This is a genomic window from Chitinophaga sp. S165 (assembly GCF_003182155.1).
Lineage (GTDB): Bacteria > Bacteroidota > Bacteroidia > Chitinophagales > Chitinophagaceae > Chitinophaga.
Genome location: NZ_QGTG01000003.1, coordinates 634,388 through 692,058 on the forward strand (window position 1 = coordinate 634,388; position 57,671 = coordinate 692,058).

General features: G+C 44.5%; 44 protein-coding genes and 1 tRNA gene (1 of these 45 cut by a window edge). 22 read left to right on the forward strand and 23 right to left on the reverse strand.

Annotated features, from left to right (window positions below):
- Nucleotides 1–1,831, reverse strand: partial view of a SusC/RagA family TonB-linked outer membrane protein gene (locus C7475_RS16985; RefSeq protein ID WP_110054571.1) — the 5' portion only. It extends 1,574 nt beyond the left edge of the window; the window shows 1,831 of its 3,405 coding nt (coding positions 1–1,831); the start codon lies at nt 1,829–1,831; the stop codon falls past the left edge of the window.
- A gap of 695 nt (nt 1,832–2,526) precedes the next feature.
- Here C7475_RS16985 and C7475_RS16990 point away from each other — a divergent pair.
- Nucleotides 2,527–3,072, forward strand: coding sequence for an RNA polymerase sigma-70 factor (locus C7475_RS16990; RefSeq protein ID WP_110054572.1), 546 nt, complete (start codon nt 2,527–2,529; stop codon nt 3,070–3,072).
- A gap of 59 nt (nt 3,073–3,131) precedes the next feature.
- Nucleotides 3,132–4,253: a FecR family protein gene (locus tag C7475_RS16995; RefSeq protein ID WP_110054573.1), complete on the forward strand. Its 1,122-nt coding sequence runs from the start codon at nt 3,132–3,134 to the stop codon at nt 4,251–4,253.
- Between the two features lie 245 nt (nt 4,254–4,498).
- On the opposite strand, the gene C7475_RS17000 is transcribed toward C7475_RS16995, so the two are convergent.
- Nucleotides 4,499–6,940, reverse strand: coding sequence for a prolyl oligopeptidase family serine peptidase (locus C7475_RS17000; protein WP_110054574.1), 2,442 nt, complete (start codon nt 6,938–6,940; stop codon nt 4,499–4,501).
- A gap of 79 nt (nt 6,941–7,019) precedes the next feature.
- Nucleotides 7,020–7,229, reverse strand: a complete 210-nt coding sequence (locus C7475_RS17005; protein ID WP_146217577.1) for a hypothetical protein — start codon at nt 7,227–7,229, stop codon at nt 7,020–7,022.
- A 293-nt stretch (nt 7,230–7,522) separates the two neighbouring features.
- On the opposite strand from C7475_RS17005, the gene C7475_RS17010 reads away from it, so the two are divergent.
- On the forward strand, nt 7,523–9,334 hold the full coding sequence (locus tag C7475_RS17010; protein WP_110054576.1) for a glycoside hydrolase family 30 beta sandwich domain-containing protein: 1,812 nt from the start codon (nt 7,523–7,525) through the stop codon (nt 9,332–9,334).
- A gap of 65 nt (nt 9,335–9,399) precedes the next feature.
- A complete protein-coding gene (locus tag C7475_RS17015; protein ID WP_158286525.1) occupies nt 9,400–10,296 on the forward strand; it encodes an omptin family outer membrane protease in 897 nt (298 codons plus the stop codon).
- A gap of 21 nt (nt 10,297–10,317) precedes the next feature.
- On the opposite strand, the gene C7475_RS17020 is transcribed toward C7475_RS17015, so the two are convergent.
- Nucleotides 10,318–12,159 carry a 7TM diverse intracellular signaling domain-containing protein gene (locus C7475_RS17020; protein ID WP_370445430.1) on the reverse strand — a complete coding sequence of 614 codons (1,842 nt, stop codon included), beginning with the start codon at nt 12,157–12,159 and terminating at the stop codon, nt 10,318–10,320.
- A gap of 61 nt (nt 12,160–12,220) precedes the next feature.
- Here C7475_RS17020 and C7475_RS33010 point away from each other — a divergent pair, with 61 nt between their 5' ends.
- Nucleotides 12,221–12,379 carry a hypothetical protein gene (locus tag C7475_RS33010; protein WP_158286526.1) on the forward strand — a complete coding sequence of 53 codons (159 nt, stop codon included), beginning with the start codon at nt 12,221–12,223 and terminating at the stop codon, nt 12,377–12,379.
- A 128-nt stretch (nt 12,380–12,507) separates the two neighbouring features.
- On the opposite strand, the gene C7475_RS17025 is transcribed toward C7475_RS33010, so the two are convergent.
- From C7475_RS17025 to C7475_RS17050, 6 genes are all read right to left on the reverse strand, one after another.
- The gene (locus tag C7475_RS17025) at nt 12,508–13,017 is read right to left on the reverse strand and encodes an OsmC family protein (RefSeq protein ID WP_110054579.1); all 510 of its coding nucleotides are present in this window, start codon (nt 13,015–13,017) and stop codon (nt 12,508–12,510) included.
- 33 nt (nt 13,018–13,050) lie between these two features.
- A complete protein-coding gene (locus tag C7475_RS17030; RefSeq protein WP_110054580.1) occupies nt 13,051–13,590 on the reverse strand; it encodes a carboxymuconolactone decarboxylase family protein in 540 nt (179 codons plus the stop codon).
- 93 nt (nt 13,591–13,683) lie between these two features.
- A complete protein-coding gene (locus tag C7475_RS17035; RefSeq protein WP_110054581.1) occupies nt 13,684–13,977 on the reverse strand; it encodes a GNAT family N-acetyltransferase in 294 nt (97 codons plus the stop codon).
- Nucleotides 13,978–14,045: 68 nt separating this feature from the next.
- Nucleotides 14,046–15,020, reverse strand: coding sequence for a bifunctional methionine sulfoxide reductase B/A protein (locus tag C7475_RS17040; protein ID WP_199236245.1), 975 nt, complete (start codon nt 15,018–15,020; stop codon nt 14,046–14,048).
- Between the two features lie 13 nt (nt 15,021–15,033).
- A complete protein-coding gene (locus C7475_RS17045; RefSeq protein ID WP_110054582.1) occupies nt 15,034–15,477 on the reverse strand; it encodes a hypothetical protein in 444 nt (147 codons plus the stop codon).
- Nucleotides 15,478–15,551: 74 nt separating this feature from the next.
- Nucleotides 15,552–15,905 carry a hypothetical protein gene (locus tag C7475_RS17050; RefSeq protein ID WP_110054583.1) on the reverse strand — a complete coding sequence of 118 codons (354 nt, stop codon included), beginning with the start codon at nt 15,903–15,905 and terminating at the stop codon, nt 15,552–15,554.
- A 434-nt stretch (nt 15,906–16,339) separates the two neighbouring features.
- On the opposite strand from C7475_RS17050, the gene C7475_RS17055 reads away from it, so the two are divergent.
- The 3 genes from C7475_RS17055 (at nt 16,340) to C7475_RS17065 (ending at nt 18,060) form a co-directional block, all read left to right on the forward strand.
- Nucleotides 16,340–16,780, forward strand: coding sequence for a DoxX family protein (locus C7475_RS17055; protein WP_110054584.1), 441 nt, complete (start codon nt 16,340–16,342; stop codon nt 16,778–16,780).
- Between the two features lie 117 nt (nt 16,781–16,897).
- Nucleotides 16,898–17,302 (forward strand): nuclear transport factor 2 family protein, encoded by a 405-nt coding sequence (locus C7475_RS17060; RefSeq protein ID WP_110054585.1) that lies wholly within the window; start codon nt 16,898–16,900, stop codon nt 17,300–17,302.
- 167 nt (nt 17,303–17,469) lie between these two features.
- Complete coding sequence (locus tag C7475_RS17065) at nt 17,470–18,060, forward strand: uracil-DNA glycosylase family protein (protein WP_110054586.1); 591 nt, start codon at nt 17,470–17,472, stop codon at nt 18,058–18,060.
- 6 nt (nt 18,061–18,066) lie between these two features.
- Here C7475_RS17065 and C7475_RS17070 read toward each other — a convergent pair whose 3' ends face one another.
- A complete protein-coding gene (locus C7475_RS17070; RefSeq protein ID WP_110054587.1) occupies nt 18,067–19,593 on the reverse strand; it encodes a PLP-dependent aminotransferase family protein in 1,527 nt (508 codons plus the stop codon).
- Between the two features lie 152 nt (nt 19,594–19,745).
- On the opposite strand from C7475_RS17070, the gene C7475_RS17075 reads away from it, so the two are divergent.
- Entirely contained in the window at nt 19,746–20,663 is a 918-nt protein-coding gene (locus C7475_RS17075; RefSeq protein WP_110054588.1) for an NADP-dependent oxidoreductase, read from the forward strand.
- Between the two features lie 362 nt (nt 20,664–21,025).
- A complete protein-coding gene (locus C7475_RS17085) occupies nt 21,026–21,898 on the forward strand; it encodes an AraC family transcriptional regulator (protein WP_158286527.1) in 873 nt (290 codons plus the stop codon).
- A gap of 95 nt (nt 21,899–21,993) precedes the next feature.
- Here the strand turns inward: C7475_RS17085 and C7475_RS33540 are convergent, their stop codons facing one another.
- Nucleotides 21,994–22,584, reverse strand: a complete 591-nt coding sequence (locus tag C7475_RS33540; protein WP_110054591.1) for a Crp/Fnr family transcriptional regulator — start codon at nt 22,582–22,584, stop codon at nt 21,994–21,996.
- Nucleotides 22,585–22,896: 312 nt separating this feature from the next.
- Here C7475_RS33540 and C7475_RS17095 point away from each other — a divergent pair, with 312 nt between their 5' ends.
- Complete coding sequence (locus C7475_RS17095; protein ID WP_110054592.1) at nt 22,897–23,178, forward strand: DUF427 domain-containing protein; 282 nt, start codon at nt 22,897–22,899, stop codon at nt 23,176–23,178.
- A gap of 13 nt (nt 23,179–23,191) precedes the next feature.
- Here the strand turns inward: C7475_RS17095 and C7475_RS17100 are convergent, their stop codons facing one another.
- Nucleotides 23,192–24,394: an acyltransferase gene (locus C7475_RS17100; protein ID WP_110054593.1), complete on the reverse strand. Its 1,203-nt coding sequence runs from the start codon at nt 24,392–24,394 to the stop codon at nt 23,192–23,194.
- A gap of 450 nt (nt 24,395–24,844) precedes the next feature.
- On the opposite strand from C7475_RS17100, the gene C7475_RS17105 reads away from it, so the two are divergent.
- Entirely contained in the window at nt 24,845–25,384 is a 540-nt protein-coding gene (locus tag C7475_RS17105) for a hypothetical protein (protein WP_110054594.1), read from the forward strand.
- 385 nt (nt 25,385–25,769) lie between these two features.
- On the opposite strand, the gene C7475_RS17110 is transcribed toward C7475_RS17105, so the two are convergent.
- Together C7475_RS17110 and C7475_RS17115 are read right to left on the reverse strand one after the other, a co-directional pair.
- Nucleotides 25,770–26,420 carry a hypothetical protein gene (locus C7475_RS17110; RefSeq protein ID WP_110054595.1) on the reverse strand — a complete coding sequence of 217 codons (651 nt, stop codon included), beginning with the start codon at nt 26,418–26,420 and terminating at the stop codon, nt 25,770–25,772.
- A 120-nt stretch (nt 26,421–26,540) separates the two neighbouring features.
- Nucleotides 26,541–26,614 (reverse strand) — tRNA-Pro (locus C7475_RS17115).
- A 376-nt stretch (nt 26,615–26,990) separates the two neighbouring features.
- Here C7475_RS17115 and C7475_RS17120 point away from each other — a divergent pair.
- The 3 genes from C7475_RS17120 (at nt 26,991) to C7475_RS17130 (ending at nt 31,656) form a co-directional block, all read left to right on the forward strand.
- Nucleotides 26,991–27,497 carry an N-acetyltransferase gene (locus tag C7475_RS17120; RefSeq protein WP_110054596.1) on the forward strand — a complete coding sequence of 169 codons (507 nt, stop codon included), beginning with the start codon at nt 26,991–26,993 and terminating at the stop codon, nt 27,495–27,497.
- A gap of 210 nt (nt 27,498–27,707) precedes the next feature.
- Complete coding sequence (locus tag C7475_RS17125) at nt 27,708–28,409, forward strand: membrane or secreted protein (protein ID WP_110054597.1); 702 nt, start codon at nt 27,708–27,710, stop codon at nt 28,407–28,409.
- 79 nt (nt 28,410–28,488) lie between these two features.
- A complete protein-coding gene (locus C7475_RS17130) occupies nt 28,489–31,656 on the forward strand; it encodes a TonB-dependent receptor (protein ID WP_110054598.1) in 3,168 nt (1,055 codons plus the stop codon).
- A gap of 73 nt (nt 31,657–31,729) precedes the next feature.
- Here the strand turns inward: C7475_RS17130 and C7475_RS17135 are convergent, their stop codons facing one another.
- The 5 genes from C7475_RS17135 to C7475_RS17155 all read right to left on the reverse strand — a co-directional run bounded on the left by C7475_RS17135 (nt 31,730) and on the right by C7475_RS17155 (nt 37,180).
- A complete protein-coding gene (locus C7475_RS17135; protein WP_158286528.1) occupies nt 31,730–32,242 on the reverse strand; it encodes an OmpH family outer membrane protein in 513 nt (170 codons plus the stop codon).
- 160 nt (nt 32,243–32,402) lie between these two features.
- Nucleotides 32,403–34,211, reverse strand: coding sequence for a hypothetical protein (locus C7475_RS17140; RefSeq protein WP_110054600.1), 1,809 nt, complete (start codon nt 34,209–34,211; stop codon nt 32,403–32,405).
- Nucleotides 34,212–34,425: 214 nt separating this feature from the next.
- Nucleotides 34,426–34,881 carry an OmpA family protein gene (locus tag C7475_RS17145; protein WP_110054601.1) on the reverse strand — a complete coding sequence of 152 codons (456 nt, stop codon included), beginning with the start codon at nt 34,879–34,881 and terminating at the stop codon, nt 34,426–34,428.
- A 187-nt stretch (nt 34,882–35,068) separates the two neighbouring features.
- Complete coding sequence (locus C7475_RS17150) at nt 35,069–36,484, reverse strand: alpha-L-fucosidase (protein ID WP_110054602.1); 1,416 nt, start codon at nt 36,482–36,484, stop codon at nt 35,069–35,071.
- A 132-nt stretch (nt 36,485–36,616) separates the two neighbouring features.
- Entirely contained in the window at nt 36,617–37,180 is a 564-nt protein-coding gene (locus C7475_RS17155) for a YceI family protein (protein ID WP_110054603.1), read from the reverse strand.
- Between the two features lie 208 nt (nt 37,181–37,388).
- Between C7475_RS17155 and C7475_RS17160 the strand changes: the two genes are divergently transcribed.
- Nucleotides 37,389–38,672 (forward strand): amidohydrolase, encoded by a 1,284-nt coding sequence (locus C7475_RS17160; RefSeq protein WP_110054604.1) that lies wholly within the window; start codon nt 37,389–37,391, stop codon nt 38,670–38,672.
- Between the two features lie 52 nt (nt 38,673–38,724).
- On the opposite strand, the gene C7475_RS17165 is transcribed toward C7475_RS17160, so the two are convergent.
- Nucleotides 38,725–40,221 carry a S8 family serine peptidase gene (locus C7475_RS17165; protein WP_158286529.1) on the reverse strand — a complete coding sequence of 499 codons (1,497 nt, stop codon included), beginning with the start codon at nt 40,219–40,221 and terminating at the stop codon, nt 38,725–38,727.
- A 513-nt stretch (nt 40,222–40,734) separates the two neighbouring features.
- Here C7475_RS17165 and C7475_RS17170 point away from each other — a divergent pair.
- Nucleotides 40,735–41,628: a PfkB family carbohydrate kinase gene (locus C7475_RS17170; RefSeq protein ID WP_110054606.1), complete on the forward strand. Its 894-nt coding sequence runs from the start codon at nt 40,735–40,737 to the stop codon at nt 41,626–41,628.
- Nucleotides 41,629–41,713: 85 nt separating this feature from the next.
- Here the strand turns inward: C7475_RS17170 and C7475_RS17175 are convergent, their stop codons facing one another.
- Nucleotides 41,714–44,494, reverse strand: coding sequence for a substrate-binding domain-containing protein (locus C7475_RS17175; RefSeq protein WP_110054607.1), 2,781 nt, complete (start codon nt 44,492–44,494; stop codon nt 41,714–41,716).
- 221 nt (nt 44,495–44,715) lie between these two features.
- Here C7475_RS17175 and C7475_RS17180 point away from each other — a divergent pair, with 221 nt between their 5' ends.
- Genes C7475_RS17180 through C7475_RS17200 form a run of 5 tightly spaced genes read left to right on the forward strand, consistent with a single transcriptional unit; the run spans nt 44,716 to nt 53,404 of the window.
- The gene (locus C7475_RS17180; RefSeq protein WP_110054608.1) at nt 44,716–46,044 is read left to right on the forward strand and encodes a sugar porter family MFS transporter; all 1,329 of its coding nucleotides are present in this window, start codon (nt 44,716–44,718) and stop codon (nt 46,042–46,044) included.
- A 27-nt stretch (nt 46,045–46,071) separates the two neighbouring features.
- The gene (locus C7475_RS17185) at nt 46,072–46,986 is read left to right on the forward strand and encodes a carbohydrate kinase (protein ID WP_110054609.1); all 915 of its coding nucleotides are present in this window, start codon (nt 46,072–46,074) and stop codon (nt 46,984–46,986) included.
- 48 nt (nt 46,987–47,034) lie between these two features.
- Nucleotides 47,035–50,112, forward strand: a complete 3,078-nt coding sequence (locus C7475_RS17190; protein ID WP_110054610.1) for a TonB-dependent receptor — start codon at nt 47,035–47,037, stop codon at nt 50,110–50,112.
- Between the two features lie 22 nt (nt 50,113–50,134).
- Nucleotides 50,135–51,853: a RagB/SusD family nutrient uptake outer membrane protein gene (locus tag C7475_RS17195; RefSeq protein WP_110054611.1), complete on the forward strand. Its 1,719-nt coding sequence runs from the start codon at nt 50,135–50,137 to the stop codon at nt 51,851–51,853.
- A gap of 33 nt (nt 51,854–51,886) precedes the next feature.
- Nucleotides 51,887–53,404, forward strand: coding sequence for a glycoside hydrolase family 32 protein (locus tag C7475_RS17200; protein WP_110054612.1), 1,518 nt, complete (start codon nt 51,887–51,889; stop codon nt 53,402–53,404).
- Nucleotides 53,405–53,521: 117 nt separating this feature from the next.
- Here C7475_RS17200 and C7475_RS17205 read toward each other — a convergent pair whose 3' ends face one another.
- Nucleotides 53,522–57,586, reverse strand: a complete 4,065-nt coding sequence (locus tag C7475_RS17205; RefSeq protein WP_146217578.1) for a glycosyl hydrolase family 28-related protein — start codon at nt 57,584–57,586, stop codon at nt 53,522–53,524.
- Nucleotides 57,587–57,671: the final 85 nt, after the last annotated feature.

Below are 57,671 nucleotides of genomic sequence, written 5' to 3' on the forward strand. Positions count from 1 at the left end.
GATCATTTTTTTCCTTGTTTTCAGCAAACATTACATCCGCGCCGAGATTTGCTGATAAGGTAAAATATTTTAGAAATGAGAGTTCCGCATATCCTTTTGCCAATCCTCTATATGCCGTATTACGATTGATATTGAAATCAGCTTCCGCGACAGGATTCACATAGGACCCGGTGAGCGCACCATATGGATATATAAAACGGTAACTGCCATCATCAAAACGAATGGGATTTAGTGGGGAAGCTACTGATGACGCACCGAAAGAACTAATTGCTTCTAGACCGTTGGCGTAATTTTGCTGCGTATAGGAAAGGGCGCTATTTAATCCAAATTTCAGGATTTGTGAAGGACGATTTTCAAAGTTAAACCGTAGTGATTTTCTATTGAAATCAGTTCCTTTAACAATACCGTCCTGTTTTGTATATTCCAGGTTGAGATAAAAGTTGGATGTTCCACTACCACCGGAGACGGATAGCTCGTTTGAGATAGTAGCCGCATTTCCATCATAGATTTCCGATTTGAAGTCCGGTTCGGGATAGAATATTGTCTCTCCCGATGCATTCTTTGTTGTTGGAAACTTCTTGTACAGATCCTGTTTTATCTTTTCGTCTGTCCAAAGTGTTGAGTCTGTATTCCTGTAAGTGTCAAACAAAAGCTTTAAATACTCGTCTTTTGAGAGTAAATTTGTTTTGCTATTGAGTGGATTGGAGAAATCAGTTTGATGCCTAAAGCTGTATGTAGTCTTGCCAGATTTACCTCGCTTGGTCGTTACCAGAATAACGCCATTGCTCGCTTTGGAACCATACAATGCAATGGCGGCAGCGTCTTTCAATACTGATATGCTTGCAATATCAGAAGGGTTGAGTTGCGACATTGGATTGGAGATAGGGGTGACGTTAGCTCCGATCTTTTGTTGGAACTGATCCTGTGTTACTGGAATTCCATCGATGACTATCAACGGGTTCCTGATAGTTTGGCCGTTAAGAGCGCTACTGCCCGTTGATATGCCGCGAATTACCATATTAGCCAGACCTGCACCGGGCTGGCCGCTTCCTCCCGTAACTAACAAGCCAGGGACAAGCCCCTGAAGTGATTTATCAAGACTTCTGTTGGGCAAATTTTGTATGTCCTTGCCCTTCACGACTGTGATAGCGCCAGTATTATTGCGGATTGTGGTAGTATTATAGGCTACAACTACCGCTTCGTCCAGGTCTCCGACGGCTTGTTTAAGCTGTATGCTTATAAATGAGTTACCGGTTAAGGCTACCTCTTTCATTTCATATCCAATAAGTGAAATGCTAAGGGTCGCATTCTCCAAAACTGATGCAAGCACGAATTGACCTTGTCCATCAGCCGAAACCCCTCTTCGCGTACCTTTAACCATAACCGTAGCTCCCGGTAGTGCATTTCCCTTTCCATCGGTTATCCTTCCGGAAATAGAAACGGTACCGGCACTTGCAGAATCTTCCGATATCCTCGTATTATTAACAGGAAATTCGCTCTTCTTCCTAATAGTAATCGCATTGCCTTTATAACTAAAACTAACGCCCTTACCAGAGAACAATTTTGAAAGAAATTCATCGACCTCCTGATTAATAAATCTTCCGCTGATGCGTTCACGTTCATTTACATCTTCATTATGATATACAAACTCATAACCTGTTTGCCGCGTCACGCTTAAGAGAATTTCCCTTAAAGGCGTTTGGTTTGCAATGATGGTAACTTTTTTGCCGGCCTTGGCAGGATGGGCTTGTGTTAATAAGCCGATGTGCAACAATAACAGACACATGACTAATCTGTTGACTGCAGGATACCCCTTTAGAATTCTACTCATAAGTAATAGTTGATTATTTGGTTTTTACCCGATATAATAATGAACGTCCCCGCGACAATCGATAAACTGTTTTTCGACTTATCTTAAATTGGCATAACTGACGAATACATTAGCTAGTAGATCTTGATATAATAATTGATAGTTTATATGATAGTACACTCACACAACGGAATCCTTTAGTTGGATTACCTTTTATTAACCCCTATAACATTAAGGCCGGAAACTGAAATAAAGGGGGTATACCCCATTTCAAAAAATAATTGTCTATTCTTTTGTGATACGATGTGGGATATCTATGGAATCCTTACTGGTAAAGAGTTTTAGTAGGAATGTGGGTCGAGTTGGGAAAGTCGAGTTAACAAAAGCGTAACATTGGCACGCGAATCTGATATCGTTAACCTGTCATTAACTGAATTGTCCGGGCAAATTTGTTAATTGCAACGACGAATACATTCGATATTTTCAAATCGCCAAGGGCGTAATGAAAAACTGTGCTTTAGTTCGCTTATATCAAATCTGGGGCTGACAATAGGAACCATTCCTTGGCGGAAGAGGCCTGCTATTGGAATTCTGGTTAACATTTCTTTACTTTTGCTGTCTCATCCAATCGTTTGCTGTTAAACCCGCCAATCCTACATCAGAGTTTAATAAACACAAAGGGCTGATTAACAAATAGTGGTTTTCAAGAAATTGCAATGGACACATTGAATGACAATGAACTGTTCCTCCTTATAAAAGAAGGAGACGAAAAAGCCTTTACTATCTTGTTTCATCGCTACTGGACGCGTATGTGCCTGGGAGCACATACCTTCATGAAAAATGAAGCTGATGCGGGCGATGTTGTGCAAGAGGTATTCCTCTGGCTTTGGCAAAATCGGGAGACAGTTGTTATCAACACTACATTAAAAGGATATCTATTGCAGGCTGTTCGTAATAAATGCATTAACAAATTGGATAAAGAAGCGACTGATCAAAAACGACGTAAACAATATGCCTACCTTAAAGAAACTATGGTAACGGCCGTTCCCATAGAAAATTCAGAACTGCGGCTTACACTCAATTCGGCCATTGGCGAGTTGGGAGTAGCTAGCCGGACAGCCTTTGAAATGATATATATAGAGCGTAAAAGCCAAAAGGAAGCTGCCTTAGAGTTGGGTATCAGTGCCGCAACTGTTAAAACACAGGTTCGTAACGTACTTCGCATTTTGAGGAAGAAATTAAAAAAAATCAATGAAATTTAGCTTTCTCCTATACCCCCTTTCTTCCATTTTCATGCCTTATAGTTATATGTTAATTTAATATGAATTTTGATCCGGAATACTTAAAGGAATTGGTGCTTGATAAGATCGCAGGCACCATAGATGAGGAGTCTGATCTTTTCCTGAGAGAACTCATTGCAGAAGACCCAGAGGCACTTAAGATCTATCGATCACTTCATGAGCAATATAAGCCAGAGGACCTCCGCAGAATAGAAGAATTGGCGCCAGCCTATGAGGCGGCTGTATGGCAAACAATTCATAGGCGCAAATCCCGGCAATTATGGTTGCGTGCGAGTGTTGGGGTTGCTGCAGCAATCGCCGTTTTCTTAGGAGTATATCTATCGTGGTTTTCCAGGTCGCCGTCATTTAAAAGTGGGCAAGTAGCTAGCCATATCAGCAAACAAATCATATTGCGCCTGCCCGGTGAAGAAGTCATTGACCTTAGTGGAAGTCAGGGGGAGATGAAGGTGGGCAGTACTCATCTTAATAATATCAACAAAACCTTGACTTATTCCAGTGCTGTGGCCGACAATAAAACAGCTATTCTTACTGTTCCACCGGGAAAGGATTATGTCGTACGGTTAGATGACGGAACGGAAATACAGCTAAATGCAGCTACGCGCCTTGAATTTCCTCTGAAGTTCTCAGGAGCGACCAGGGAGATAGTAGTCGATGGTGAGGCCTATATAAAGGTCGCAAAAGATGAAAAGCGGCCTTTTATCGTCAATTTATCACATAGTCAGGTGCAGGTGCTGGGTACAGAATTCAACGTTAATACCTATGATGCCGGGCAGGAGAAAGTTGCTTTGGTTGAAGGAGCTGTTAAGATGATTACAAAGGAGAATAGCCTGGTGCTCACTCCGGGAAATGAGGGCACCTATACAAAAGACAAAGGGATAGAAGTAGACCGATTTAGTACACGCGACTGTTTGAGCTGGCGTAAGGGGCTATACTTCTTTCATAACGCTACATTCGAAGAGGTCAGTAAGATCTTACCACGCTGGTTTGGAGTTGAGGTAATTATCCAAAATCATGAAACAGGTAACAGCAGATTCACCGGTTTTATTGATAGAAATGCACCAATTGCACAATCATTGGACCTTTTAAAAGAGACTAACGCCTTCAATTATGTTATAAGTGGTGATACTGTGCTGATCCGTTAAAGACGCCAGTATGTATTCTTCTAAACAAGATATTTTTATACAGTTGTAGTCAGGCTAACGGAGCAGCCATTCCAGAAGGTTATATACAAGAAAGACCGGTGGTAAACTACAAGATTTATTCGCAGTTGTAACGAAAAGATATTGCAATAAACGCAAAAAGGATAGTGATCACTATCCTTTTTGCGTTAGGGACTGGAGCTTATTGATAATCGCGATAGAATGACTGCGTTATTATATTCGGCCAACTAAAATGCATTCTTAGCAGTAGCCGGAGTACTATCCTTTTCACCATGTTTTACATATTTATCCAGCCAGGTATTCTGTTCGTACAACATATGCAGCAGGTTTTCCTTCCCTTTGTATCCATGCGCTTCATAGGGTAAAATGACGAATCGTATGGTACCGCCATGTCCTTTCACCGCATTGAATAGGCGCTCGCTTTGAATAGGGAAGGTACCCGAGTTATCATCCATTTCGCCATGAATGAGTAGTAAAGGTGTTTTGATCTTATCTGCGTAGCTGAATGGGCTCATGGCGCTGTATAGTTCCGGCGCTTCCCAATAGGTGCGGTCTTCGTTCTGGAAACCGAAGGGTGTAAGGCTACGATTATAGGCGCCACTGCGGGCAATACCAGCTTTAAACAGGTTAGTATGCGCCAGCAGATTTGCGGTCATAAAAGCACCATAACTATGCCCGCCGATAGCTACACGGTTCCTATCTCCAACACCCATTTCTGCCAGTTTGTTGATGGCTGCTTCGGCATTCATACGCAATTGGTCGGTGAAGTTATCGTTGGGCTTCTTAGACGAATCAGTAGCTACAATGGGCATTTCGGTATTGTCAAGCACTGCATAACCCTGTGTTACCCAAAATACAGGACCTCCATAACTAACCATCGTAAAGCGGTATTGTGAACCACGAATCTGTGCTGCATCGGCTGCATTGTTGAACTCTCTCGGATATGCCCACATTAACACGGGCAATGGGCCGTCTTTTTTAGGATCATAATTTTTAGGTAGATAGAGGTCGCCCGTGAGATCTACACCGTCGGCTCTTTTATAACTGATCTTTTGTTTACTGATGTTCTCAAGCTGCGGATAAGGATTGGTAAAATTAGTGATGGCTCTATCAGCCGAACGCAATACCAGGTTTTTGATATAATAGTTCGGCATTTCTTTCTGAGACTCGCGGCGGGTCAATAGTACCAGTTTATCAGCATTGATCACATCGGTCACCATTTCAAAAGTTCCTTCCGGACAACGCCAGATGATCTCATTCTGTTTGGTAGCCAGATCGAATTTGGCGATGAATGGCAGATCGCCTTTGGGGGAACTGCCTACCGGATTATTCATTAGCAGCTTAGTGCCATTGTCAACGAGTTTGATCACCTGTTGACCATATTTGTTTTTTTCCGTTACCGGTATACCGGGATTGTTATAGGCATCAGTAGTATTACGTTCCAGCAGTGTTTCCAGTTTACCGGTAGATGGGTTGTAACGACTCAGGCGTGTGCTTTGTTTGCTTTGCAAACGTTCGATCAGAAGTGCTACATGCTCATTGCCCCAACTGATCCCACTGTAACGCCAGCTTGTTTTAAACAGTTCTTTAGCTTCGCCGGTGAAGGGTGCGCTGAGCGTATATACTGCATCATGGTAATCTGTTTTGCTTTTGTAAATACCACTGTCGAGTGGCACACACCAGGTAATGGTGGCAGGTTCATCACTCCGCCATTCAAAAGAACGTGGTGCGTTCAAAACATTGTCGTATCCGGAAGGCGATAATTCTGTTGAAGGTAACATGGCTATCACTTTCACGATTTTACCAGTGACGTCAGTGATATTGACGCTGGAGTTGAATCCATTAGCGGGCACCAGGTACGAGAAAGGCTTGTTAATGACACGCGTGAGCAAATACTTCTTGTCAGGCGATAAACTAAAGGTGTTATAGATGGCCGGTTGTCCAATTTTGGTTTCTACACCGTTCACATTTTTCACCAGTTGCACGGTTGAATAGAAGGCGAACAATTTTTCGTCATAAGGAGATTTGATAAGGTCCTGGTAAGTACGGCTAGGCGCTATTTTACCGAGATTTTGCTGAATGGTCGGACCGGAGGGCATTAATGACCGGATGGGAGCTGCCGTAGCGGGCTGCAGAATTGTTTTATACAATAAAGTATTATTGTCCATCCATATAAAATCCTGCCCCAGTATTACATTCAGCGCCTGTTTATTTACCCTGGTAGCCCTACGCGTGCTAATGTCGATCACATAAAGGTCAACTGCTTTGTTAGTCGTATTGATGAATGCTATCTTTTTTTCATTTGGACTCCATACCACATTACCGGCAAGCATGCCGGCGGGTAATCCGGCGACAGGATATTCCTTGTTGGAGTTGAGGTCTTTCAGCTTGAAGTTATTGATGAAATTCTGCCGGCTCAAAGCATAGTTGTTGGGATTGATGCGTTGTCCGGCTATACGAAGTTCCGGCTGCGCCAGTTCTTCTACCGAAGGATAACTGTTGCGTTCCATTAGTAGCATCCAGTTTCCCTGACCATCAATGCTTACGGCAGGTGCGGGCTTAGCAAGTAGCAGATCTGCGATCTCTTTGGGTGGCATCTTGTACCCGTCTTCCTGGGCAAAGCAAGTCTGCACAATAAAAGTTAAGATAAGCAAAAGGGTTGTTCTCATAAGTGACAATTTTGGTTGAATCAATACAATTTAGGGTTGAAAGGTCATAAGTGAAGCGCAAAAAGTATGAATGGAAATATTAGATGAGCACCTCTTGCTCTGGTTCAATTAATGCCGGAAAATGGCCGGTAGACCACGCACGTGATTCAACTGGTGAGCTTCCGATGCAGTCTTTTATAGTCCTAAAGGAATAAATTAAATGTTTTTTAAGTGTATTAAAAGCATCACCGCTCCAGAAATCCCCAAATCTAAAATGATGTTTTTCAATAGTTACTTCTTTTTGCAGCATGTGACTTAAGTGAATTAAAATGCCCTGTGTATTGTTGATAATCATTTGGTTGTGAGGATATTTGCTTGTTTTATTGACTTATATTTCGATAAATTTGATCATCCAGGAACAGAATGACCACCTGTTATCCTGATATATTGAGCAAATTATCTGTGCGCTGATATCCCTCAAAGACCAGGATTGTGAAGATCAATTTGTGCCCAGTAACCATAAACATCAAAACCTATGACTTAGTAAACCTTGCCGGACTAAAAATCAAATCAGCCAATTTTTAACCAGTAAAAATCCACAAAATGAGGAAAATTTATCTTCGGCTTGCCGCCGCAGGCATGCTTTGTATTGCATTTTATGCATGTAAAAAGAATATTTACAAGCCCGACGACGCTGATGTCAGCATGACAACTGCCAGGGCTAATGAATCGGTAAGTATCTGGATGACGACAGGTAACCAGAGTCAACTTCTGCAGCAACAGGGCAATGTTACATTCGCGCCCGATGCCGGAACCGGAGGCACAACAATTACAGTAAATGAAGGGGCTACCTATCAGGATATCGATGGGTTCGGGTACACACTTACCCAGGCCAGTGCCAAGTTAATCAGCAATTTATCTGCGAGCGCACAAAGTTCATTATTAAATGAGCTTTTCAGTCCTTCGGGTGGTATAGGCATTTCGGTTGTCCGCATAGGCGTGGGCGCCACCGACCTGAGTGATTATTCGTACACCTATCGAGACGGTGCGTCATTTAGCTTGTCTGGTCCGGACATGACCTACACTATTCCCATATTGAAAAAGATCCTCGCTATCAATCCGGCTATCAAAATAATGGCGACACCGTGGACCGCACCCCGGTGGATGAAAACGAACGGATCTTTTATTGGAGGTACGCTTAAAGGGGAAAACTACGAGAGCTACGGGCAATACTGGCTGGATTATATGAATGCTATGAGGGCACAGGGTATCGAAATATGGGCCCTGACGCCTCAGAACGAGCCGCTGAATCCTCATAATGAGCCGAGCATGACGCTGAGCAAAGAAAACGAACTGGGACTGATAAACGACTTTATTGGTCCTAAATTACGCGGCGCAGGCTTTAACTGTAAGATAATCTGCTACGACCACAATTGTGATAACACCGAGTTCCCTATATATGTAGCGAATAACAGTACTTATGTGGATGGCTCTGCGTTTCACCTGTATGGCGGAAATATCTCTGCTATGACAACGGTAAAGAATGCTACCAACAAGAATGTTTATTTCACAGAACAGTATACTTCTACAGGCGGTAGCTTTTCCGGAGATCTGTCATGGCACATACAAAATGTAGTTATCGGATCAATAAACAACTGGGCGAAAACGGTGTTGGAATGGAACCTGGTGAGCGATTCACAAGGAGGTCCTCACACGCCAGGAGGCAGCAATGTATCGATGGGTGCCGTGACTATCGACGGAGGTACCATTACAAGAAGAGTTGGATATTACATCATAGCGCACGTTTCTAAATTCGTTCAACCCGGAGCTGTACGTATTTCATCTAACAGTTCAGGAAATATCCAAACTACTGCTTTTAAGAACAGCGATGGTTCTAAGGTGTTGCTTGCCTTTAATAATGGTTCATCAAACGTTTCATTTAAAGTAAAATGGGGTAACCAGTCTTTTACCTACTCTTTACCAGGCGGAGCTGCGGCTACGTTCAAATGGGCTGGAGGGACTACTACTCCGAACGCTCCTATAGGTCAGGACATTACCCTGAAGGGCTTTAATAATATGTATGTAAGCAGCGAGAACGGCACGCAGCCAATGAACTGTAACAGGCCTACTGCATCAGGATGGGAGACCTTTACAGTGGTTGATGCTGGTGGAGGTAAGATCGCACTTCGCTCCCAGGGAAAATATGTATCATCAGAGAACGGGACGCAAGCTATCACCTGTAATCGCCTTACTATCGGAGACTGGGAGAAATTTGATTGGCTGGTTAACGGCGATGGCAAAATATCGCTAAGAGGAAGTAATGGCATGTATGTATGCTCCGAAAACGGAACGCAGGCAATGACCTGTAACCGTCCGACAGTATCCGGTTGGGAAGCATTCGGCGTAAATCAGTAATCTAATCTGTTAAACTTAGTTTACCCGCCCTGGTTTAGTACCGGGCGGGTAAATCAATTATGCATATGAAGTCCTTTCTGCTCAATGTCATATTTCTGTTCAGTTTTGTAGCTGTCAATGCACAATACAGCTCGCCCGTGATGGAGGTAGCATTGTCCGGCGGTTATCAGACGGCCGATCTGCGATGGTCGATAGCAGGGAATGGAAGCGGACAATCACCCAATATACTTTCTGAAGTGAAATGGCATGCGTTAAGCGGTCCTTCCCTAGACGCCAGAGGACGGTTTAATGTCACAAACCGGTTGTTTATTACAGGTGAAGTATCAAAATGCTTCATTAAAGCAGGGAATGCTACAGATACTGATTATGCAGATGATGATCGTGGATTACCAACGTATTCGGCACAACTGGATGCTGATGAGGGCCGCCTATCGGCTGTTCGCTTTTATGGAGGATATAATTTTCTGCAACGTGCCGGATTGCGTATCACCGTTTTTGTGGGATATGCTGAAAATAGGGAGTTTTTATTCCTGCTAAACCATGCTCAATATATTCCGGGAGAGAGAAATCTCCGATGTACTTATAATACCAGCTGGAAAGGGATTTCTGGCGGGCTATCCGGCCGTTACAGGGCAACTTCATGGTTAGAACTAACAGGAGAGCTGCAATACAGCCAGATGAACTATAAGGCCACTGCAGACTGGAATCTGATCGACGCCTTTCAGCACCCTGTCAGTTTTAAGCAGGAGGCCAGGGGATTTGATCTTAAGATGTCAGTAACATGTGCCTTCCGTCTCAGAAGTTATCTGTCACTATTTACGTCAGGAACATATAGTCGCGCTGAAACCGGGACAGGTACAGATGAATTGTTCCTTGAATCCGGAGCTGTTCAGACTACACAATTTAATGGTGCATTTACACACGCGAAGAAAATTGCAATTGGGGCGCTTGTTCAATTTTGAAATGAAGGGATATAATGACTGTTATGTCTTCATTATCAAATCGGTCCAACTTGCTTTTTTATTCTTTCTAGAAGCACCGCCCTCCGTATCAAGCAGGTTTTTTACACGCGTGGCGTATGCCCAACAAGTACCCTGGCGCATATCAGTCTTTTCTGAGATCTGGTACGATGAGATATTTCCTTTGGTAGTAAATACCAGATATACGATGTAGAAAGCTTTATTTATCGGTATCCTGTTGTTTTCAAATATGGTATCATGCATCGGTGATTCTTCATAAGCACATTTGTTACACCGGCGGCTGAATGGTTTACGCCCATTGCTGTAATTGGTATAACCGCACTTTCTACATTCAAACCCTTTACTCCATTTTAAATCGGCGAGGAACCTGTAGCATTTTTCCTGATCAGGATATTTCTGACTGAATTCTTCAAACGTAAGCTCAGCAGATTTAATACGTGCATCGGTGATCTTTTCGATATTAGTTTTAAGTTCAGCATTATCTTTTTCAAGCAGCCGATTCATTCGCGCGATCTCCAGGGCTTGTTCTTGTATCTCCCTGGACTGACGCTCAAGCTCTTTTGTGCGCGCTGCTACCTGTTCTTCCAATTGCTGATTGACGGATGCCTGTAGCTTCAGATTATTTTGCATGTGATAGAAGGCGTCATCCTGCGCCTGTTTCTTCTCCTTTCTGAAAAGCCTTACCTGGTCGCCAATAGAAAAGGATAACAATATCATTTCCATCGCAAAACCAAGCACCATACTGTAATGACCGGGTACAGCCGAAATACCTTTTACAAGGCCTAATACAGTTGTAAGCTTGACAATAGCGCCAATAAAAAGGAAGGCATTACCCAATACGAAGAAACGTGCAGGTTTAAAACCCTTACACCAAATAACAAAGCCGGAGAGGAATGCAGTAAAGAGTGGTATAAAATCCAGGAATTTATATATGAACCATTCTCTTTTGATAAACACGCAGATCACAAAATAAATGGTACGTATGATGATGATCCAGTTGATCAACTTATAGAGCGGAGGACTTTGCCTTTTTACCCGTAACAGCGTTCTGGCAAAAATGAGTGCGAATATACTCATGCAATATAGGGAGATGCCATACATATATTCATTCAATTCCGGTATACCTGGCCATATGAACTGGAAGGCAATGCCGTCTGTGCTCATCTCATAGACACCAACGCTTACAATGTACAGCACATAATAAAGATAGTGACTGAGACGGGTTGCCAACAGCATCAGCAGATTGTATAAACAGAAAACGAGTATCATACCGTAGAACAATCCATAAGTTATATATTCGACCAGCGCGTAGTTAATGAACCGTTCTACCGTGCGGTAAACCATAATGAAGTTGACTTCGTTTAAGGATTTTATCCTCACATAATAAACGTAAGAACCCTTAGAGAGATCAGGTATAAGGAACTCGAAATTTTTGTGCCGGTAAAGCCTGTTTCTAAAGTTTTTGCCTGCTCCCGAATAGGCCGCTATATACCGACCCCCGGCATGAGGTAAATAAAGCGTTATCTCGTCGATAGTCTGGTCAAAGAATTCGATTAAGCCCTGATTCTTTGCGATGGAATCTGAAACTATGACCCGCACCTTGAACCAGTATACTGACCGGGGATTAAAGTTCTTTGGATAGTAGCTGGTATTGGGCTGAAATGCACCTGCTGCATCCCGGGTCCTCACCTCGTTGAAATTCATGGTTCCGGAGCGATCTTCCAACCAACTTATTTCGTCATGGGTAAAGATATACTCGGCAGTGGTGTGATCAATATATGCTGGCCGCTGCGCTTTTATACACGTTAGAAAGCAGCAGCAGAATAATGCTGTCAGATAAGCTATTGAAGATGAACTAAAGCTGGTCATTTTTGAAGCGAGGTGGAATTTTGGTTAAATGAACTACATGTGGAACATAGGTGTACGTTTGACAGGTCTGACGTGGAATAATAGCCACTGGTTAAGTGCTATATTGATAGTAACTGGTTTTGGTCTGGCTAAAGTTAACAAAGTATCCTCTTATTTATTAAGGGGAATGCAGAAAAAATCAGGCAGTGATCTGTAGGGTAGGGGGATTAGAAAAACGGCCTCATAAGCCGGGAACTGATGGTACCGACCATCTTAGGCGTTTTGTTTCACCAGCCGGTTACGAAGTCCATAGATGGTCGGTATGATCCTTTCGGGGTGTCGTTACTAAGCAGTAAATTTCTTCGTGTCATCTGTGGAAGCCTCATCCGATGGAGGATAGTTTCCCATACCTGCTGATACAGCTGGATCGTCAGACAACTTTGTATTTATATTGATCTCCCCTTGCAGCAACCTTGCAACAGGACAATTCATGGCGATCCAAAGCAGCCGTTCCTTTTGTGCTTCGGTCACAGGCTGACCAAACGAGAGCGTCCTGAAAATCGAGGTCTTGAATGGCTCTGTTTGTTGGATCATATTTACCGAACAATGTATGTCTGTGATGTTCCATCCTTTCTCTTTAACATACATGCGTAGTGTTGTCAATGTACAGCCTATCAGTCCGGATAGCACCGTTGTAAACGGATCGGGACCGATGTCGTGACCGCCGTTGAACGTAGGTTCATCGAGTATCAGCTGACCTGCCCGCCAGTTAATGATAACTTCCTGACGGTCTTTAACGAGATCTCCAGTGATATCTTTCGGGAACAGACGTAGCGTTTGCTTTTTACGTATCATATTCTGCAGATTTTGGAAAATTGTTAGTTCGTCTTAGGAAATTTGTACTGTTACGTGTGGAAAGTCGATAGGGACGTTTGTAATTGCATATAATAAATTAAGCGTGGTGATGTTGCCAACAGCAAGTACAACGTCCACCAGGTGCCCCTGATCATATCCGGCTTCGTAGAAGTCTAACAGAACGGACCCGGAGATATGCCCTTTTGTGAACGCAATGTTATGTGCCAAAGCTGCAATAGCTTTCAAGTTATGATCAAACTGAACGTTGTTGGCACGTATCTCCAATATCTGTTCATTATTAAAACCAATACGTTCAGCTACTGCGCTATGAACGCTAAGACAATATGGACATTGATTGACCTGGCTTACGACGAGGTTTATCACTTCCCGCTCGCGATATGTCAACGAGTTCTTTTGTATGAAGTAATTGAAGTAGTTCTCAAGGCCGTTTTCGCTGCTGGTAAAGGCCAATAGGATATTCGGGACTTTGCCGAAAATGTCTTTCAGCTCATCAAAGATTCTTTTGTTTGTTTCCGAAACGTTTTGTTCGTCCGGCATTAAAAACTTGTTCATAAAAAATAGTAATTAGAAAGAGTTATTGCCTGCGTTTATTTGTGTGCCGGCAGGATCGATTCCGTTAAAACATTTTTGTACAGATGATTTCAATTAGCGCTCCGCCCGGATGTCTCCATACTTCTCCGGGTATTTGTTAAACATCATAGCGACAAAGCCGCATTCCGGAATTATTTTCAGACTGTTTTCACGTGCATAATCGGTTACTGCATTTACCAGTACCCTTCCATATCCACTTTTTCGCTGAGTTAGGCCAATACTTGTAAACCCTGCTCTTAGTATACCAGGAGTAATGTTAACCGTCATTCTTCCGACCTCCTTGCCATCTACATTTAGTGAAAAAAAAGAAATTCCTTTTTCTCCTTCGTGCATTTCGATCTTTTCCATTTTATATAGTTTTTTAAATAATTGAACATTCAAATGACAATCTTACATGGATATATATGAGGGCTTTGTTATTGCTTTAATTTGTCACGGTATGTATTCCGGAGCTTCGATAGTTTCGGATCAATAATTGCCTGGCAATACCCTCGTTCCTGATTCCTGCTATAGTAATTCTGGTGGGAATCTTCCGCTTTATAGAAATGTTCAAACATTTCCAGTTGAGTGATAATCATATCCGAATATGATTTTTGCATTTCATCAATAATCCTTAACGCGGCTTGCTTTTCTTCTTCAGTTCTGTAAAAGATTATGCTACGATATTGGGAGCCCTCGTCAGTGCCCTGCCTGTTTACAGTCGTGGGATTATGGGTGCTCAGATGTATTCTCAGTAAATCGTCAAATGAAATTTCATTTGGGTTGTACGTGATTTCCACCACTTCAGCATGGCCTGTAGTACCGCTACAAACCTCTCTGTACGTTGGGTTAATAACAGTTCCGCCACTGTAACCACTTTCCACTTTTGTTACTCCGATAATCTGTTGGAAAATAGCCTCGGTACACCAGAAACAGCCACCTCCAAAATCTATTTTCTTTTCACTGACATCTATTTTTTTAAGAGAAATTGCATTCATGCAATAACGAAGGCCACTGGGTTTTGGCCCGTCCTGAAAAACATGCCCCAAATGAGCATCACATGTATTACATATCGCTTCAATACGCAGCATCCCCAAAGTGTTATCTTTACGATAGGCGATCGCATTTTCCTTTATAGGCTGAGTGAATGAAGGCCAACCTGTTCTGCTTTCGAACTTTGTGTCAGCATCAAAAAGTTCTGTATCGCAACAGATACAGGCATATCTTCCAGGTTCGAAATAAGAACAGAGGTCAGAGCTGAATGGACGCTCTGTGCCCTTCAACCGGGTTATATTAAACTGCCAGGGGGTAAGAATTGCTTTCCACTCTTCTTGTGTCTTTTCCACTCTTTTATCAGGAGCTGGATTGCCGTTATTGGCAAACTTTATCACGTCAAGCCATTTGAGCATCATTGAAACTTTAAGGTTAAAAAATTGATTCGACCGTATACATCTTGTCATTGAAAACGAATGAGTCGTTCTCTTTTCTATCCATGAGTTTCCGATAAAACGGTGCCTCGGGTGACATTGCAACGAAATGTTTTCCGTCAAGGTCAAACTGGCACGCAGGTATTCCTATAATATAATAATCGCCATTGACCAATGCAACAGCGCCTTTCGTTACAGCGTCTTTGCTACTGAAATCTAAGTCACGGAGCTGCTTGATTTCGTTCTCCCGCTGATGGATTTGCCTTTCCATTGCTTGTAAAAATTCTTCGGTCTGCTCTCTGTGTGAATTGTCGTCAGCATCACGGACGTCCTCAAGATTCAGATCACCATCGCTTTGATAGCTGGCATATTCATCCTTCAGGCGCTGAAGGGTTTCCTGGTGAGCCTTTATGAGTTTCGCCTTTAAAGTAATTTTATCCATCTGGTCTCTTTATTAGCTAGTACGGTATCGTATGAATAATGATCACCTGGTTTTGATATTATTAGCTCTTGTTGCTATCCTTTAAAATATCGTTCTTCTACAACCTGATCGTTTTCCCATAGCGAACGGACAATTTCGTGCAGGTAGATATTGCTTCCATCCTTCATGTCAAAATCTAAAATGTATTCGGAAAAAGATACATTGTCGTCGGTGATGGACCGGAGAAGCGTAATCTCATTTACCTTTTGAATGGAGCCGACAAATTCGGTTAGCTTCTGCATCGCCATCTGCTTGCCATCAGTAATTCTTCCGTCAAATTCAATGGTCTGGATATTGGAGGCGTAATACTTTTCCGCAGCGTCAATAAGTTGACCACTGGTTACCATTTTATTCATGTCGTTTGATAATTCTTTCAGATTCTTGTTCATTGTTTTATTTTTTTTGCATGAATAATACTTGTATTGAACTAATTGATTTTAGACTTCTTTATTTGTGAACGTAACCGTTCATAATCCGGCTTTTCGCCATTTTTTATGACCAGCTTTTTACAGAACTGGTTACTTTCCGTTACAGTCATGTTGCTGATATTGCCACCCTATGATGCGTTCGAATAAGCAAAAGTGAAAAATGGCGGACTCGTTTAAAGTGACATTTGTCACAGAATAGAATGATAATCCTTTGTATGGCTATTATGGAGTTAAAACTCCCAACATGTAACATTAATTTTTTCTTTTTTTTGTGACTAATGTCACTTAAAAGCAGAAGACTCCTTGCGTCCTTTGCAAGAGAAATGCTTGTGTTGATGGACCGTAAGGCAATCACGCATCCCTGATATACATAGTGTCAATTAATGATAAGATCCATGATGAAAAGGGTTTTTCCAACTGCACAAATACTGTTACGTATCTCATTAGGAGCCGGCTTCATACTACCGGTACTGGATCGTATTGGCATTTTAGGCACACCGGGCAGTGCTAATGTATCATGGGGGAATTGGGCCAATTTTGCCGTTTACGCGAATAATTTGATGCCTTACTTTTCTCCCAAAATAGCTTCGGTCTTTGGCTTGATAGCTACTATTGGCGAAGGGTTAATTGGCGTGTTGCTTATTATTGGTTATAAGATCAAACTCGCCGCTTATGGTAGCTTCGCGCTTACGTTGGTATTTGCGCTCAGTATGCTTTTCTTTACTGGCTACCGGTCGCCATTTGATTATTCCGTTTTCCCGGTCAGCTTCGCCAGCCTGCTATTAGCTTCACTTCAAACACGAGGGAGGCAGGAAAATCAATTAACTGTTCTATAACAGGAACCTGGGTGAGTGTCGACTTGTTGTTGCGTAAAATCAGCTTTATGAATGCCATATTATAGGAATTGCAAAGGTGATGGTAGATGACTTTATATAACGCTAAATATTAAACAGATGAAATTAAGACCTGAATCCTTTCCGCTTCCTACCGGACCCGAGGGTGTCATTCCTTCGCTTATTGAGCGATTTAACTTCGGGAACGTCGATGCGATGATGGCGTTGCATGATCCGCACTCTGTGTTCGTCGAAAACGACGGCCGGCTCTTAACTGATCGCGCAGCGATCGCCGCACGACTTGATCGTGATCTCAAACTCGGCCTGCCACTGGCAGCAACTGTGCGTCACGTGTTCGTTGCGGGGGATATCGCTCAGATAGTGGTGGACTGGTCTATTGCGGGCAAGGATTCCGACGGCAACCAAGTGCAACTCGCAGGCTCGGCATGCGATATCGTGCGCCGGGGTGAGGATGGCTTCTGGCGGTACTTTATCGACAATAATCAGGGAACGGCCGTGCGATAGTCCGTCTGGCGGGTCCACCGCCAATGGCGATCGAGCCACGGAATAAAAGTCGAAATGCTGCTATTTTTGCAAGATCCGGAGTAGGCTATTTCTAACTATTTCGATAATTTTAAACTAAGGGAAAACACTTGAGGCATCGACTTCAAGTGTTTTTATGCATTTGTAAAATGGACATAATACTTTCGAAAATCAGAAGTTGCACTGTTTGCAAAGATTTTTTGCCTAACGTTCCCAGACCGATTATTCAGGCGAGCACGGTTTCGAAGATTGTAATAATAGGGCAGGCTCCAGGCCGAAAAGTTCAGGATAGTGGTATTCCGTGGGACGATGCCAGCGGTAATAATTTAAGAGAATGGTTGGGCGTCGATAAACAAACGTTTTACAACGAAAAGGTCTTTGGGCTTATCCCAATGGGCTTCTGTTTCCCAGGCAGCGGAAAATCAGGCGATTTGCCGCCAAGACCAGAATGCGCGCCCTTATGGCATCAGCAGCTTTTAACATCAATGACAGAGATAAAATTGACCTTATTGATCGGGCAATATGCGCAGAACTATTATTTGAAAAATGCTGCTAAGAGTACTTTAACGGAGACAGTAAAAAGCTACAACGACTACCTGCCAGATTATATCCCATTACCGCACCCATCGCCGAGGAACAACATCTGGCAAAAGAAGAACACATGGTTTAAGGAAAGTCTGATAAAAGTATTACAAGAAAGGGTAGGGGCGCTGCTGAATGATGACAAATATAGTTTGTAATTTTTCCTATTGTTTTCCGGCAAATGGAGTGAGCGCCTTTTTCCATATATCAATTGCATCTGCCATTTCTTTTTCATCTAAAGAGCAATAGCCTATACGTATGAAATCATTTGGCCTGTAAGTATCTGGCTGAAAAAAATAATTACTGCCGTCACTGATCTTTAATCCTAACTTTCCGGCATTCAGCGCAACTGCTCTGCCACTTATGTCCTTTCTGTAAGCGGCCCAGATGGCCAGTCCGCCGTTCGGCTGCGTAAACGTTAAATATTCTCCCAGTTGTTCACGAAGCAGCCGGCAAGTATTTTCTAACCGTTCCTGATAAACCTTATGTGACTTTTTGAGGTGCCGGGAAATGTCACCGGTACTTAAAAGTTCGGCCGTCGCTTCTTCCAGTAATTGTTCACCTTGCCGGTCTATTAACTTGCGAATGGCGGCAGCTTCGTTTATTACCACTTCGGGAGCCACTATGAACCCGATTCGAATGCCAGGTGCAATGCTTTTGCAAAAAGAGCCTACATAAATAATATGTCCGCCGGTATCCAGACTAGCCAGAGGTAAAAGAGGATTGCTTGAAAAATGATAATCGAAATCATAGTCGTCTTCAAGCAATGCAAATCCGTACTCGTGGGCAAGGTTCATAAGTCGCATACGTCGTTCTGCACTCAGCGTAACAGTGGTCGGCCGGTGGTGATGAGGTATAATATAGATCATCCTCGGCACTGCCCTTTTACATAATTGCTCAATCGTGTCTACATCCATGCCGTCTTCATCTACAGGAATAAATGTCAGATTTGCTCCTGCGAGCTTAAAGGTTTGATTTGCGTCCCTGTAACCGGGTTCTGGTACAAATACGCTGTCACCGGGACGGATAAGCAACTGTGTAGTTAAATAAATGGCCATCTGCGTCCCTTTCGTTATCAATATTTCTTTTTCGGTGATCTGCAGTCCTCTGGTCTTGTTGAGAAAATTAGCAAGCTCGACCCTGAGACGATAGGAACCATACTCTGGTCCATACATAAGAAATTGATTTCCTAAACGGCCCTTTCCGAATCTTCTGTACTCTCGTACCAGTTCCTCGATAGGGGCGATTCTGGGATCAGGAAAACCGTCGTCGATTTTATACAGGGGCGCCGGCATTCCCGGAAGATTGAGTTCCGTATTTGGATCTGTTTTCGTAGTTATATCAGAAGGTCGGTTTATCAGTGGATAAGCGGGGTGTCTGCTCCGTAATATTTTTTTGCTGTGTTGATTAATTGTACGTGTTGAAGTATCAGGGAGGCGGCTGGACACATAAACACCACTTCTTTCTCTTGTTTCCACCCAGCCTTGTGCATTCAGTTCCTCATAGGTCGCTACTACTGTTTTGCGGTTAAGCTGCAGGCTCAGCGCAAGTTCACGTGATGGGGGAAGTGCCTGTCCTGGTTTCAGAATTCCATGGCAGATGAGTTGAACAATTTCAGATTCCAATTGCCTGTAGAGAGGACTATAATCGTCGCCTTTTTTAAATGAAAGTTCAAGAAATTTTTCAATCATAATTGGACCCCTATATATTTAGAAATTGGCTCCCTAAGGTAACTAAATTTAGCTCTAATTTTAGACCAACGTTAAGATATCATTGTGACTTTATAGATTAAAATCATACTGAAAACAACACTATATGTCAACAACAAAAAAGGAGGTGTGTTATGAAAGCAATTATTGTAACTGACCAGACAGCCGGAGTAGCCGGAATGAAATTAGTAGAACGTCCGGAGCCGGAGGCAGCGATAAATGATGTAGTTGTTCAGGTTCACGCATCCAGTATTACCGGGGATGAAATTACATGGCCATCTACCTGGACCGACAGGTCAGGCCGCGACCGGAATCCCTCTATTCCTGGCCATGAGGTGGCTGGTGTAGTTACCGCCCTCGGTTATGGAACGACAGGGCTGTTTGTAGGACAGCGCGTATTCGGCCTTACAGATTGGTATCGCGACGGCACCCTGGCGGAATATGTAGCCGTTGAGGCACGTAACCTGTCACCATTGCCGGCAGATGTAGATTTTTCAGTTGGCGCGGCTCTTGTGATGCCTGGTCTGACCGCATGGCAGGGATTGTTTGATCATGGACGTCTCCAGGCAGGTCAGACTGTCCTTGTACATGGCGCGGCCGGCATAGTGGGTTCAATGGCATCCCAGTTAGCACGTGCTGCCGGTGCATATGTCATCGGCACAGGCCGTGCAGGCGGTCGCCAGACAGCGCTCGATTTCGGTGCACATGAGTACATCGACCTTGAAAACGAAAAGCTACAGGACATCGGCAAAGTGGATTTAGTCTTCGATATCTTCGGCGGGGATATCGCCATGCAGTCCGCAAGCGTGATAAGGTCCGGAGGAAGGCTGGTGACCATCGCAGGGCCGACTGAAGCTCAGCCTGTCAATGGGTCGGCAATCGACTTTGTGGTCGAAGCAAATCCAGGTCAATTGACTGAGATCGTACAAAGAGTGCGTGAGGGACTTCTGCGGGCTAGTATTGGCAATATAGCCAGCCTCAATGACGCCGTTGCGACCTACAATTCCAGCAACCGTCCAAACGGGAAAACGATCATCCGCGTTCGTCCTTAGAATCCGGGACCCTGAGGTGTATGCCTCCCGTCGATTATCGTTTCCATCTTCTTAAAACAGTAGAAAAGATGGAGTATGTACGCCCGTTTTTGGGATGGACATATTCCATTTTTCCTATGTTGGTAATGTAATGATCTTTCGGATTTGCGGAGGATAAATCAGAAGCTGGTAAGGCTACTCCAATCAGATTTACAGCCTTTCCAAACGGCACATATACAACAACTACAGAACTGCAGTATACTATAACGCTTATATACAGCATAAGGGAAAATTATTATTTCTCTGCATCCGCAAAACCTTTGAATTTATCGAAGCACATATATCATTGCCAGGCAAATGGCAATGAATGAAATTGTTGAATGATGAACGAACAATTAAAAATTGAATTGGTAAATCCCCAAACCAATGTGTTGGCATTTAAACTGATACAGCTTAATGACGACGAGTATTTTAGAAGTCTGAAAAGCTTTAACTGCTATAAGATCATTTTAATTAAGAAAGGAAAGGGGCAATTGACTTTTGATACGGCCAGGTATGAGTTCTCTGAAAATTGCTTGATCAGATTCCCCATATACCAACCTTTTCAAATCGAGTCAGATGGCCCGCTTGACGGAATATTACTTCGGTTCCATCCTGATTTTTTCTGGAACCATAAATACGATGTGGAATTGACGAGCAAGCAGGTGCTGTTTAAGAGTGTTGGTGAAATTCCTTTGATAAAAATCAGTAATGAGGAAATGGCCCAACTGCTGCATCCCTTGGATCAACTCCTTTCAGAGCTTAACGACGACCGTTTAGGTCGTTACGACATTGCGATTTCCTGGGTGAAAATATTCATGATCTATGCCTCACGGATAAAAAAAGAAAGAGGTATCATTCATTCAGCATCACTTTCAGAGGGGCATTATGTTACCCGGGAATTGATCAATGCAGTTGAAGCACACTTTCAGTACAAACACCGGCCGGCAGACTATGCAAAGCTATTGAACGTTACTGTCAAAACGCTGAATCGTATGGCTAAGCAATATCTCGGAAGGACTATTGGCGAGATAATTTCAGAGCGCTTAATAACACAAGCCAAACATGAATTATATTTAAGTGATAAACCAATAAAACAAATTGCTTTCGATCTTGGATTTAATGACGTAGCCTATTTTAGCCGTTTTTTTAAGACGCATGCTACTGTGTCTCCGGAGGTATATCGTAAATCGTTGAGGGTCGATGTCAATTCATAATCAATCACTCCGAACGGTTTGTAAATTTCAATACGAGCCCGTGCACATAGTGGGTTTAGCCGCTTCCCCGAACCTCATGCTGTAGATAACAAACATTATTGATTAACCATGTTGCTGCGTATCCTGGCTAGTGTTTCCCTTGATATGCCAAGATATGAAGCGATCATAAACATAGGGAGGCGGTGATGCAATTGCGGAAAGGATCGGATAAATTGCCGGTATCGTTCTTCTGCCTGATGACTGAGCATCATATATATTCTGTCCCTGTTTGTATTATATTCGTCCGTGATAATTTTCGCATATAGTTTATCGAAATTTGGTATCTCTCTTAAAAGTGTTTTGAAGCTGTCTACCGAAAATTGTATGATAGTGCTATCCTCCAGCGCATCTATAAATTCATTTGAAGGTGTGCCGGATAAAAGACTTACGCGGTCGCTTACCCAATGATTGGCTGGTGAAAGACTGAAGATGTGCTCGTTACCATTGTTGCCGATCCGATATGACCGAAGGCATCCGCTGCATACGAGTGTGTGATACCTACATATATTTCCCTCACGCAATAAGTATTGCTTCTTATTAAGCTGCTTGGGTATTGCCTGCGATTTAATAAATGCAATCTCCTTATCTGAAAATAAGCTATAGGTTCTGATATAATTTTCAAAATAATCTAATATACTCTCGGACATTAATTCGGGATAGCTGATTAGCTTAAGTAAAAGAGCTCCATGTTCTCCGTGTCGTCATTTCCAGGTCCACTATTGAGGTCTTGCTCATTTTTTATTTTGCATAAACTCTACTTGGCTCATTTATTGAGATAAAATTAACCTATATAACAAGGCCGGTAAATGGACAAAAGGGACATTTTGTTGTAAAGTCAGTCCGGCGTGATAAATATTACATCTGCCAGTAACATCCGGCTTCTGTGACATTTATCAATGTGTACCGAGATCAAATCATTTACTTTAGTACTCTAAATTTCGTTCTAAAAATTTGCGCTAATGAAAGCTGTTTATAACCATCAGGTGATTGCAGAAAGTGACGATACTATAGTTGTTGAAGGAAACCACTATTTTCCTCCCGAATCAGTTAAAAGCGAGTTCTTGTCAGTATCTAACATGCATACGGTTTGTCCGTGGAAAGGTGTGGCCTCGTATTATCATGTAATTGTAAACGGAGAAAAAGCAGAAGATGCAGCATGGTATTATCCCGATACCAAAACTGCTGCCGAAAGCATTAAAGGATATATAGCGTTCTGGAATGGTGTCAAAGTGATCAGCTAAATGATTTTCAGGTTCAGACAAGCGATGTCCTGTTTACCTTCCCGGATGAACGGACTTTGGCCCTGTATTTCTTGCCAAGTGCGATGAATCTTACCTCTACATATGTATATGTAAAGTAGGAGATAGTTATAGTGAGTCCCAAAATCACCAACGTGAATATATTATCGATGTAGACATTGTGACTGGTAACAAACCTTATTTTTTCCGATCCGTTATCAGTGATAGTAATTAAGTTCTTATGCAGGACTTTTCCTGCCATTGTAATAACTGGCATCAGGGCTGCAAGAATACCTGCATGAATGATATAGATTGAATAAGATAGCTGGCCTAAAAAGAGGAAAGGCCTGGCTTTTAAAAGATCGGAAAGTGAACCCTTCTCAAATGCAAAAACCAGTATAGTAAATGCAAATATCAGGGAGATATAAATGTTCTTATTTTCAATGTTGGCCAGTGTAATTAAAACAACAGAGGTAATAGCCAAACATTCTAATAGCGTAAATAACATTTTATTTAGAACAGCAGCCTCGGTTTTCTTGTATATAAAGAAGAGGAAGCATCCTGCAAAAAAACAGAACAGACCCCGTAATGCTTCATATGTTGGTATATTAATGTGTAGGAATAATGCCGTCAACGCAGTGAGGGATATGACTGCAAAAGCGAGCTTTTGCCTCGCCGGGATAAACATCAGCACCAATCCAAAAATCACGTACAGATAAAACTCTATGCTGATACTCCATGAAACATAATTAAATGAATTTGAGCTTATACCAGGAATCCATGCGTGAATTAATAATAGATTTGGAAGGATCTGGCCGGGGGCCTGTTGATCCGTGAACGGTTCCTTGTCAAATACCATACCTTTGGAAGAACCGTATAATTTAAATAGTTCCAGCCCCAGAAAAAATAGAAGCATTAGGATATGCATAGGGTACAGCCTGAATGTTCTGCCTATCATGAAGTCTTTCATTTTCTCCCTGTTAAACTTCGCTTCACCGTAGGTGTAACACATTACAAAGCCACTCAGTATGAAGAAAAATTCGACAAAGCGATGCCCATTCCTAAAAAAGGAGTATTCTGAAAAGCTGTGTAAGATGCGGGTATGAAAGAGAACGACAAATACTGCGCAGATACCACGAAAGCTGTCAAGTGCGTGAAATCGTCTGGCAGCAGAAGGGGCTTTAATAGTATGCGTTGTATTTGACTGACGAGCTGACATCTAAGATTATATTTTCCTGCTAAAATAGAATTTTAGGATAAATATTTCGGTTTTAAGTATATATAGACGAAATAAGTATCAGGTTGAAAAGTTGAGGTATTTGTGTGCTCAGCATAAGCTTCAGAATATTCAAACAGGGGAAATTCTACACCCGTTACCCCTCGTATCGAATTCCTGAACCGGATCATTTGGCGATCAGGTAGTCATTACGCCACACAATAAGACTACGTAAGCACGGTTAATCCTTTCTGGAAAGTTAGGTAAGCTACCTTTAGGCATGATATCGGCTTATTAAAAGTGTACTAAAAGGATATTAAAAGGGTATTTATATATCAAATCGATATTGAAGTGACCTTTAGATGACCTTTTAATGACATTTTAGATTAGTTATACGTACCTTAGAGAAGCGATACAGTAAACTTGTAATTATAACCTCAAAACGACCTTTTTATGGCCATTGTTAAAGACAATATCCTCATGCAACTTGTACGGGGCACTCTCGGCAAGCAAATCACGATCTACGAAAGGAACGGGCAGATCATTATGGCGAAAAAACGCGGCCCTTCAAAGAAAAAGCCTACACAAAAGCAGCTGGAGGCGAGGCATAAGATGACTATTGCTTCGATGCGTGCGCAGGTAATGCTGGAAGATCCGCAGGTAAAGGCTTACTACCAGTCACTGGCAGGGCCAGGTCAAAATGCCTATAATATGGCAGTGAAGGATGCTTACCGCAGTCCTGAGATCCAGAATATAAAGTTAGAAGATGAGGAGGTTGTAGTGACTGCGCAAAATGAGTTCCGGGTAGCGGAAGTGGAGGTAAGGGTAATAGACGCTGACGGTGTTATTACCGAGAGTGGGCGTGCATTTTCAGGCTGGAACGGGATTGATTGGCATTATAAGATCACCGCGTTGCCTCCAGGCAGTAAAGTCATTGTGATAGCGAGAAGTTTGGTGGGAATTGCAACGGTGAAGGAATTGCTGATTACATAAGAAACGTTACCCGTTTACAAATTCTTCCTGGATGGGAGTTCTGTCTGCATATTCTCGAATATGCTTCAATTTGTTGACGATGGCGGATTACTTTGACATGTGTTGTTTCCACGTTAAAAGTGGACGGGTGTAGCTATGACTTTTCCTGTTGACCTATAGTTGTTGCTCTTTTTATTTTTTGCTGTTTAATTTAATCACAGAGATTCCCCTAAGTTTTCAACGTGGTCCGTTAACAAGACAATTATTCCAAAATGATACACAAACAAAAAAGCCCTACAGTCCTAACTATAGAGCTTTTAATTTTGTCGTGACGTCTATCCGATCTGGAAGTACTTCAATGTATTGATTTTCAATATAACTTGCGGAGCATTTTGCTTGTATGGACCTATTTCTTATAAATAATTAAATAAGCCATACCCACAGAAGCGTTTGCATTTTCACCTGCTGAATCAGGACCTATTTTCAAGCCCATATCCACTTTGTCGGAAGGTAGTTGCGTGTACAAATTCCCTGTTCGTCTTAAAATGCCAGGGTAACGTTCGGGAGCAATAATGCTACTGTTTTCTATAGCCTTACTATTTGTCATGTCGTATAACTCTACCTTTGCCGGAATCGGGCTACCCGATGTCAAGGCAACTGCCATGAAAATAATTGAGTCTACATTCTGATAGTCACTTTTACTAAAGGAAGGGAAAGCCGGAAGTATGGTGCCATTTGGATCATTAAACGACAAATTGCCTCCTAGATATGCAGAGAGGACAACCTGTTTATCTGTATTGGCATTGGAACCATTACAAACATACTTTGTATCTTGAATTTCTTCGCCATCAAGTATATTGTTCCTGTTTTTATCAATGCCATTTTTAACAGTGATGCCTCCATTGGGGCATTTTTCTCCCGGCGCGTTTTGTTCGATGTCAACCAGGCTTTGGAGTCCGTTAGGGCCTTGTTCTTTATCCTTTTCGCAAGATGTTGATAAAGCAGCTGCAACGAAAAGTGTAATAAGAAGCCGTTTCCTGATAAACAATTCTTTCATAGTAGTTCGTAAGTTTTAGGTGATCTTTCCGTACATCCTGTATGAGCAGTTAAGACCTGCTGTAATTATGCATAATGAAAAAGCCTTTAACTATTGATAAGTTAAAGGCTTTCAACAAAGTCGGGACGACTAGATTCGAACTAGCGACCCCTTGCACCCCATGCAAGTGCGCTACCGGGCTGCGCCACGTCCCGAACCGGTACCGCCGGTTTTTCACGACGGGATGCAAATGTAATGATAAATTTCATTTTTAAAAATTTTAATAAGCTTATTTTCTCTCTTCCGGAAACAGCTGACTATCAGTGTACTATCTGGTGGAAATGCCTTTACCGGGAATATATCTATCGAGATTACCCCACTTTTATTTATGCCCTTAAGTTCGTCCTGAAGGACGGCAATTTCCTGACATTATAACGGCCGGTATTTACATGAAAAGAAGAAAATGGATATACATGCCCTGTATACCTGTTTAGAGGAGAAAAACGCCCCATTTATCTGCATTACTGATGTCCAAAATTAGTAACGCAGAGTGTCCCCGGATGTGTATTTTTGCACCAAAAGAGAAGAATAATGGAATTGCTATACAGACAAGCGGCTGCTGGGGAGATAGACATCGCACTGGTAATGTTAAAAGAAGCGGCGGAGGCAATAAGGCAAAAAGGGCTGGATCAATGGAGCATCTGGCTGAACCCTGGAGAGGACCAGGTTAAATGGATCCATGATGGTTTTGCTAACGGAGAGTTCTACTTTGTCGAAAATGAATCCGGAAGGAGCGTCGGTATGTTCCGGCTTTCAGAAGAGGACATACTTTACTGGGGCGTCCAGGAGAATAAAGCCGGCTATATCCATTCTCTTGTGGTAAGAAAAGAATTTGCAGGGCAGGAACTGGGGCAGGTGATGATGAAATATGTTGAGAAATATTTACTGACAAAAGGCATAAACCTCCTGCGACTTGATTGTAATGCTGCCAACAAATGGCTCTGTGCTTACTATGAAAACGCCGGTTTTGTTAAAGTAGGGCAGAAGCAAATGCCGCATGCCCTGAACAATCTATATGAAAAACAGCTACGATCCTGAGGCTGTTTTGTATATAATAATTCTGGTCAGGGCTTCAATATCCGCTTCCTGCTCACGCTGTAATTATCAAGTCCGGGTGATGCCGGAATGCTTTAATCCAATTCTTCATAGCGTTCAACTTCATCTGCATACATCGGATAGAGGTCAACGATATTGATTTTTCATACCCCCATCTTATCCCTTATATTTACATTATAAATCCACCAAGTTATGAAAACACTCACCAAACTCTTCTTCATCGTCCTGTTTGCTATTGCAACGGTTTCCCAGTCAAAGGCCCAGTCAGAAGTTCTTGGCGCATGGAAATCCACCGCCGGTGGTACTACCTCTTTACTGTTGGTCACTCCGGGATATTTCAGTATTGCGGTGTATGATAATAGTGGTTTTAAATCCACGCAGGGAGGGACCTGGTATTCTTCTGATAACGGCGGTATGCTTAATATAGAGTTTAACTCGGCAGACCCATCAAAGGTGGGGAAACAATTTGCATCCACTGCTGAGTTCAATGAAGACCAACTCACCACCACATTTGATGGTAACACAACAACCTGGAATAGAGTAGATAACGGCAACAGCCAGATGACCGGTGTATGGCAGATAACAGGCAGGGAAGCGAATGGAAAAATGACTGAGATGAAACCCGGTGACAGAAAGACGATCAAGATCCTTACCGGTACAAAATTCCAGTGGATAGCAATGAATACCAAAACCGGTGAGTTCTTTGGCACGGGTGGAGGAACTTATACTTTTGAAAACGGTGTATATACAGAGAACATAGAATTCTTTTCAAGAGACAACAGCAGGGTAGGTGCTTCTTTAAGTTTTAAGGGGTCATTAAATGGTAATACATGGGATCATAGTGGTAAGAGTTCAAAAGGAGATCCTATTCATGAGGAATGGACGCGCAAGTGATGGCTGCGTAATATGAAATCTACGTTAACATCCTGCCATTGTGTTGCATTGATTTGTACCCGACTATATTTTCGCGCTTATGAAACCTATATGTATTAGCATCCTTTTGCTATTGTTGTGTTGTTTTACCCGCTCACAACTATCCGCGCAGACAACCCAGGCCTCTATTACAGGCGTTGTTACTGATGAAAGCAAACAACTTATTCCGGGGGCATCTGTCCTTGTCAGGAATGAGTCTACTGGTTTCAGTAGCAGAACCGTTACCAATACCAAAGGTGAATTCTCGCTGAAGGAATTGCCCCTGGGAGGACCTTACACCATTACCATATCCTTTGTTGGCTATAGCGAACAGAAACGTACAGGATATTCACTGAACCAGGGCGACCTGGTAAAGGTGAATGTTGAAATGAAGTCTTCTGCTGTCAGCATGAATGAGATCACTGTAAGTGGTAGTGGACTTAAGAACAAGACGGAGAACTTCGGAGCGGCAACGACTGTAACGGCACGTGACATCGCACGATTGCCTGTTAACGGCCGTAACTTCTCTTCTCTGATAGATCTTTCTCCGTTAAGTAATGGCAGTAATCTGGCAGGCCAGCTTGGTTCTTCTACGAATATCACTATTGATGGTACCAGTGCTAAAAACCCGACGTCCAGCAGTGGTACAAATACCCGTATCGGCGGACCGTACGCGCTGTCTATGGAAGCGATCAGGGAGTTTAAAGTAGTGACTAACCAGTATGATGTTACGTTCGGACGTAGCGGTGGCGGTACTATCAGTACCGTAACAAAGGCTGGTACTAATACTTTCTCCGGTAGCGCTTTTCTTTATTATAGAGGCGATCAGTTAGCCAGCAACTACGACATCCGTGGTAATAAACGTATAAATGATTTCTCTACCAAACAGTTTGGGTTCACTTTAGGCGGGCCAATCATTAAGGACAAGGCCCATTTCTTTGTAGCCTGGGACCGTCAGGCAGACGCCCGTCCTTTACAGCTTGCAGATATTCAGTCGCCCGCCGATGAGAAACGTCTGAACGTGACACAGGCTACCCTGGATAATTTCCTGGCAATCGCACGTGGGAAGTATGGCGTTTCTAATGCACCACAGTTCGGATCATTCGATAAGAAAAGAGGTACGGACGCTATTTTCGCACGTATTGACTGGCAGCTGAGTGATAAGAGCCTGCTGACATTGCGTGATAACTATATCAGTGACCGCGCGCCGTTAGGTCGTGATGACAATAGCCCTATCAACCTGTACGAAGTATACGCAAATGCCAAAGCTGTTAATAATAGCATCCTGGCTACATTACGTACGGTGTTGAATCCGCGGTTAACGAACGAACTGAAAGTGCAGCACTTATATACGTTCGAAGAAAGCTCTCCGGGAGATCAGTTGCCCTCGGCGAACATCCCGCGCGGCATTGTAGAGCGTGTACAATCTGTAATGGGTACCGATACGGTATATCAGACCATTCAGTTAGGCGGCCAACGTTACTCTCCAGAACATTTCTACAACCACGTCGTACAGTTGATCGATAACGTCTATTTCAGCACAAATAAGGCGAACTTTACTTTTGGTACTGACATCATGTACAGCCATATGAACTCTTTATATGGTAGTGAAATGAACGGCCGGTTCTATTTTACGGGTATGGATAACTTCAACAATATGAAACCTTACCGTTATGCGCGTGAGGTAGCATTAGCGGATGATCCGAGTGTTAAGCAGAACATCATCAGTGGCGCATTGTACGCACAGATGCAGACAAAGCTGTTCCGTGGGTTTGAAATGATCGCCGGTATCCGCGCTGATTATACTACTTATCTGAACAAGCCTAACTTCAATGAAACAGTATACCAGGACCTGGGATTACGTACTGATAACTCATTAACTACTTTCCAGGTGCAGCCACGCCTGCAGTTCAATTGGGATATCAATGAAAAACATACTGATTACCTGCGTTTCGGGGCAGCTATTTTCGGCTCTGACATCAACAACTATGCAATGATCAACAACATGCTGTTTGATGGTACGAAGGTGCTCACAGTGGATGTTCAGGGTGCTAACGTACCTACTCCTAACTTCGTTGAGTACCGTAAGAACCCGGCTTCAGCACCAGGTAAAGAGTTGTTCGATGAATTGGGATTACCTCGTCAGGGTACCATCAATATGAATGGTAAGGACGCAAGGATCCCTGTTGTTTACAAAGCAAATATCTCTTACAGCCATTTCTTCTCCGACCGCTTCAAAATGGGTATTACCGGTTTTGCAACCATTGCGCGTAACAACTATATGTATGTTGACCGTAATATGGCCGATCAGCCGTTCTTCCGTTTGGCGAATGAAGGGAACCGTGGTGTATATGTTCCTGCCAGTACAATTGCTACCTCCAATGGTGCTACTGACTGGATGAAAGGCCGTAAGAGCGACCGCGTGGGGCGTGTACTTGAGTTGAACAGTGAAGGTAAGGTGAACCAGTTTGCTTTTGTTGTAGACGGTACTTACCGCTACTGGAGAGATGGTGAGGTGTCTTTCAGTTATACTTGGAATGATGCAAAGGACAATACTTCTTACAACGGCGATGTGGCCAATACTGCGACATTGTCTCTGATGGTAAAGGATGATCCGCGTGACCTGCGTACAATGTCTTATTCTGATGGTCAGTTCCGTCATAAAGTGGTTTTCTATGGAACACTGCCTAGCTTCTGGGGTATCAATGTGGGTGTTCGTTACTCCGGTATCGGCGGTACGCGTTACTCACTGGCGGTGGGTGGTAATGTGAATGGTGATTTCGTAAACTCCAATGACCTGGCTTATGTTTTTGATGTGAAAGACCAGAACGTTCCGGAGAAGATCCGTAAGGGTATTCAGTCTATCCTGGATAATCCGCTGGCTTCCGAGAGCATTAAAGATTACATTAAGAAAAGCAGTGGTAAGATAGCTGAAAGGAACGGCGGTGTGAATGGTTTCTATGGCACCTGGGACTTGAGAATAGGCAAAAAGATCAAGACTTACAAATCACAGTATATAGAATTGTCCGGCGATTTCTTCAATGTGGCCAACATGCTGAACAAAGAATGGGGTGCTATCAAAACATTGGGCAAACAGAACATTTATTCACTTGGAGGTTTTGACAACGTTGCTTCTACCTACAAGTATAATGTAGCTGTGAACTCTGGTGTGATCACTCCATCAGGAAATCCATGGCAGATACAGATCGGTATCAGATACGGATTCTAAATGATACTTTATAAAACAAAAGGGGCTGCTTCAAAAATGAGGCAGCCCTTTTCTTATTAACTAACACAAACAACTATTTGATACCCAGTTTCTGTCTGGCTGCCGGTAGCAGGTCCTCGCAGGTGGCGGTTATAATGATCTCTTTTGAGTTATCCAGTACACAAACAAATCCTTTCTCTGTTGCCAGATCAGATACCGCTTTTTTTGCCTTTGCAAGAATAGGAGCTGTAAGTTCCTGTTCACGGGCGCCGATCTTCTGTTCCATACGCATTCTGTATTCCTCAATATTGGATTTTGCCGTTTCCAGTTGTTTAAGCCGGATCTCCTTCATGTCTGGTTTTAAGGTAGCTTCATCTTCCTGGAACTTTGTTGCCATCTGCTGAAATTCTGTGATGAGCGCCTGCCCGTCTTTGGCCAGCTCCTGCTGATAAACCTGTAATGTATCGTATGCACGTTTGGCTTCTGGCATGCCTGTTACCAATTGCTGCATATTGATATAGGCAATCTTGGCCTGTGCATAACTGTGTGTAGTAGAAAATGTGGCGAATGCCGATAAAAACAATGCAATAGTAAAATTCTTTAACATAGTCGTTAAGTTTATAGGTGACGATGCAAATTGTAGAATCATATCGTAATAAAAAGTTAAGGGATTTGTAAAGGAACGTTAAGCAGGCTCCGCTGGTACAAATGAAGAAGGAGGAAAACATGCGGACATGCTTTCCTCCTTCAAACGTTATATAGAGATCTTATTTTTTCTGATCCTGAGCGATCTTCTTAAGGAGTGTTTCATTCAATGGTTTAATGCTGCCAAAGACGTGGCTTAAAGCAGCTGGTTGCAATGAGCCTCCGCTATGACAGGTAAAGCAGGTGAAACTGGTGGACTGGAAGTAAGTTTCCATTGTGCTGTTAGCCAACACGCTTGTACCAATAGCGCCACCTGAAGTGGAATCTGCCGGATAGATACTGCCTGTTGGTGCGGAGCCGCCAAATGTCCAAACAGCACCGATGAACACATAGTTCTTCCTGATATCCTTACCTTGTATTAAACTCATGATCGAGTTGTTAATAGAGATAAGTTCGGTATTGGAGGCGGAAGCACTGGTATCCTGTTGGTTAGGGACTGTGCCCATAGCTGTTCCGAACGGAAATATACGTTGTGTATTGCTGGGGGCAATCTGGTTACCCGGACTGGCCAACAGGTTTTGTGTGGTTTTGTCGTAATTGATGTAGGCTACATTGTAGGGCGTTTCGGATGCATTGCTATTAAAGAGCCAGGATCCGGTATTTGCTGCAACGGTATTTACCTGGCCTTTGTTGTTGATATATTGATACGCTGCATTAGGTGTATTGCTGTGATGCTCGAATGTGGCCCAGATCATTTCAGGGTGGCCTGCTACACTACCGACAATATGTACACCTACCAACGCAAGTTTTGCTTTTTGTTGTCCGGCAGGTTTCCACAGGGTATCCGAGGATGCGGTATATGTTGGGATCATAGCATCCATTAAGAAGTAGTCTTCAGGGTTATCCAGGCTGTCGGCAATTACCCAGGAGGTCTTCAGTTCCATAGTAAGTGCGTTTGAGTCTGTAGGGACAGGATATCCATGTGTTTTTGCATAGTTAACGATGCAGGTCCTTTCCTTTGCTGTAGTAGGGAATTGCTGATTGGAAATGCTATCATTCTTAAAGTTCGGATCATTAATTGCGGTTAGATAGTAGGCATACATGTCATTGACCATTGTAATATAATATACCATGGAATTATTCTGAGCGATCAATGCATTATTTGTTGCCTGGTTTACTTCTCCGTCTACCTCATTGCCATTAATATCTAAGATAACTTTTCCTGTACTGGTGGGGAATACGTGAAGTACATTTTCAGCATGGAGCAGTCTGGTTACGATCAGCGGTTGCTCGATCTTGTTGCCTGCTTTGTCTTTTAACAGGGCGGGAGCGTTGTAAGCCTTTTCAACATTCCCTAATTCTATCAGTTTACCTGCCTTGTTTTTTATCAACACTTTTTCTCCTGCTTTATGGACCATTACTTCAAACAGACGACCTTTTTTATCTCTGAAAACGGGTAATCTGTTAGGACCATTTTTTTCTACGCTGCTGGTAGCTACCGGAATTATTTCCGGTGTATGTTTCTCCAGTTGCAAACCTCCGGCGGGACTAGCCACCACAGTATAAAATACAGGTGAAGCCATTACAGAGCTTCCGGCATACTCTGCTGAAGATGGAGATGTGACCCACAGGAACATACGTTCTGACCATTGATAGAAATCGCAATTGTTCTGATGGCCGAAAGTGACACTGTTAGCGGGAGAGACCAATCCGTTTTCAGCAGCTGTGCCACTTTTAAACCAGGTGTTAAAGGTGTCTTTGGTAACAGTGCAGCTAGCCATTACATCCTGCGGTAACTGAATACGGGAATAGGTTGCATTTTCAGCTGTGCTTTCGGTAGTTTTGTTGGTGTTCGTATTGTTGCATGCGCCCAGCCATACAAGGCCGCATGATGCCATGAGGGAAATACCGACAATTACATTTTTTTTCATGTTGTACGTTTTTAGACATGTGGTGAGATAAGGGAAATCAGATGAAGTAATAGCCGCTCCAGATCTATGTGAATAGAAAAATAGGGTGTTATTACCTGTGGGCTATAGGTTATTCAGGAAGTGAGGAAGATAGTTCTTCTGTTAATTGAGTTGTCGTAATACGGCTAAATGTAGTAATATAAACTTGATTTTCCCGGAATTTTTTATCGTTAAGCTATTTCTGCACCATTTCTACTCTTCGGTTCCTTGCTTTGCTTTCCTCATTTGCATTCGACCCTACCGGCGATAGTGAACCGACACCATCTGCAGTAAGCTGGGTGGCGGGGACTGCGTATTTGGCGGTTAGTTCACTAACAACGGCGGTAGCACGCTGTTTGGATAGGGCAATATTATGTTGAAAATCACCTGTATTATCGGTGTGTCCGACGATGAAGACCTTAAATGATACTTCCAGGAACTCTCCTGTTTTCTCGACCTGGGTAGAGGTCCCTTTGGCTTTGTCCAGGATCGTAAATGTTATCTTGTCAAATTCCTTTGTATCGCATGACGCTACTTCGAAGTTTGCCATATTGGTGAATAATGGATGGCCGGGGCACTGTTGTGCATAAATGTAGTCTGGGTTACACAGGAAAGTGGCAACCAGTGCAAGGGTAGAGAAAAATTGTTTCATTGTTTTAGTTTTCACATTGGTTTTGAGGTAGAAAATTTGTGCTAAAGGTAATTATTCGCCGGGAAGAGAAAATAATCACAGGGAAGAATTATTATACTGATAAAATGGCTATTCCTTTCCTGTGAAGACGGACAAAAAAGGGCGTACCACATCGTGATACGCCCCTCAAGTATGAGATGATTGTTAATTATGCACTGATCTTGAATGCTGCACTGTATTTCAGGCCGCTTTGCGCTTGTATGTTCTTCGGTATCTTAATGGTCAGCTGACCGTCCTTCAACGTCCATTGAAGTTTGGCTTTAGTTCCTAACAGCGTTACGCGGCTGATCTTTTTGATATCCTGCACAGCAAATGTTACTTCTGCCGGCAGCTTCACATCGTCACTGTCAGAAAGATAATAAGCATATAAAGAATGCTGGTCTTTAGACTGCGTGAAATAGATGTTCTTATCGGAGTAAGGTGCTACCGGTCTGGATCCATGAATACCTTCTCCATTGATGTCCATCCACTTGCCCATATCTTCCAGACGTTTGTATGCTTCAGGATGCCAGTCACCCTTTTCACTGGGGCCGATATTCAACAGGAAGTTGCCGCCTCTTGATACGATCTTTACGAGCAGGGATACCAGCTGCCTGGATGGCTTGTAGGTATCCCGCGGACTGTAACTCCAGGAGTAACCCATTGTCATACAGGTTTCCCATGGGTAAGGTAGTGGTTTGTCGGGAATGGATTGTTCCGGCGTAGTATAGTTTTCAAATTCACCCGGAACAGTTCTGTCAACGACGATCAGCCCCGGCTGGTGATTACGGGCCATGCCGACGATCTTTGGCATATCAATGCTTTGTTTGCCGTCAGGTCTTACCCAGCCGCCATCCAGCCAGAGGATATCGATAGGACCGTAACCGGTCATCAGTTCCTGGATCTGGTTGTATGTGAAGTCGTTAAACTTCTGCCAGCGATCAGGGAACTTTTTAATATCGTAGTTTACGTGCTCGTCTTTCGGCGGATAATATTTCCACCAGAAGTACTGGCTATGCCAGTCGGGTTTTGAGAAATAGGCGCCGATCATGAAGCTGTCCTTCCGGAATGCATCAAAGATCTCTTTAGTTACATTGCTGCGCGGATTCTTAGAGAAAGGGGTATTGGGACTGGTGATCTTATAATCGGTCTCCTTCGTATCGAACATGCAAAATCCGTCATGATGTTTTGTTGTGAAGATCACATACCTCATACCCGCTGCTTTAGCTGCTTTCTCCCATTTTTCAGGGTTAAAGTCTACCGGGTTGAAATCATACTGCAGATGTTCATAAGCGCTTCTATACGTGTTATAATCCTCACTGTAGGGACCTTTCCTCACTACCCAGTCAACCGGACAGATACTCCAGCTTTCTACTTCGCCCCAAAGCGTATAGGTACCCCAGTGCATGAACAGCCCGAAACGCTGGTCCTGCCATTGGGACAGTTTTCTGATCACTAATGGATCTTTGGGCGCCTGATAGTCTTTCGACATTTCATGTACGCCGTCTTTTTCCTGTGCTGATGCATATTTAACCGGCATGATGCCTGCCAGAAGCAACGGGAAAATGGCAATTAATTTCCTCATGTATAGACCTGTTTAGAATAAAATGTGATGCAGCTTGCAAGATCCCGGAATTGCCTTATCCAGGATGTGCATATTTTATCAGATGCTGATAACGTTTTAGCCTTTTAAGTCAGGCGGGAAGAGCAGGCTGTTTTAATGCCTGAAGGTCAGGTTAAAAGAGATGGTCACATCTTCGCCGGTTGTGAACTGACCGAAGAGGAACGCCGGAGGGTCAATATCGAAGTCGCGCATGTTGATTTGCTTACTGCCTTTGACGTTGATGCTTTTATCTGCATTGACCTGTGTGGCTCCTGCAATGTCGATGGTCCGGGTAACACCGGCTACAGTAAGATCGCCGGTGCAGATAATGACAGTGCCTTGTTTAGACACGGTTGCTGATTTGAGGTTAAAAGTGATGGTAGGGTATTTGCTTGTTTTCAGTGCTTTATATGCTACGGCATCAAGGCCGGTACGTTCACTTTTCAGGCTTTCTGAAGGCATGGTAAAATTGAGTAGGGTCAGTCCGCCCAGCTCACCGTCTTCATAGAATGTAAAAGTAGCATTGCAGGCGATCTTGGATGTTTTCATTTCCCAATCATGCATAGTGGACGTACCGTTGATAGTGAGCGTGAAATCATTCTTCTGCTGTGCGATAGTGGTTGTCGTCAATTGGTGTGTTAAAAACAGCAGGGCGATTGTTTTGCATAATGTCTTCATAGTGTATATCCTTTCATTTGATACTGCAAATTAGCGGGGCGGGCGGGAGTGAGGCATGACGGTCATCAGTCAGGAAGATGATTCCGGCTTCCCGTGATGCTGATATAAGTATAGCCGGTACAGTGAGCGCAATTAGAGATTTCCGACGGAAATAAGCCGAAAATCTCTATTTTGTAGTATATCCATCAACCAAAATCTTTTATTGCTTATGAAACCGGGGCTTATTGCATTACTGACATTTGTACCCATGCTGACGATGGCTCAGCTGAAAGAACTGGATAAGAACGTTGCCAGTATTAAAGATTCTGTCGTATCCTGGAGAAGATATCTTCATCAGCATCCTGAGCTCTCTAACCGGGAATATAAGACCGGTGCTTATGTAGCAGCCCGTTTAAAAGCCTTAGGTCTTGATGTGCAGACAGGCGTTGGCAAAACAGGTGTAGTGGCTATCCTGAAGGGCGGCAAGCCTGGCCCTGTCGTCGCCTTACGTGCTGATATGGATGCTTTGCCTGTATATGAAAGGGCGAATCTTCCTTTTAAGTCAGTAGATACTGCCGATTATCTTGGTCAGCAGGTACCCGTTATGCATGCCTGCGGCCATGACACACATGTGGCCATGTTACTTGGTACGGCATCTGTACTAACTTCTATGAAAAAGGATGTACCAGGAACAGTCAAGTTCATCTTTCAACCGGCAGAAGAAGGTGCGCCAGGCGATGAAGAAGGCGGTGCTCCACTGATGATCAAAGAAGGTGTTATGGACAATCCGAAAGTGGATGCCATCTTTGGGTTACATATCAATTCACAGACACCTATTGGTACCGTGAAATATAAGTCGGGTGCTGAGATGGCATCAAGCGACTGGTTCGTCGTGAAGGTGAAAGGAAAACAATCTCATGGCTCCCAGCCCTGGCATGGCATTGATCCTGTTGTGGTAGCTGCACAGATCATACAGGGCTTTCAAACTATTGTAAGCAGGCAGATAGAACTGACTAAAGCACCTGTTGTGATCACGGTCGGTAAAATACACAGCGGCGTGCGGAGTAACATCATTCCGGAAGAGCTGATCATGGAGGGCACTATCCGTACGCTGGACGGAAAGATGCAGCAGGAGGTACACGAGAAGATGAAAGTAACAGCAACGAAAATAGCAGAGGCATCGGGTGCTTCTGCAGAAGTGACTATTGATACGAAGACGAAAGTGACCTTTAATGATCCTGCGCTGGTGGAACAGATGGTACCGTCATTAGAGGCTGCCGTTGGCGCAGAGAATGTGAAGGAAGGAGATTGGACGACCGGTGCGGAAGACTTTTCATTTTATGGCGACAAAGCCCCTGCGTTCTTCTTTTTCCTGGGAGGATTACCAGCAGGTACTGATCCGGCTAAAGCAGCTGCACATCATACACCGGACTTTTATATTGACGACTCCCGATTGGATGCAGGCGTGAAAATATTCTGTCAGCTCGTATTTGATTACGGGAAGAAGAAATAATAATAAGAGAAGCCCGTCCGCTTAAAGCAGACGGGCTTTTTCTTTCATGATATTAATAACTAACCGCTTTTCCTGCATTGATCTGTCCATTGCCGAAGAAGGCATCTTTACCTGGTAATCCGTAGTCGGTAGATGATTTACGCAATATGAGCTCGACCAGTAATGGGTTCATATTCCGGTGTTTGCCATACAGCAATGCGATTGCCGCACTGGCGTGAGGAGCCGCCATACTTGTACCGGCAGACCAGCCATAGGAGTATTCATTTGTTGCTTCATCCCAGAAGCCGATATTGAAGACAAAATTGAATACGTACTCATAGAAGACAATACCACCAACATTAACGATCGTGATATTCAATGGTTCTGCCCAGTTACCGCCAGGTGCGCCATATGAAATGAAGTTTTTGCCGTGGTTTGTGAAGATGGATGGTCTATAGAGTGTAGTATCCTGGTTGATGCCCCAACCCAGCGGGCCGTTAGAAGAAATAGATATTACGCCCAGCGCAGCAGCGGGGTAGGTAATAAATCTTTTCTCAGTATCGTAATCATAAGCATCATTACCGGCAGCAGCAACAACAGTAGTACCATTCAAATTAGCCCATACTGTAGCCCTGTTGATAGCTTTGATCAGGTCTTTAATATCCCTGTCATATTCTACTATAATGTCATCGGAAGGATCGTCGGGCGTACCGTTGTCGTCCTTATAAGTTTTACGTGGTAATTCTCCGCCGAGGCTCATGTTGATGACGTCAGCGTTTTGCTTTGTAGCATAGAAGATACCATCGATCATAGCGCTGAATGGTCCGGAACCCGCGTCGGACAATACTTTTACGAGGATCAGTTTTACTTCAGGAGCAACGCCTACTACGCCAACTTCATCATCCAGCGCAGCAATGGTACCGGCAACATGTGTACCGTGGCTGAAACCATCCGCACCATGATACTGTACTTCCTCACCTTCAATAAAGCTTTTGGTATTAATGATGTTGGGAGCTATTTCCGGGTTACCCAGGAGGAAACCTCCATCAAGCACAGCTACTTTAGCGCCTCTGCCTTTGTAGCCTTTATCCCAGGCCTGCGGTGCTTTTACAGATTGCAAGCCCCATTGGAGGAAGCTGTATGGATTGCTGGCCAGCGACTTTGATTTTGCTCCGGAGAGGTTTGCACCGGAGGCAGGTATTTTGTTTGCACGGTATACTTTTTCTGGAAGTCTCCAGCTTTGTACAAGGTCAATGACTACTGATTCTACATCAGCAACCTGCCTTGCTTTTTCGGGGAATGAGGGGTCCGGCGTTTGTACCCTGATCAGGCCTAATTCCGGATTGGCTGTTTTCAGTTTGAAATTTCTTACGCGTAATTTACTCAGGCTTTCTGAAATGTTTTCCAGTTTAGCACCTTCTTTAGCGATAATAATAAAGCCCCTGTCCTGGTGTTTCTGATCGATGACGCCGTCGCGGATCTTGATCGTTTTGTCGTCTTTCGTACAGGAGGCAATAGTCATCAGCATCATAATGGGGAATGCTAGGGCAATGAGTTGACTTCTTTTCATAGAGCTTTTTTTAAAAGTGATTAACAGTAAATGAAGACAGATTGGAAAATTGATAGATTTTGTGTGCTTGGTTGAAACTCTAAATGCTACAAATAAGGGTTGAGTGAATGTAGATAAATTATTTAGAAAAAAAATATGGATTATAGTGAACTTTTGAGATTGCATTATTGCAATATTTAAACTACAGATAATGTGTGATTAACTGATATATACTTTTTTATTTTCCTGTTGCTGCGCTAATTGTTTGAACACTGTTACGGCATATCAGCATACTGTTATCCTGTTGCAACATTAAATGAGTGGAAATTGAGTATTGCGATAGAAGGTTTATGACAAGATGCCGGAGCTGGCCATTTTTTGTGGTTTAAAAGTGGAAGATGTGTTTTGTAGTGTATTGAAAATCAATGTAAATGTTCGTTCTTTCAGACTATATTACCGCGGATAGTCATCTATTGACTATATTTGACGCTTATTTAGCATATTAGTTGATATAATAATCATATAAGAAACAGCATGTACGATATTTGTTGCGTAGGGCATATCACATTGGACAAAGTAGTAACCACCAAATCTGTGGTGCATATGGCAGGAGGCACTTCGTTTTACTTTTCCAACGCAATCCGTCATATGGATGTTAAGTATAGACTGGTAACAGGGCTTGCAGAAAGTGAAATGAACACAGTAGTACAATTACGCGAGAAAGGCATTGAGGTGGACGTTGTACCGAGCAGGCATACTGTCTACTTTGAGAATATCTACTCCGAGAATCAGGACCACCGTACGCAGCGGGTATTGCAGAAAGCAGATCCCTTTTCCATTGAAGCATTATCTCATACGGACGCCCGTATCTTCCACTTAGGCCCATTGCTGGCCGATGATATTCCGGTAGAATTAATCAGATCATTATCTGAGCGTGGAAAGGTAGCGCTCGATGTGCAGGGTTATCTGCGTAAGGTAGAGAACCATAATGTGCATGCAATAGACTGGCCTGCGAAACAGGATGCATTGAAATATATACATACCCTAAAAGCGAATGAGCATGAAATGGAAGTACTGACTGGTATCAGCGATGTACGTAAAGGCGCGAAAGTACTGGCTGAATGGGGTGTAAAAGAAGTCGTAATTACGTTAGGTAGCATGGGGTCTGTGATCTACGCTAATGGCGTATTCCATCATATTCCGGCGTACTTACCGACGGCTGTTATTGATGCTACAGGATGCGGAGATACTTATATGGCAGGATACCTGTATCAGCGGACGAAAGGTGCTTCTTTCCAGGAGGCAGGAGAATTCGCGGCTGCAATGGCGACATTGAAGATCGAATCTTCAGGGCCATTTACCGGTACCAAAGAAGATGTGCTGGACTTGCTGGCAGCGAGCAGAGAAAAGGTATTTGCGGAGCTTTAAACATCATTAGAATAAAAAGAAAATCCGGTAGTGTTCTTCGCTACCGGATTTTCTTTTTATCAGTTTATGTTATTTGATTTGCAGATCAGATTATCCCTGGTTTCTTAAAAGCCTGCTCTCTGAATGCCTTTGGCGTTTGCTGACATCGTGCCTTGAATACCGTAGAGAAATAAGCCGGCGAGGAGAACCCGCAGGTATAGGCTATTTCAGAAATAGTAGATTGCGAATTAACCAGCAGATACTTCGCTTTTTTAACTCTTGCATCGAGAATAAAGTCATTGACATTACATTCCAGCAGCTGCTTCACTTTACGGTATAACTGCATTTTAGAAACAGACAGTTGTGTACAGATGTCCTCTACATTAAACTGATCATTTCCCAGGTTCTCTTCTACGATCGCTGTGAAATCATTTATAAACTTTCTGTCCGGTTTATTAGACTGGACGGTGTGTACCCTTGTTTCTGGTTCCGTGATATAGTGATCTTTCAGCAGTGCGCGGTTACTGAGCATACTGGCAATACTTTCTTTCAGGTATTGCATATTAAACGGCTTGCTGATATACGCATCCGCCCTGTGCTGCATGCCCCTGATCCTTTGTTCTTCACTGTTATTGGCACTTAACAGCATTACAGGAATATGGGAAGTCCTGATATCTTTCTTTATTGTTTCCAACACCTTGATACCATCTATACCTGGTAACATGATATCGCAGATGATGATATCCGGTACGTGGCGGAATGCCAGTTTAAGACCTTCTTCACCATTCCTGGCATGAAATACTTCGTAGTATTCGCTAAGATAACCTGCCAGGAAACTGTTCAGGTCAGGGTGATCTTCTATGATGAGCAGGGAGTGTGATCGTTCCGTACGGGAAGGTACAATAGTGGTAACAGGTCCCATGTTCTCCAGTTCTTCAACATAATTGTGCAGTGACTCATTGATCACATTAATATGTTCTTCTTCCTGCTGGATCTCATCCTGGGCAAACGGTGCGCTGTTGGCAGGAAGTGTGATGGTGAACGTTGTACCGGCGCCCTTTTTACTTTTTACTGAGATAGTTCCATGATGTGATTGGATGATCTCCCGGCTTAGCGCCAGTCCGATGCCAGTACCTTTGTGTTCACTTTCTCTGCTTTGATAAAATAGCTCAAAGGCATGCATCAGGGTGTTCTCGTCCATCCCAGCGCCATCGTCTTCGATGCGCAATATGGCTTCCTCGCTGCTGGCAGATAATTCCAGGTAGATATGCACCTTGCCGTAGTCGGGCGTAAACTTGAACGCGTTGGACAAGAGGTTATACAGTACGCGGTCAAACAGGCGCTGGTCGAGCCAGGCTTTAATACCCGGTTGACGGCTGATAAGGCGGAAGTCGATATGTTTTTTAACGGCAATGCCCTTGAATGCTTCCATGATCTCTGTCACGAAAGCAGGCAGCTCATTCTCTGATACCTTCAGCTGCAGTTTGCCGCTTTCTATTCTACGGAACTCCAGCAGCTGATTCACGAGTCGCATGAGACGTACGACGTTCCTGCGCATCAGTTCCAGTTGTTGTTTCTGAAGCGATGATAGCTGACGGCCGGCAAGCAGACTTTCCAGGGGCGCCTGGATCAGGGTAAGCGGCGTACGGAATTCATGGGAGAGGTTGGTGAAAAAGGCAAACTTGGCTTCAGTAGCTTTTTCTGCTTTACCTGTCATTTCTACCAGCTGATCGCGTTGCTGGAGTATTTCATCCCGCTGCTGTTTCAGCTGACGGTTGATACGCCGGTTGGTACGCAGGATGAAGAACAGCACGATCCCTAATAAGAAGGCGACGCAGAGGGAGGTAGCCACAATACGTAACAGGTGTTGCTGGTCCTGGTACAGGCGGCGTTGTTCCTGTAACAGGGATTGTTGTTGTTCTATTTCCTGGTGCTGGGCCTGTATCTTGTCGATCTGAAGGCGCATCAGCTTTACATTGCTGCTGTCTATCAGGACCGTTTGAAGCAGTGTATTACGGGGAGGTTTCTTTCCTGCCAGGATATTGGCCGCCATACTGATGGCTTCCTTACCGCCGCTGGGATAAAGGAGGGAGGCGCTTAGTACGCCGCGTGACACAAGGTCTATACCGGCATCGGGGTAGGGTGAGGCGTCGACGCCAATGAACCGGACGTGGTCGATGTCCCTGTCCCGGCAATATTGATACATGCTATAAGCCATAACATCATTCTGAGCAAAGATGATATCGGCCTGGCGGAGTGCTGCTTCATTCTTTTCAGCTGCTTCTCTTGTTTTATCGGCTACCCAGCTTCCCTCCAGGGTGGCGGTCAGTTCAAGGCCAGGGTATTTGGCCATTGCATTGCGGAAGCCTTCATGTCTTTCGACAGTCGGGGAGGAGCCTCTTAGTCCGGTAACCTCAATGATCTTTCCTTTGCCGTGTAATTGAGCGGCGATATACTCGGCCGCCAGTTTTCCAATGTTCCGGTTATCGCCTCCTATATAGGCCGTAAACGAATCGGTAGCGGCCTTGCGGTCAAGTATGATCACCGGGATGCCTTTGCCATATACTTCGGCAATAACAGGCGCCAGGGGCGTCGCTTCGTTGGGAGATACGAGCAGGATGTCAATATTCTCTTTCAGGAGTTCACGGATCTGTGCTACCTGCCGCGGGCTACTGCTTTCTGCATCCTTATATAATAGTTTCATTTCAGGATGATAGAACAGCTCTCTTTTCATTTCGGTGAGCATGTTCCGTCGCCAGTCGTCGTTACCGGTACATTGAGAGAAACCGATACGGTATTTTGGCTCCGTTTCCTGACGGCAGCCTGCCCAGCAAAAAATAGCCGGCAGGAAAAAAATATAGATATATCTGAAAAAGCTGGCTGACAACGTGGACCTTTTTAAAACGGTGGAATGATGCAATTTCTAAAAACAATGATACAAAAATGAAATTATCCGTGCGTGATCTTTATTGTTCATCTATTTAACCCGCTGATAGCTACAAGATTGTAATTTTTTATGAAAGTTACAAATTTGATAGTAATAGAGACGGAGGTGTAAGGAGCCCCATTCGTGATTGAGTACGTTTGAGCCATAAATGATTCTGCGTTATGGCTAATAAAACGGTGTTTTTCTGGGCGTTTGTAGTCGCCCTGGGTGGTTTCCTCTTCGGTTTCGATACCGCGGTTATTTCCGGTGCTGAGCAGTCTATTCAGCAATACTGGGGTTTATCTGAAGTACAGCATGGGTTTACGGTATCTATTGCTTTAATAGGTACAGTATTCGGCGCCCTGGGGGGAAGTATCCCTTCTGACAAGCTGGGACGGAAGGCTACCCTTTTACTGGTTGCTGCCATCTATCTTATTTCCGCTGTAGGGACTGCGATGGCTACTAACTGGTACCTTTTCCTGTTATGCCGTTTTATCGGAGGGCTGGGCGTAGGGGCTTCTTCAGTTACTGCCCCGGTATATATATCAGAGGTATCGCCGGCCAGGTTCAGGGGACGCATGGTAGCTCTTTTCCAGTTTAACGTGGTGCTGGGCATCCTGGTGTCCTACCTGTCCAATTACCTGATCGGTATGAGCGGAGACAGTTCCTGGCGCCTAATGCTGGGAGTGCAGGCCCTACCTGCCGGTTTATTCCTGGTATTACTACGTTGGGTACCTGAGAGCCCACGCTGGTTATTGTTGAAAGGTATTAAGGAGCAGGTGGCTATTGCTACGCTCAAGGTGATCAATCCGGAAGGATATACGGCAGACATTGAAACGATCCGTCAGTCGCAACAGGTGCAGGCGGGCGCTGTACAAAATGAAAAGCTGTTCAAGGCAAAGTATAATACGCCTGTTATGCTGGCTGTGCTGTTTGCCATGTTCAACCAGGTATCCGGGATCAATGCCATTATCTATTATGCGCCCCGTATTTTCGAAATGTCTGGTCTGGGCGAAGGTTCCTCTCTGCTTTCTACGGTGGGTATAGGCATCGTCAACTTCATTTTCACTTTAACAGCTATCCGTTTTATAGACAGGATCGGCAGGCGGCAGCTGATGCTGATCGGTACCGTGGGACTGATTGCCACACTGGGACTGGTGGCAGTTTCCTTCTACATGCACACGGGCGGTATTGCGGTAGTGTCTTACCTTCTTATCTATATCGCGTTCTTTGCTTTCTCTCAGGGTGCGGTGATCTGGGTTTTCATATCGGAGATCTTTCCTAACCAGGTACGCGCGAAAGGGCAGACACTGGGCAGCTTCACACATTGGATCATGGCAGCAGCTATTGCATTCACGTTCCCATATCTCGCTGCCCGGATCGGGGGCGGGCATATCTTCCTTTTCTTTTGCCTGATGATGGTTTTGCAGCTGGTATTCGTACTACGCTGGATGCCTGAAACCAAAGGCAGGACATTGGAAGAGATCGAGATGACGATGGTAGTACACTAAATGATTTTTCAAATCTAGATTACAGCTATGACAAATTATAATATCGTAAGTCTGGGGGAAATACTGTGGGACATTTTACCTGAACAGGAATTGCCGGGCGGGGCGCCATTGAATGTCGCCTATCATCTGCATAAACAATCGCAGCAGGTCGTACTGGTATCGAGAACAGGGAGCGACGAACATGGACAGCGGTTGCTGGACATTATGCAGGAGCGTGGACTGTCGGCTGATCTTATCCAACGGGATACTATGTACGATACAGGTAAGGTATATGCCCGTATGGATGAAAAGCTGGATATGCAGTATGACATTGTTTATCCTGTAGCCTGGGACCATATCGGCTGGGATACTGCGCTGGAAAATGTATTCCGCAGTAATGACCTGCAATACCTGGTATATGGCAGTCTGATGGCCAGAAACAGTGTATCGCGCAACACATTGGAAAAAGCCTTGCAGTCTAAAGCGCGTAAAGTGCTGGACATTAATCTGCGTGCGCCTTACTACTCAAAAGAAACACTGGAATGGTTGCTTTTCAGTTGCGATCTGCTGAAGCTGAATATCGGCGAGCTGGAACTGATCTCTTCCTGGTACGGCAGTTATGCAACAAATGAAGAGCGGGTACTGGCATTGTCTGTACGCTTCAACATCACAACGGTCATTGTTACACTGGGTAGTATGGGATGCATGGGATACGTAGATGAACAATTTTATTACCAGGAGGGACAACCGGTAAAAGTGGCCGATACTATTGGCAGCGGGGACGCTTTCCTTGCGGGATTCCTTACTTCACAGATCAGGGGATGCACGCCCGCATACAGCCTTGCGTATGCCAATGCTTTAGGGGCGCTGGTGGCATCAAAGCCGGGGGGCTGCCCTGATTATCATCCGAAGGAAATAACAGACATGATCAAAGATAAGGCATACATCAGCACGGGACATTAATTAACATACCAACTATTACTATTTCCATACTCATCAAAAATTCCCATTATGAAAAGATTATTTTACCTGTTACCTATGCTGCTGTTCAGCATGTTGGCAGTGGCACAGCAAAAGCTCTATACGGGCACTGTAACCAGTCGCCAGGGCAAGACGCCCTTACCAGGTGTTACCATCCAATCGGGTAACGCAAATGCTATTACAGATAATGCCGGCCATTTCTCCATTAATGTAGCCCCCGGCGCCATGCTTACTTTTACTTACCTCGGTATGAAGCCGCTGACACAGGCTGCGCCGGCCAATACCAGTGTACTGTCTATCGAACTGGAAGACAACTTAACTGATCTGAACCAGGTGGTGGTGACTGGTTATCAGACACAGAAAAAGGCCGACCTGACAGGGGCCGTAGCTGTTGTGAATGTGGAAGCGATCAAAGATATTCCATTGGGTAATCCGTTGAAAGCCTTGCAGGGAAGGGTCCCGGGAGTGTCTATCAGTACCGACGGTGCGCCCAACAGTGCCGCTACTGTGCGCATCAGGGGAATCGGTACGCTAGGGAATAATGATCCTTTGTATGTGATAGACGGGATACCTACCAAGAGAGGTTTACAGGAGCTGAACCAGAACGATATTGAATCAATACAGGTATTGAAGGATGCCTCTTCTGCTACTATTTATGGTTCCCGTGCGGCAAACGGTGTGATCATCGTTACGACCAAAAAGGCGAAGAAAGGGTTTAGCAGGATCAATGTAGATGCCTCATCTTCACTGCAAAATTATACTACGAAGATAAAGACGCTGAATACAGATGGCCGCGGACGGGCTTACTGGCAGGCAGCTGTGAACGATCGCGCCAATCCGAATAATAACCAGATCTATCAGTATGACTGGAATGGCGATTTTAATAACCCGGTACTGAATAAGATCATCCTGCCGGAATATATAGATGCAGCTAAGACGATGCGACCAGCAGATACTTACTGGTATGATGAGATCGCGCAAACATCTTTATTGCAGAACTACAATATTTCATTGACCAATGGTGGAGAGAAGGGGAATTCATTCTTTTCTGTCGGGATGTATAACAACAAGGGTATTGTGAAAGAAACCCGCCAGCAGAAGCTCACTGCACGTTTTAATACAGACTATTCCTTCTTTAAAGGAAAGCTGAAAGTGGGAGAGAACCTGTCTGTTACTTACATCAAAGATGCATTGGTGCCAAGTGGTGATATTCTTTTTACAGCGCTTGTACAACAACCGGTGGTCCCTGTGCATAGTGTAGATGGTGGCTGGGGCGGCCCTGCGCCAGGTATGACCGACAGGCAGAACCCTGTACGTCTTATTGAAGATAATAAGCAGAACAAAGGCCAGTTCGTAAGACTGTTCGGTAATGCTTATGCAGATCTGGAGATCATTCCGGGACTGCATTTCAGGTCCAGTTATGGTATAGATTACAATGGCAACTTCCGTCGTACGCTTCGTAAATCATATACATCGGGATTCCTGTCCGATAAGACAAACCAGGTGAATACCAATCAGGATTACAACGGTAACTGGGTATGGCAGAATACGCTCTCGTATAATGTTTCCCTGAAGAAGCACCGTCTGGACTTCCTGCTTGGAGAAGAGCAGATCAAATACATGGAGCAAAGCTTCTTTGGTAGTCGCCAGGGATATGCATTGGAGAACATTGATTACTCCTATCTCGACGCTGGTTCCACACAAAAAGATAATGGTGGTTCAGGTGCGGGATATGCTTTGTTATCTTATTTCGGTAAGGCAAACTATGTATATGATAACAAGTACCTTGCTTCCGTAACACTGCGCAGGGACGGTTCTTCCCGCTTCGGAAAAGAGAACCGTTTTGGTATGTTCCCTGCATTCTCACTGGGATGGCGTATAAGTGAAGAAGGTTTCGTGAAGGATGCCCTGCCATTTATTTCAGACCTGAAACTACGTGCAGGATGGGGTAGAAGCGGTAACCAGGAGATTGCTAACAATGCAACATATACTTTATATTCTGCTATTTATGGAATTGATCCTACCTGGGATTTTGACAGCGGTAGCGCTTATGATCTGGGTGGTAATGGTACTGGTCAGCTTCCTTCAGGATTCACATTGATCAGGCAGGGAAATGCGGCGCTGAAGTGGGAAAGCACGAAGGAGACGAACCTGGGTCTGGACTTCGGTTTACTGGATAATCATATTTCAGGGTCAGTGGATTATTTCATCAAAAAGACATCTGATATCCTGATCAATCCTGCTTACCTGGCGGTGATCGGTGAAGGTGGTACGCGTTATGCGAACGGTGCATCCATGCAGAATAAAGGTCTTGAAGTGTTGGTGGCTTACACCGGCGATATTGCTCCTGGTCTTAATCTGACGCTGACAGGCAACGTGTCCACTTATCGTAACAAGATCACTTATCTGCCAGATGAAGTGCTGACCTCTTATCCAGGTAACGGGCAGGATAAAACTATCCTGGGCAGGTCTATCAATTCTACTTTCGGTTATGTGGCTGATGGTATTTTCCAGTCGCAGAAAGAAGTGGACGATCATGCTAATCAGATCGGGAAAGGCGTTGGACGTATCCGTTATAAAGACCTGAACGGCGATAAAGAGATCAATGATAAGGACCGTGATTATATCGGTAAGGGTGATCCTGATTTTGTGTATGGATTGAATGTAGCCCTGGAGTACAAACACTTTGATCTTTCTTTCTTCCTGCAGGGAGTACAGGGTATACAGGTATATAACACCTTTAAGACATATACTGACTTTGCTTCCATTTGGACAGGAACAAACTGGGGAGACCGCACATTAGACGCCTGGACGCCACAGCATACTAATACCAACATCCCGGCATTGACGCTGGTAGATCGTAACAACGAGAACAGGACGTCTACTTATTTCCTGGAATCGGGGTCTTACCTGAAGCTGCGGAATATCCAGCTGGGATATAGCTTTAAACATTTGTTCGGCGGTTTGCAGACAGCAAGGGTTTATGTGCAGGGCAGTAATCTGTTCACTGTAAAGAGCAAGAGCTTTACTGCCACTGATCCGGAGAATCCTAACAATGCATATCCTATTCCTGTGATAGGAACTGTGGGAGTGAACCTGTCATTCTAAGTACCTGTTAAACACTATTACAATGAAACGTTTTATATATCTTATTACAAGTTGCAGCCTGTTATTCGGGAGCTGCAGCAATTTCCTGGACCAGACGCCACAGGCGGTTGTTTCCAGTGACGACCTGAATAGTCCTGAGAATGTAGACAAGATGGTCACTGCAGCTTACGCTGCAGTGGGCAATGATCATTATACGTCGCCTTATTCCAGTATGTGGCCTTATGGTAACCTGCGCAGCGGAGATGCTTATAAGGGAGGTGATGGCGCCGGTGACATCAGTGAGTTCCATTTTTATGAAACCTTTGCACTGAACAGGATCGACAATGGTTTGACTGACCAGTTATGGTTCCGGTTGTATGTATGTATCGGCCGTACTAATGATGCATTGAGCCGGTTGAATGCCATCAGTGAAGAGGCATTCCCTGAGAAGGTGGTTAGGCAGGCGGAGGTACGGTTCCTTCGTGCGCATTATTACTTCCTGCTGAAGATCCTTTTTAAGTACATGCCGTATATTGATGAAACAGTACCAAAGGAAAGTTATGCTACGATCTCTAATAAAGCGCTTAGCAATGATGAGCTGTGGACAAAGATCACGGATGATTTCAAGTTCGCAGCAGACAATCTGCCAGCTACACAGGTACAGATAGGACGGGTTAGTAAATTCGCAGCAAAGGCTTATCTGGCAAAAGCATTGTTGTACCAGGCATATAAGCAGGATGAAAATAATGCGGTGACCAGTATAGACGTAGCTACTTTGCAGCAGGTAAATACGCTGTGTGATGAGGTCATCGGTTCCGGCCGTTATCAGCTGAATAATGACTTTGCCGGTAATTTTACATCAGCAACGGAGAACAGCAGGGAGTCCGTATTTGCTATCCAGTATTCAAGGGAAGATGGAACGCCAAAGGGAAGGCTTGATTACGGACATGCGCTGAACTATCCGATGAATACGGATTACGGCTGCTGTGGGTTCCATTCACCCAGCTATAACCTGATCAATGCATTCAAGACGGATGCCGGCGGACTGCCAATGTTCAATACTTTCAATGATAAGAACATTACTGGCGGCAGCGACTTCCAGACGAATACATTTGATCCGCGGCTGGACCATACGGTAGCGATACCTGGTCATCCTTTCAAGTATGATCCTGGTTTTATTTACCAGCGTTCATGGGCCCGTGCCCCGGATGTGTATGGCAGCTACCTGAGTTTAAAGGAAGCTGTGTTACCTAATGATGCAGCGTTTCAGAAGATACCTCCTTTTATGTCGAGCTCCAAGAACTGGGATATTATCCGTTATCCTGACGTGTTGCTGTTCAAGGCGGAGGCGCTGGTGGAGTTAGGCAGGCAGGGCGAGGCACTGGCACTGGTCAACAGTATCAGGGACAGGGCCGGTAAAAGCACCGGTGAATTGAAACAGGCGGATGGTTCTTTTACGTCTAACTATAAGGTTGATATTTATAAACCTGGTGTTAACTGTACCTGGACGCAGGATTTCGCAAGGCAGGCTGTACGTTGGGAGCGCAGGCTGGAGTTTGCCATGGAAGGCTACCGTTTTTTCGATCTTGTACGCTGGGGCATTGCGGCCGAATATTTGAATGCTTATTTTGCGGTAGAGAAAACACGCAGTCCGCACCTGACAGATGCTTCGTTTAAAAAAGGAAGGGATGAATATCTGCCGGTGCCATTGAACCAGATGAACTATAGTAAAGGATTATATAAACAAAATGCAGGTTGGTGATCTATACCGGCCTGTTAAAACATTGTCCATTTTATGACCAAGAAACTGTTTGCATTACCGTTAGCATGCCTGCTGCCACTGACCTTGCTGGCCCAGCAACAACCGGTACCTACGCCACAATGGCGACCGGCTTACCATTTCACTCCTGCGAAGAACTGGACGAATGATCCTAATGGACTGATCTATCTTGACGGAGTATATCATCTGTATTACCAGCATAATCCGTTTGAGAACAAGTGGGGGCATATGAGCTGGGGACATGCTACCAGTAAAGACCTGCTGACCTGGAAACATCTGCCTGTAGCTATTCCGGAAATTGAGAAAAAAGATACGACCACCTGGATCTTCTCCGGTTGCGCCGTGCTGGATGAGAAGAATACCAGTGGTTTCGGCACAGGAGGTAAAGCCCCGCTGGTGGCTATTTATACTGCAGATCAGCCGAAACAGCAGAAGGAGTCGCAGTTTGTGGCGTATAGCAATGACGGCGGCATGAGCTATACAAATTATGCCGGCAATCCTGTGGTGGATATCAATAAGAAAGACTTCCGTGATCCCAGTGTGATATGGATGGAAGCGCAGCAGCAATGGGTAATGACAGTTGCTGTTCCACATGAGCATAAGCTGCAGTTCTATAGCTCGAAAGACCTGAAGAAATGGGAACTGATGAGTGAGTTCGGTAATCAGGGAGACACCCGCAAGATCTGGGAGTGCCCGTCGCTGACGCCGTTGTATGTGGATGGTGATCCGTCTAAAAAGAAATGGCTGATAATGATCTCTTCCGGTAACCAGGATGCACATACCGGTATGCAATACTTCACGGGCGATTTTGACGGGAAGACGTTTAAGAACGATCGTCCGGCGGAACACCAGCAGTTCGTAGATTATGGCAGAACATACTACGCGGCTATCCCGTATAATAATTTACCTGAAGGACGGCAGACCATGCTTGGCTGGCTGATGCCTTTCCAGACGGAAACTTATCCGTGGCGTGGACAGATGTCCATAGCGAGGGACCTGCAACTGAAATCTACTCCGGATGGCGTGCAGTTGTATCAGCAGCCTGCTTCGGTGCTGAACGCATCCCTGGAGAAACTACCGTCTTCAAAAAAGCTGGTAAAGAAGCAATTGGAGATCGATAGTAAAGACCTGGCATTGAACAAGGGTAAACAGTTCAGTTCAAATGCCAACTGGATAGACGCCACATTCACTCCAGGCACTGCGCAGGATTTTGGCTTTAAAATAGCCCAGGAGAGTGGGGGTAAGGGTGAGACTATCGTAGGCTACAATACGGCCCGTAATGAGCTTTATATTGCGAATGTGAAGGATGGAAAGCTGGAGCAGACAGATAAACTTACTGTGAAACCTTCAGGTGGTAAGATCAGGCTGCAGGTGCTGTTCGATAAGTCTTCCCTGGAAGTGTTTGTGAATGGAGGAGAGCGTGTACTGACTACCCTGATATTCCCCGATGAAAAAGCTACGGGGTGGTCTTTGTTTGCAAAAGATGGAAAGGTGCAGGTGGATGCATTGAAAGCGTGGGACCTGAGTAAATAACTTCTTTCCTGCTACTGTATTTCTGATTGGAGGCAGTGCAGTGTTGGAGATGTGTAAAAAGAGAAAAGGCGTCCGCTTTAGCAGACGTCTTCTCTCTTTTTTGTTTTACTCTTTTTATTATTGAACGATGATCTTCTTTACTTCACGGTTGCCTTTCTGATCGATCACTTCCAGCATATAATAGCCTGCAGGTAATGTGTTATGCAATGTCAGCGGATAAGTGCCGGTTGCTTTACCTACGTTGATGGCCGTAGTATATACTGGCTGGTGCAGCGAGTTGAATAATACAACGCGGTACTTGCCTGCTGCATGGTTAACCAGTTGTAAATTCAGCTGATTGCCTGTTACCGGGTTCGGATAGGCAACGATATCAGCTGTGTTATCAGCCAGTTTAGCAGCTGTGCCGGTACGGGTCAGGTTGAGGTAATCAACGTTAAAACCATCTGTATCCATTACAAGACGCAATGTTTTAAGACCGGTAGTAAGGCTCGGTGTAGTAGCTGTCAGTGTCTGATAGGTTTGCCAGCCGCCGGTATTAGGAATGCTGATCGGACCTGAGATGTTTACGCCGTCCAGTTCCATATGACACTGTCTGCTGCCATATGGAGATGCGATACGTAGCTGTAAGGTGTATGTACCCGGAGTGGTGATATTTACGGTGTAGTTCAGCCATTCGCCGGCAGATGTATATCCTACGTCATATCCTCCGTCAGCACAGGCTTCTACGTCAACGCCTTCTGACCTGTACAAACCACCGTTGTTAGTTGCATCAATATCTGAGTATGCGATACCTTGTCCGCCGTTATCGAAATTCTCTGCTTCTATCTTACCCGGAACAGTAGCTGGTGTACCGTTAAACGCATTGTTAGATGCTTTCACTGTATCAATGCAGCTGGCAGTTTTATTACCATCTACAGTAGTAACTGTAATAGTCACGATGCCTGGAGATACGGCAGTTACTTTACCGCTGGTATCGACAGTAGCGATAGCAGCATTGGAAGAAGTCCAGGTCTTTGCTTTATTGGTAGCGTTCACCGGCAGAACAGTAGCTGTTAACTGCTGGGTACTGCCCACATTCAGGTTGCCTGAAGGAGGTGTTACGCTTATACTGGCTACGTTTACACGGCCGAATACATAAAACTCGTGGATAGACCAGTAGTTACCTTTAGAACCTGTTTGTACGATGCGGATATAACGGCCTGCTTTTTCAGGGAAGGTGATGAGTGTCATGCCTTGCGGACCGACGCCTGAAGCGATAGGGGTGCCCCAGTTCACACCGTCATTAGAAAGGTAGGCGCTGTAACCGGCAGGAGAATCGGATGGACTGTCGGTAGCGTCCAATATGATCCTGTTGATGGTATTCACGGTTTTCATATCGACAGTGAAGGTTTGTCCGTTGACCTGACCACCTTGTGTATCCCAGCGTGTAAGGGCGTTACTGTCCAATGCATTTTTAGCATTGTTGGTATTGACAGAAGCGGCGGCAGTCCAGCCATGCCTGTCCATTGCGCCAGCTACAGAAACTGCCCAGATATTACCCAGGTTGTTTTTCCATGGAGCGGCTTTATAAGCATCGATATTGGAACTGTCAATGATGGAGGACTGTGCGGAGAACTTTGGTTCTGCGCCTGCGTTCAGCAATGTACCTACCGGCCATACGGTAGAATTGTGGAGGTTCAGTGAACCACTGCGGATAGTACCCCAGTTCTGGAAGCCTGGTTCAGCGAAGTTGGCGGTTTGGAGATTAATGGCGCCGCTGCCAGCCGATACGATGGACTTAGCAGGATTACCCCAATAATCGGAGTTAAAGAGATTGATCTGTCCTGCGAAAGTGCTGGTAGTATTGAGATAGCTGGTAGATGTATCCTGGTTGTTGTTCAGGGCTACTATCTGGCTATTGATGAAGTCAAACCCACCGCTACCCAGTTTCTCAAAGCTGATAGCGTTCTTGGTACCGTCCAGTCCGAGGCCCATACTGATACCTGAAGCACCACTGCCTTCGTTGGCGAGTATAAGGCCATGGTGTGCGCCATATACGAAATCGTTATAAAGGACCTCATTCTGTGCATTGCCCAGAATGATGAAGTCCATGCTGTTCAACTGATAGGAGTAGATAGCGGAGTTATCGCCCTGCGGAGAGTTAGGCCAGCTGCCAAACTTAGATTCAGCACCGGCTGCGTAAGCGATGGTATTGAACTGCGTGTTGGAGATCTGACCGCCGTTAGTGCCACCACCAACTTTAATAGCGTTATGGAATACATGTCCGGCCAGCCAGTCAACATAGTGATTATTACACTGGTAGGTGAACATGTCTATACCATTGTATACAGCACGGAGACCGATATTGACGATATAAACGTCGCTGCCTGTAACCTGTATGGTGTATGGATATGCAGGGAAATTAGGCGCCAGTGAAGCCATCTGTTCAGGATAATTGATAGTAAGTCCCTGGAGGCCGCTACCTGCGGATAGTTTGATGAAAGGTGTACCATTGGGATTGCCTTTATCCGCGTAAGGTTCCAACACACTGCCAGGACCTGTAGGCGTAGTACTGTTATCGGCAGCACCTTTAAGCTCTACGTTGGTTGGCACTGTAAGATGACCGGTCACTTTATATTTTCCGGGAGGTAAGAATACAATACCGCCACCATCTGCACCGGCTTTGGTCAATGCGTTCTGGATAGCGGTCGTGTTGTCGGTCACGCCATCAGGTTTTGCATTGTAAGGAGCTGCAGTGGCGAGATATAATACCTGTCTTGAAGGTTTATGTGTAGCTTGTGTGATGGTCGGGAATGGAGGCAGTTTCTTTAACATCAGTGGCGTATGATCGATGGCGTTCGTATAGAGTGAATTGTTCTGAATGTTCACTCCGTTTTTGAAACGGTTACCGGTGATGATACCCCTGGAATTAGCACCCAGAACTATCTGCGGAGCTTTATTATTGAAATCGCAGTCAGAGGCAGCGAAAGTACCGCCGCCGATGTTCACGTTACCACCGGTGATGGTAGACTGTTGCAGCATGATCCTGGCCACACAGGTAGGATCAGCGGAAATAGCATCAATGGATCCTCCGATAGTACAAGTATGCAACTGTAAGGCGCCATTGGTAGATGATCCACCGCCAATAGCCAGACCGGTAGCACAGTTGATGGTGGTACAACGGGCAAACATGATACCTACATTGCTGACAACTTCTGCGTAGATACCGGTTTTACAATTGGTGAAGGTCATAGCGTAGTTCTGTCCGTTCGGTACAGCCGGTGCGCTTGGGATGGAAGTAGTGGCATGGAAGCCGATAGCATAACCTTCAATATCTACAAAGGCGGTGTATGACCAGTCGTTCCTGCGCATTACTATACCCGTACCGTTCTGGTAGATCCAGTTAGCATAGGAGCCCCCGGCAGATGGGGCATTCGGAAGTCCGGAGCCAGCCCAGTAAGCGGGGGAGAAGTTAACATTCTCGATTCTTCCTACGTCAACGATGTTATCTATTTCAACACCTCTTGATAACGGCGTACCATATACGCCATTGATCACCGGACAGGTTCCGCCATTTGTCCTGGAGAAGAGGATGCCGGTGTAAGCGTTGACAAATGTCACGTTCCTGGCATTACAGAATTCGTTGCCGAAGTAATTAGGCGCTCCGAATATGATAGCCGGAGGGTAAGGTGTGATATTGTCCGGCGATTGTTCCGGGTACCAGATAGCCAGGTCACGTACGGCAGCGGATGTTTGCATGGTAATGAAAGGCGTTGCATTTTCATCACCGCGGCCGGAGTATGCCATCAGGATAGTTCCGTTGATGGGCTGACCTTTGGTAGGTTTCTGCCACTCACCGCGAAGCGTTATACCTTTAGGAATGAGCAGGGTACCGCGGATAACGTATCTGCCGGCAGGCACATACAAAGTACCGCCGCCTAAAGCGCCTAAAGCGTTGAGGCGGGCCTGAAAGATGCTGGTAACATCGGTCACACCATCGCCTGTAGCGCCGAAGTCGGCAACAGAGTAAGTAATAACAAAAGCATCTGTAGTCGGGTATGCGGGTTGGGCTAATCGCCAGTTTTGCGAGAAAGCGGGCGTACCGGTCATACCTGTCAGAATAATGGAGAGGACAAGGGCGAAGAGAAGTGTTGTTCTCCTGCGGATCATGTCGCAAGCCGATAAGGCACGAGTTGAGATCATATGGTTTTCATTTAAGGGAGACGGATTGTAAGGTTTTTCGATAGGTACAGATTGTGTCTGTACGGGTAAAATGGTTTCTTAAAGA

What these genes read in the sequence shown, in the direction of transcription:
- C7475_RS16990 (WP_110054572.1), top strand. Translation starts at nt 2,527, where the DNA reads ATGGACACATTGAATGACAATGAACTGTTCCTCCTTATAAAAGAAGGA.
- C7475_RS16995 (WP_110054573.1), top strand. Translation starts at nt 3,132, where the DNA reads ATGAATTTTGATCCGGAATACTTAAAGGAATTGGTGCTTGATAAGATC.
- C7475_RS17000 (WP_110054574.1), bottom strand. Translation starts at nt 6,940, where the DNA reads ATGAGAACAACCCTTTTGCTTATCTTAACTTTTATTGTGCAGACTTGC.
- C7475_RS17005 (WP_146217577.1), bottom strand. Translation starts at nt 7,229, where the DNA reads ATGCTGCAAAAAGAAGTAACTATTGAAAAACATCATTTTAGATTTGGG.
- C7475_RS17010 (WP_110054576.1), top strand. Translation starts at nt 7,523, where the DNA reads ATGAGGAAAATTTATCTTCGGCTTGCCGCCGCAGGCATGCTTTGTATT.
- C7475_RS17015 (WP_158286525.1), top strand. Translation starts at nt 9,400, where the DNA reads ATGAAGTCCTTTCTGCTCAATGTCATATTTCTGTTCAGTTTTGTAGCT.
- C7475_RS33010 (WP_158286526.1), top strand. Translation starts at nt 12,221, where the DNA reads ATGTGGAACATAGGTGTACGTTTGACAGGTCTGACGTGGAATAATAGC.
- C7475_RS17025 (WP_110054579.1), bottom strand. Translation starts at nt 13,017, where the DNA reads ATGATACGTAAAAAGCAAACGCTACGTCTGTTCCCGAAAGATATCACT.
- C7475_RS17030 (WP_110054580.1), bottom strand. Translation starts at nt 13,590, where the DNA reads ATGAACAAGTTTTTAATGCCGGACGAACAAAACGTTTCGGAAACAAAC.
- C7475_RS17035 (WP_110054581.1), bottom strand. Translation starts at nt 13,977, where the DNA reads ATGGAAAAGATCGAAATGCACGAAGGAGAAAAAGGAATTTCTTTTTTT.
- C7475_RS17040 (WP_199236245.1), bottom strand. Translation starts at nt 15,020, where the DNA reads ATGATGCTCAAATGGCTTGACGTGATAAAGTTTGCCAATAACGGCAAT.
- C7475_RS17045 (WP_110054582.1), bottom strand. Translation starts at nt 15,477, where the DNA reads ATGGATAAAATTACTTTAAAGGCGAAACTCATAAAGGCTCACCAGGAA.
- C7475_RS17050 (WP_110054583.1), bottom strand. Translation starts at nt 15,905, where the DNA reads ATGAACAAGAATCTGAAAGAATTATCAAACGACATGAATAAAATGGTA.
- C7475_RS17055 (WP_110054584.1), top strand. Translation starts at nt 16,340, where the DNA reads ATGATGAAAAGGGTTTTTCCAACTGCACAAATACTGTTACGTATCTCA.
- C7475_RS17060 (WP_110054585.1), top strand. Translation starts at nt 16,898, where the DNA reads ATGAAATTAAGACCTGAATCCTTTCCGCTTCCTACCGGACCCGAGGGT.
- C7475_RS17065 (WP_110054586.1), top strand. Translation starts at nt 17,470, where the DNA reads ATGGACATAATACTTTCGAAAATCAGAAGTTGCACTGTTTGCAAAGAT.
- C7475_RS17070 (WP_110054587.1), bottom strand. Translation starts at nt 19,593, where the DNA reads ATGATTGAAAAATTTCTTGAACTTTCATTTAAAAAAGGCGACGATTAT.
- C7475_RS17075 (WP_110054588.1), top strand. Translation starts at nt 19,746, where the DNA reads ATGAAAGCAATTATTGTAACTGACCAGACAGCCGGAGTAGCCGGAATG.
- C7475_RS17085 (WP_158286527.1), top strand. Translation starts at nt 21,026, where the DNA reads ATGAACGAACAATTAAAAATTGAATTGGTAAATCCCCAAACCAATGTG.
- C7475_RS33540 (WP_110054591.1), bottom strand. Translation starts at nt 22,584, where the DNA reads ATGTCCGAGAGTATATTAGATTATTTTGAAAATTATATCAGAACCTAT.
- C7475_RS17095 (WP_110054592.1), top strand. Translation starts at nt 22,897, where the DNA reads ATGAAAGCTGTTTATAACCATCAGGTGATTGCAGAAAGTGACGATACT.
- C7475_RS17100 (WP_110054593.1), bottom strand. Translation starts at nt 24,394, where the DNA reads ATGTCAGCTCGTCAGTCAAATACAACGCATACTATTAAAGCCCCTTCT.
- C7475_RS17105 (WP_110054594.1), top strand. Translation starts at nt 24,845, where the DNA reads ATGGCCATTGTTAAAGACAATATCCTCATGCAACTTGTACGGGGCACT.
- C7475_RS17110 (WP_110054595.1), bottom strand. Translation starts at nt 26,420, where the DNA reads ATGAAAGAATTGTTTATCAGGAAACGGCTTCTTATTACACTTTTCGTT.
- C7475_RS17120 (WP_110054596.1), top strand. Translation starts at nt 26,991, where the DNA reads ATGGAATTGCTATACAGACAAGCGGCTGCTGGGGAGATAGACATCGCA.
- C7475_RS17125 (WP_110054597.1), top strand. Translation starts at nt 27,708, where the DNA reads ATGAAAACACTCACCAAACTCTTCTTCATCGTCCTGTTTGCTATTGCA.
- C7475_RS17130 (WP_110054598.1), top strand. Translation starts at nt 28,489, where the DNA reads ATGAAACCTATATGTATTAGCATCCTTTTGCTATTGTTGTGTTGTTTT.
- C7475_RS17135 (WP_158286528.1), bottom strand. Translation starts at nt 32,242, where the DNA reads ATGTTAAAGAATTTTACTATTGCATTGTTTTTATCGGCATTCGCCACA.
- C7475_RS17140 (WP_110054600.1), bottom strand. Translation starts at nt 34,211, where the DNA reads ATGAAAAAAAATGTAATTGTCGGTATTTCCCTCATGGCATCATGCGGC.
- C7475_RS17145 (WP_110054601.1), bottom strand. Translation starts at nt 34,881, where the DNA reads ATGAAACAATTTTTCTCTACCCTTGCACTGGTTGCCACTTTCCTGTGT.
- C7475_RS17150 (WP_110054602.1), bottom strand. Translation starts at nt 36,484, where the DNA reads ATGAGGAAATTAATTGCCATTTTCCCGTTGCTTCTGGCAGGCATCATG.
- C7475_RS17155 (WP_110054603.1), bottom strand. Translation starts at nt 37,180, where the DNA reads ATGAAGACATTATGCAAAACAATCGCCCTGCTGTTTTTAACACACCAA.
- C7475_RS17160 (WP_110054604.1), top strand. Translation starts at nt 37,389, where the DNA reads ATGAAACCGGGGCTTATTGCATTACTGACATTTGTACCCATGCTGACG.
- C7475_RS17165 (WP_158286529.1), bottom strand. Translation starts at nt 40,221, where the DNA reads ATGAAAAGAAGTCAACTCATTGCCCTAGCATTCCCCATTATGATGCTG.
- C7475_RS17170 (WP_110054606.1), top strand. Translation starts at nt 40,735, where the DNA reads ATGTACGATATTTGTTGCGTAGGGCATATCACATTGGACAAAGTAGTA.
- C7475_RS17180 (WP_110054608.1), top strand. Translation starts at nt 44,716, where the DNA reads ATGGCTAATAAAACGGTGTTTTTCTGGGCGTTTGTAGTCGCCCTGGGT.
- C7475_RS17185 (WP_110054609.1), top strand. Translation starts at nt 46,072, where the DNA reads ATGACAAATTATAATATCGTAAGTCTGGGGGAAATACTGTGGGACATT.
- C7475_RS17190 (WP_110054610.1), top strand. Translation starts at nt 47,035, where the DNA reads ATGAAAAGATTATTTTACCTGTTACCTATGCTGCTGTTCAGCATGTTG.
- C7475_RS17195 (WP_110054611.1), top strand. Translation starts at nt 50,135, where the DNA reads ATGAAACGTTTTATATATCTTATTACAAGTTGCAGCCTGTTATTCGGG.
- C7475_RS17200 (WP_110054612.1), top strand. Translation starts at nt 51,887, where the DNA reads ATGACCAAGAAACTGTTTGCATTACCGTTAGCATGCCTGCTGCCACTG.
- C7475_RS17205 (WP_146217578.1), bottom strand. Translation starts at nt 57,586, where the DNA reads ATGATCTCAACTCGTGCCTTATCGGCTTGCGACATGATCCGCAGGAGA.